Source organism: Paenarthrobacter sp. NPDC018779, from assembly GCF_044391085.1.
Lineage (GTDB): Bacteria > Actinomycetota > Actinomycetes > Actinomycetales > Micrococcaceae > Arthrobacter.
Genome location: NZ_JBIRZS010000011.1, coordinates 1 through 57,671, shown reverse-complemented (window position 1 = coordinate 57,671; position 57,671 = coordinate 1). Strand labels below are relative to the sequence as shown.

Annotated in this window: 53 protein-coding genes, 1 tRNA gene and 1 pseudogene (1 of these 55 running past the window's edge); 14 read left to right on the top strand and 41 right to left on the bottom strand. The window is 64.6% G+C overall.

Annotation, left to right across the window (positions count from 1 at the left end; all coding sequences use genetic code 11):
• Positions 1-570, top strand: the 3' portion of a protein-coding gene (locus tag ACH488_RS13005) for an ABC transporter ATP-binding protein (RefSeq protein WP_397324712.1). The gene continues 441 nt to the left of window position 1, outside the view; the window shows 570 of its 1,011 coding nt (coding positions 442-1,011); its start codon lies beyond the left edge, outside the window; it ends in the stop codon at positions 568-570.
• Complete coding sequence (locus ACH488_RS13000; RefSeq protein ID WP_397324710.1) at positions 567-1,337, top strand: ABC transporter ATP-binding protein; 771 nt, start codon at positions 567-569, stop codon at positions 1,335-1,337. The genes ACH488_RS13005 and ACH488_RS13000 overlap by 4 nt, the downstream gene beginning before the upstream one ends.
• 1,358 nt (positions 1,338-2,695) lie before the next feature.
• Here the strand turns inward: ACH488_RS13000 and ACH488_RS12995 are convergent.
• The 24 genes from ACH488_RS12995 to ACH488_RS12880 all read right to left on the bottom strand — a co-directional run bounded on the left by ACH488_RS12995 (position 2,696) and on the right by ACH488_RS12880 (position 27,588).
• Positions 2,696-4,057, bottom strand: a complete 1,362-nt coding sequence (locus tag ACH488_RS12995; RefSeq protein ID WP_397324708.1) for an ABC transporter substrate-binding protein — start codon at positions 4,055-4,057, stop codon at positions 2,696-2,698.
• 222 nt (positions 4,058-4,279) lie between these two features.
• Positions 4,280-4,353: transfer RNA gene (locus ACH488_RS12990), tRNA-Leu, on the bottom strand.
• A 21-nt stretch (positions 4,354-4,374) separates the two neighbouring features.
• The gene (locus ACH488_RS12985) at positions 4,375-5,295 is read right to left on the bottom strand and encodes an N-acetyltransferase (RefSeq protein WP_397324706.1); all 921 of its coding nucleotides are present in this window, start codon (positions 5,293-5,295) and stop codon (positions 4,375-4,377) included.
• 82 nt (positions 5,296-5,377) lie between these two features.
• A complete protein-coding gene (locus tag ACH488_RS12980; RefSeq protein WP_397324704.1) occupies positions 5,378-6,826 on the bottom strand; it encodes an NAD(P)/FAD-dependent oxidoreductase in 1,449 nt (482 codons plus the stop codon).
• 38 nt (positions 6,827-6,864) lie between these two features.
• A complete protein-coding gene (locus ACH488_RS12975; protein WP_397324702.1) occupies positions 6,865-8,244 on the bottom strand; it encodes a S8 family serine peptidase in 1,380 nt (459 codons plus the stop codon).
• Positions 8,241-9,197, bottom strand: a complete 957-nt coding sequence (locus ACH488_RS12970) for an exopolyphosphatase (protein WP_397324700.1) — start codon at positions 9,195-9,197, stop codon at positions 8,241-8,243. The genes ACH488_RS12975 and ACH488_RS12970 overlap by 4 nt, the downstream gene beginning before the upstream one ends.
• Positions 9,194-9,904 carry a DUF501 domain-containing protein gene (locus ACH488_RS12965; RefSeq protein ID WP_397324698.1) on the bottom strand — a complete coding sequence of 237 codons (711 nt, stop codon included), beginning with the start codon at positions 9,902-9,904 and terminating at the stop codon, positions 9,194-9,196. The genes ACH488_RS12970 and ACH488_RS12965 overlap by 4 nt, the downstream gene beginning before the upstream one ends.
• 68 nt (positions 9,905-9,972) lie before the next feature.
• Positions 9,973-10,794, bottom strand: a complete 822-nt coding sequence (locus tag ACH488_RS12960) for a septum formation initiator family protein (RefSeq protein ID WP_397324695.1) — start codon at positions 10,792-10,794, stop codon at positions 9,973-9,975.
• 169 nt (positions 10,795-10,963) lie between these two features.
• A complete protein-coding gene (gene eno, locus ACH488_RS12955; protein WP_387433287.1) occupies positions 10,964-12,244 on the bottom strand; it encodes a phosphopyruvate hydratase in 1,281 nt (426 codons plus the stop codon).
• A gap of 120 nt (positions 12,245-12,364) precedes the next feature.
• On the bottom strand, positions 12,365-13,048 hold the full coding sequence (locus tag ACH488_RS12950) for a MazG nucleotide pyrophosphohydrolase domain-containing protein (protein WP_397324693.1): 684 nt from the start codon (positions 13,046-13,048) through the stop codon (positions 12,365-12,367).
• Positions 13,026-14,168 (bottom strand): adenosine deaminase, encoded by a 1,143-nt coding sequence (locus ACH488_RS12945; RefSeq protein ID WP_397324691.1) that lies wholly within the window; start codon positions 14,166-14,168, stop codon positions 13,026-13,028. The genes ACH488_RS12950 and ACH488_RS12945 overlap by 23 nt, the downstream gene beginning before the upstream one ends.
• 29 nt (positions 14,169-14,197) lie before the next feature.
• Positions 14,198-14,881, bottom strand: a complete 684-nt coding sequence (locus ACH488_RS12940) for a DedA family protein (RefSeq protein WP_397324820.1) — start codon at positions 14,879-14,881, stop codon at positions 14,198-14,200.
• 193 nt (positions 14,882-15,074) lie between these two features.
• Positions 15,075-15,743, bottom strand: coding sequence for a DedA family protein (locus ACH488_RS12935; RefSeq protein ID WP_397324689.1), 669 nt, complete (start codon positions 15,741-15,743; stop codon positions 15,075-15,077).
• Between the two features lie 11 nt (positions 15,744-15,754).
• A complete protein-coding gene (locus ACH488_RS12930; RefSeq protein WP_397324687.1) occupies positions 15,755-17,065 on the bottom strand; it encodes a thymidine phosphorylase in 1,311 nt (436 codons plus the stop codon).
• Positions 17,062-17,460 (bottom strand): cytidine deaminase, encoded by a 399-nt coding sequence (locus ACH488_RS12925; protein ID WP_397324685.1) that lies wholly within the window; start codon positions 17,458-17,460, stop codon positions 17,062-17,064. Before ACH488_RS12925 ends, ACH488_RS12930 begins: the two co-directional genes overlap by 4 nt.
• Before the next feature lie 3 nt (positions 17,461-17,463).
• Positions 17,464-18,753, bottom strand: a complete 1,290-nt coding sequence (locus ACH488_RS12920) for an ABC transporter permease (protein ID WP_397324683.1) — start codon at positions 18,751-18,753, stop codon at positions 17,464-17,466.
• A complete protein-coding gene (locus ACH488_RS12915) occupies positions 18,750-20,111 on the bottom strand; it encodes an ABC transporter permease (RefSeq protein ID WP_397324681.1) in 1,362 nt (453 codons plus the stop codon). Before ACH488_RS12915 ends, ACH488_RS12920 begins: the two co-directional genes overlap by 4 nt.
• A complete protein-coding gene (locus tag ACH488_RS12910) occupies positions 20,098-21,621 on the bottom strand; it encodes an ABC transporter ATP-binding protein (protein WP_397324679.1) in 1,524 nt (507 codons plus the stop codon). The genes ACH488_RS12915 and ACH488_RS12910 overlap by 14 nt, the downstream gene beginning before the upstream one ends.
• A gap of 126 nt (positions 21,622-21,747) precedes the next feature.
• On the bottom strand, positions 21,748-22,815 hold the full coding sequence (locus ACH488_RS12905) for a BMP family protein (protein WP_397324818.1): 1,068 nt from the start codon (positions 22,813-22,815) through the stop codon (positions 21,748-21,750).
• 266 nt (positions 22,816-23,081) lie between these two features.
• Positions 23,082-24,107 carry an NADP-dependent oxidoreductase gene (locus tag ACH488_RS12900; protein WP_397324677.1) on the bottom strand — a complete coding sequence of 342 codons (1,026 nt, stop codon included), beginning with the start codon at positions 24,105-24,107 and terminating at the stop codon, positions 23,082-23,084.
• A complete protein-coding gene (locus tag ACH488_RS12895) occupies positions 24,104-24,535 on the bottom strand; it encodes an organic hydroperoxide resistance protein (RefSeq protein ID WP_397324675.1) in 432 nt (143 codons plus the stop codon). The genes ACH488_RS12900 and ACH488_RS12895 overlap by 4 nt, the downstream gene beginning before the upstream one ends.
• 47 nt (positions 24,536-24,582) lie before the next feature.
• Positions 24,583-25,017, bottom strand: a complete 435-nt coding sequence (locus ACH488_RS12890) for a MarR family winged helix-turn-helix transcriptional regulator (protein WP_397324673.1) — start codon at positions 25,015-25,017, stop codon at positions 24,583-24,585.
• A 122-nt stretch (positions 25,018-25,139) separates the two neighbouring features.
• On the bottom strand, positions 25,140-26,345 hold the full coding sequence (locus ACH488_RS12885; protein ID WP_397324671.1) for an amidohydrolase: 1,206 nt from the start codon (positions 26,343-26,345) through the stop codon (positions 25,140-25,142).
• A gap of 109 nt (positions 26,346-26,454) precedes the next feature.
• On the bottom strand, positions 26,455-27,588 hold the full coding sequence (locus ACH488_RS12880) for a mannose-1-phosphate guanylyltransferase (protein ID WP_397324669.1): 1,134 nt from the start codon (positions 27,586-27,588) through the stop codon (positions 26,455-26,457).
• Between the two features lie 253 nt (positions 27,589-27,841).
• Here ACH488_RS12880 and sdhC point away from each other — a divergent pair, with 253 nt between their 5' ends.
• The 5 genes from sdhC to ACH488_RS12855 all read left to right on the top strand — a co-directional run bounded on the left by sdhC (position 27,842) and on the right by ACH488_RS12855 (position 32,264).
• On the top strand, positions 27,842-28,222 hold the full coding sequence (gene sdhC / locus ACH488_RS12875) for a succinate dehydrogenase, cytochrome b556 subunit (protein WP_011773978.1): 381 nt from the start codon (positions 27,842-27,844) through the stop codon (positions 28,220-28,222).
• A 3-nt stretch (positions 28,223-28,225) separates the two neighbouring features.
• Positions 28,226-28,687 (top strand): succinate dehydrogenase hydrophobic membrane anchor subunit, encoded by a 462-nt coding sequence (locus ACH488_RS12870; RefSeq protein WP_387433251.1) that lies wholly within the window; start codon positions 28,226-28,228, stop codon positions 28,685-28,687.
• Positions 28,688-28,781: 94 nt separating this feature from the next.
• Entirely contained in the window at positions 28,782-30,581 is a 1,800-nt protein-coding gene (sdhA, locus tag ACH488_RS12865; protein WP_397324667.1) for a succinate dehydrogenase flavoprotein subunit, read from the top strand.
• Positions 30,581-31,363, top strand: coding sequence for a succinate dehydrogenase iron-sulfur subunit (locus ACH488_RS12860; RefSeq protein WP_397324666.1), 783 nt, complete (start codon positions 30,581-30,583; stop codon positions 31,361-31,363). Before sdhA ends, ACH488_RS12860 begins: the two co-directional genes overlap by 1 nt.
• Positions 31,364-31,487: 124 nt before the next feature.
• Entirely contained in the window at positions 31,488-32,264 is a 777-nt protein-coding gene (locus ACH488_RS12855; protein WP_397324665.1) for an alpha/beta hydrolase, read from the top strand.
• An 81-nt stretch (positions 32,265-32,345) separates the two neighbouring features.
• Here ACH488_RS12855 and ACH488_RS12850 read toward each other — a convergent pair whose 3' ends face one another.
• Positions 32,346-33,647: an ABC transporter substrate-binding protein gene (locus ACH488_RS12850; protein ID WP_397324664.1), complete on the bottom strand. Its 1,302-nt coding sequence runs from the start codon at positions 33,645-33,647 to the stop codon at positions 32,346-32,348.
• 113 nt (positions 33,648-33,760) lie between these two features.
• Between ACH488_RS12850 and ACH488_RS12845 the strand changes: the two are divergent.
• Together ACH488_RS12845 and ACH488_RS12840 are read left to right on the top strand one after the other, a co-directional pair.
• Positions 33,761-34,570, top strand: a pseudogene (locus ACH488_RS12845) (glycoside hydrolase family 43 protein); the annotation flags it as partial.
• A gap of 69 nt (positions 34,571-34,639) precedes the next feature.
• Entirely contained in the window at positions 34,640-36,898 is a 2,259-nt protein-coding gene (locus ACH488_RS12840) for a hypothetical protein (RefSeq protein ID WP_397324816.1), read from the top strand.
• A 75-nt stretch (positions 36,899-36,973) separates the two neighbouring features.
• On the opposite strand, the gene ACH488_RS12835 is transcribed toward ACH488_RS12840, so the two are convergent.
• The 14 genes from ACH488_RS12835 to glyA form a co-directional block, all read right to left on the bottom strand.
• Positions 36,974-37,126 carry a hypothetical protein gene (locus tag ACH488_RS12835; RefSeq protein WP_397324663.1) on the bottom strand — a complete coding sequence of 51 codons (153 nt, stop codon included), beginning with the start codon at positions 37,124-37,126 and terminating at the stop codon, positions 36,974-36,976.
• A 19-nt stretch (positions 37,127-37,145) separates the two neighbouring features.
• Positions 37,146-38,231 carry a YihY/virulence factor BrkB family protein gene (locus tag ACH488_RS12830; protein WP_397324661.1) on the bottom strand — a complete coding sequence of 362 codons (1,086 nt, stop codon included), beginning with the start codon at positions 38,229-38,231 and terminating at the stop codon, positions 37,146-37,148.
• A complete protein-coding gene (locus tag ACH488_RS12825) occupies positions 38,158-38,835 on the bottom strand; it encodes a 2'-5' RNA ligase family protein (protein WP_397324659.1) in 678 nt (225 codons plus the stop codon). Before ACH488_RS12825 ends, ACH488_RS12830 begins: the two co-directional genes overlap by 74 nt.
• Positions 38,836-38,839: 4 nt before the next feature.
• Positions 38,840-39,946: a tryptophan--tRNA ligase gene (gene trpS, locus ACH488_RS12820; RefSeq protein ID WP_397324657.1), complete on the bottom strand. Its 1,107-nt coding sequence runs from the start codon at positions 39,944-39,946 to the stop codon at positions 38,840-38,842.
• Between the two features lie 15 nt (positions 39,947-39,961).
• Entirely contained in the window at positions 39,962-40,795 is an 834-nt protein-coding gene (locus ACH488_RS12815; RefSeq protein ID WP_397324656.1) for an exodeoxyribonuclease III, read from the bottom strand.
• Positions 40,796-40,805: 10 nt separating this feature from the next.
• The gene (locus ACH488_RS12810) at positions 40,806-41,372 is read right to left on the bottom strand and encodes a hypothetical protein (RefSeq protein WP_397324655.1); all 567 of its coding nucleotides are present in this window, start codon (positions 41,370-41,372) and stop codon (positions 40,806-40,808) included.
• Between the two features lie 59 nt (positions 41,373-41,431).
• On the bottom strand, positions 41,432-42,265 hold the full coding sequence (locus tag ACH488_RS12805; RefSeq protein ID WP_397324654.1) for an ABC transporter permease: 834 nt from the start codon (positions 42,263-42,265) through the stop codon (positions 41,432-41,434).
• On the bottom strand, positions 42,262-43,116 hold the full coding sequence (locus ACH488_RS12800; protein ID WP_397324653.1) for an ABC transporter permease: 855 nt from the start codon (positions 43,114-43,116) through the stop codon (positions 42,262-42,264). The genes ACH488_RS12805 and ACH488_RS12800 overlap by 4 nt, the downstream gene beginning before the upstream one ends.
• A complete protein-coding gene (locus ACH488_RS12795; RefSeq protein ID WP_397324814.1) occupies positions 43,109-44,038 on the bottom strand; it encodes an ABC transporter ATP-binding protein in 930 nt (309 codons plus the stop codon). The genes ACH488_RS12800 and ACH488_RS12795 overlap by 8 nt, the downstream gene beginning before the upstream one ends.
• Before the next feature lie 112 nt (positions 44,039-44,150).
• Entirely contained in the window at positions 44,151-44,468 is a 318-nt protein-coding gene (locus tag ACH488_RS12790) for an SHOCT domain-containing protein (protein ID WP_397324651.1), read from the bottom strand.
• A 150-nt stretch (positions 44,469-44,618) separates the two neighbouring features.
• The gene (locus ACH488_RS12785; protein ID WP_397324650.1) at positions 44,619-45,284 is read right to left on the bottom strand and encodes a response regulator; all 666 of its coding nucleotides are present in this window, start codon (positions 45,282-45,284) and stop codon (positions 44,619-44,621) included.
• Positions 45,281-46,450 carry a sensor histidine kinase gene (locus ACH488_RS12780; protein WP_397324649.1) on the bottom strand — a complete coding sequence of 390 codons (1,170 nt, stop codon included), beginning with the start codon at positions 46,448-46,450 and terminating at the stop codon, positions 45,281-45,283. Before ACH488_RS12780 ends, ACH488_RS12785 begins: the two co-directional genes overlap by 4 nt.
• A gap of 93 nt (positions 46,451-46,543) precedes the next feature.
• Entirely contained in the window at positions 46,544-47,437 is an 894-nt protein-coding gene (locus tag ACH488_RS12775; RefSeq protein ID WP_397324647.1) for a bifunctional methylenetetrahydrofolate dehydrogenase/methenyltetrahydrofolate cyclohydrolase, read from the bottom strand.
• A gap of 133 nt (positions 47,438-47,570) precedes the next feature.
• Positions 47,571-48,863, bottom strand: a complete 1,293-nt coding sequence (gene glyA / locus ACH488_RS12770) for a serine hydroxymethyltransferase (protein ID WP_397324645.1) — start codon at positions 48,861-48,863, stop codon at positions 47,571-47,573.
• 236 nt (positions 48,864-49,099) lie between these two features.
• Between glyA and purU the strand changes: the two genes are divergently transcribed.
• From purU to ACH488_RS12755, 3 genes are all read left to right on the top strand, one after another.
• Positions 49,100-49,948, top strand: coding sequence for a formyltetrahydrofolate deformylase (gene purU / locus ACH488_RS12765; protein ID WP_397324644.1), 849 nt, complete (start codon positions 49,100-49,102; stop codon positions 49,946-49,948).
• Positions 49,949-49,969: 21 nt separating this feature from the next.
• The gene (locus tag ACH488_RS12760; RefSeq protein WP_397324643.1) at positions 49,970-50,629 is read left to right on the top strand and encodes a class I SAM-dependent methyltransferase; all 660 of its coding nucleotides are present in this window, start codon (positions 49,970-49,972) and stop codon (positions 50,627-50,629) included.
• A gap of 72 nt (positions 50,630-50,701) precedes the next feature.
• Positions 50,702-51,223, top strand: a complete 522-nt coding sequence (locus ACH488_RS12755; protein ID WP_397324641.1) for a gamma carbonic anhydrase family protein — start codon at positions 50,702-50,704, stop codon at positions 51,221-51,223.
• A gap of 123 nt (positions 51,224-51,346) precedes the next feature.
• On the opposite strand, the gene ACH488_RS12750 is transcribed toward ACH488_RS12755, so the two are convergent.
• Positions 51,347-53,035 carry a flavin monoamine oxidase family protein gene (locus ACH488_RS12750; protein ID WP_397324639.1) on the bottom strand — a complete coding sequence of 563 codons (1,689 nt, stop codon included), beginning with the start codon at positions 53,033-53,035 and terminating at the stop codon, positions 51,347-51,349.
• Complete coding sequence (locus tag ACH488_RS12745) at positions 53,032-54,462, bottom strand: amino acid permease (RefSeq protein WP_397324812.1); 1,431 nt, start codon at positions 54,460-54,462, stop codon at positions 53,032-53,034. The genes ACH488_RS12750 and ACH488_RS12745 overlap by 4 nt, the downstream gene beginning before the upstream one ends.
• 196 nt (positions 54,463-54,658) lie before the next feature.
• Here ACH488_RS12745 and alr point away from each other — a divergent pair, with 196 nt between their 5' ends.
• On the top strand, positions 54,659-55,891 hold the full coding sequence (gene alr, locus ACH488_RS12740) for an alanine racemase (protein ID WP_397324638.1): 1,233 nt from the start codon (positions 54,659-54,661) through the stop codon (positions 55,889-55,891).
• Positions 55,881-57,467 (top strand): PucR family transcriptional regulator, encoded by a 1,587-nt coding sequence (locus ACH488_RS12735; RefSeq protein WP_397324636.1) that lies wholly within the window; start codon positions 55,881-55,883, stop codon positions 57,465-57,467. Before alr ends, ACH488_RS12735 begins: the two co-directional genes overlap by 11 nt.
• Positions 57,468-57,671: the final 204 nt, after the last annotated feature.

Genomic DNA, 57,671 nt, shown 5'->3' with positions numbered 1-57,671 from the left:
CTCTTCAAAGGGATCTGGGGCGGCCGGGAAAAGGAAATCACCGCCCAGGCCAACGTCCTGCTGGAGAAGTTCAAGCTCGATGCCAAGAAGGACGACTACGCGGCCTCTCTCTCCGGTGGCCAGCGGAAGCTGCTGGAAATGGCCCGCTCCCTCATGGTCCGGCCCAAACTGGTGATGCTGGATGAGCCCATGGCAGGGGTCAACCCGGCGCTGACCCAGTCCCTCTTGGACCACATCAAGAACCTGAAGGCGGAAGGCATGACCGTCCTGTTCGTGGAGCACGACATGAACATGGTCCGGCACATTGCCGATTGGGTGGTGGTCATGGCCGAGGGAAAGGTCGTAGCCGAGGGTCCTCCGGGCGAGGTCATGAAGAACCCTGCCGTGATCGACGCCTACCTGGGCGCCCACCACGACGTAGACCTGGGCGACGCACAGGGCATCAAGGAGCTTGAAGCCGAACTCGTGGCCGATGAGGAGTCGGTTGTCGGCACCGAAGACGCCGGCATGCTGTCCACCGAAACAACCGCAACCGGCGTGACCGAAACCAAGCAGGAGGACGAGAAATGAGCGCCACCAGCGCAATGCCCGCCCCCGCAGGCAATCCCACGGAAGACGCCGTCGTCAAAGTCACCGACCTCGTGGCCGGGTACCTCCCGGGCGTCAACATCCTCAACGGCTGCAGCATCGAGGCCCGCAAGGGCGAGCTGATCGGCATCATTGGCCCCAACGGCGCCGGCAAGTCCACGCTCCTGAAGGCTATGTTCGGTTTGGTGAAAGTCCATTCGGGCACCGTGGTGGTGCGTGGCCAGGACCTCACGGGACTCAAGGCCAACAAGCTGGTCACCCAGGGCGTTGGCTTCGTCCCGCAGACCAACAACGTCTTTGCCACGCTGACCATCGAGGAAAACCTCCAGATGGGCCTGTTCCAGCGGCCCAAAGTTTTCGCCGAGCGCTTCGACTTTGTCACGGGGCTCTTCCCTGAGCTTGGCAAGCGGCGTGCGCAGCGGGCGGGATCGTTGTCCGGCGGCGAACGGCAGATGGTTGCCATGGGGCGGGCACTCATGATGGATCCCGCGGTGCTGCTGCTCGATGAGCCGTCCGCAGGCCTCTCCCCCGTCAAGCAGGATGAGACGTTCCTCCGGGTCCACGAGATCAACCGTGCCGGTGTTTCGGTGATCATGGTGGAGCAGAACGCCCGACGCTGCCTGCAGATCTGCGACCGCGGATACGTCCTGGACCAGGGCCGCGACGCCTACACCGGTACGGGACGCGAACTCATGAAGGATCCCAAGGTCATCCAGCTCTACCTCGGCACCCTGGCGGACGAGGTCTAGGAGCCCACCTACGCCAATCCAACGCGGGCCCCGGTTCAGGCAACTGACCCGGGGCCACGCTTTGCCCCCTGCGGGGCCTGCTCTGCGCCCCATGCCCCGCGAAAATAACGCAGGGCAGGCCCCACAATCGGCATCTGCCTCGGGGGTGCGGGCCGTCACGACCTACTTTGCGCCAGCACAGTCCCTTAAGGCCCCGGAACACCGGCGTGTCCGCCTGGGCGAGGCTCAAAGTGGGTCGTGACCGTCCGCCCATCTCTCATGAACGCAGACGCACGACGTCGGCACTAACGCACGCGCCGTCGTCGAACCTCCCGCTCTTGGCGGCGGGTCCCACCTGGGGCCGCGGGCCGTCACGACCTACTTTGCGACCGCTGGGGGCAACACGCCGCGACCAAAAGGCCTTATGGCGGGCCGCGCAGTCAAAGTGGGTCGTGGCCGCACACCAACCGCACTGCGGGGTCCACTCTGCGCCCCATACCCCTCGGATGGAACGCAGGGCAGGCCCCACAACCGGCATCCGCCTCGGGGGTGCGGACCGTCACGACCTACTTTGCGCCCACACAGTCCCTAAGGCCCGGGAACACCGGCGTGTCTTCCTGGCCGAAGCCCAAAGTGGGTCGTGACCGTACGCCCATCTCTCATGAACGCAGACGCACGACGTCGGCACTAACGCACGCGCCGTCGTCGAACCTCCCGCTCTTGGTGGCGGGTCCCACCTGGGGCCGCGGGCCGTCCCGACCTACTTTGCGCCCGTTTGGGGGCAACACGCCGAGATAGGGATGCCCAATGGCGGGCGGCGGCGTCAAAGTGGGTCGTGGCCGCACACCAACCGCACTGCGGGGCCCGCTCTGCGCCCCATATCCCTCGGATAGAACGCAGAGCAGGCCCCCCAACCGGCATCTGCCTCGGGGTGCGCGCCGTCACGACCTACTTTGCGGACGCACACTCCCCTAAGGCCCGGGAACACCGGCGTGTCCGCCTGGGCGATGTCCAAAGTGGGTCGTGACCGTCCGCCCATCTCTCATGAACGCAGACGCACGACGTCGGCACTAACGCACGCGCCGTCGTCGAACCTCCCGCCCTTGGCGGCGGGTCCCACCCGGGCCGGGGACCGTCACGACCTCCTTTGCGCCCGCTGTGGGGCAACACGCCGAGATAGGGATGCCCAATGGCGGGCGGCGGCGTCAAAGTGGGTCGTGGCCGCACACCAACCGCACTGCGGGGCCCGCTCTGCGCCCCATTCCCCACGAATAGAACGCAGAGCAGGCTCCACAACGGGGGTTAGGGAGATCCGGACGCAGAACAGGTCCCCTTCCGCTTGGAAGGGGACCTGTTCGGGTTACTCGATGGAGTGCGGCTTACAGCTTGCCGAACTCTTCGCGAACCGGCTTGTAGGTGTTGTTGTCCTGGTACTCGTAGATACCGATGTACGCCTCGGTGGGGTCACCGGCGTCGGAGAACGTTACGGGGCCGGACTGGCCGTCGTAGTCGATGTCCTTGCCCTCGCGGAGGAGCGTCACACAGGCTGCGAAGCTGGTGCACTTCTCGCCGCCTTCGGAGACTTCCTTCAGCTTGGCTGCGATGTCCGTGCCCTTGGTGCTCTTGGCGGCCTCAGCTGCCAGTGCGATCAGGTTCACGGCGTCGTAGGACTCGCCTGCGTAGCTGTAATCCTTCAGGGCGGGATCGATGGCCAGGAGCTTCTGCTTGAAGGCATCCTTGGCGAACGTACCGGGAATGGTTCCCTGTGCGCCCTTCAGGGTGCCGGGCTGGAAGTCCTTGCTGTAATCGGAGGTGTTGCCATCAACCATGAACAGCTGCGTCGGCTTGATGCCCTTGCCGGTGATCAGCGGGACGATGCTCTTGGCCTGGTCGAACGTGATCAGTGCGATCGCGTCCGGCTTGGCGGCAAGAACCTTGTCCACCTGGCTGCTGAACTGCGAGTCACCTTCGTTGAAGAGTTCCTCGGCGACAACCTTGCCGCCTGCTGCCTCGAAGGCTTCCTTCACGTTCTTCTGCAGGCCGGTGCCGTAAGCGTCGTTGAGCACGATCATGCCAACGGTCTGGGCGCCACAGGTAGCCATGTAGTTGCCGAGCACCTTGCCCTGGAGGACATCAGAGGGTGCGGTACGCCAGTACAGGCCTTTGTCGTCCCAGGTGGTGAAGTCCGGCGACGTGTTCGCAGGCGAGAACTGGATAACCCCGGCACCCGTGATCTGGTTGATGACCGTCTTGGAAACGCCGGACGAAGCCGCACCGATAATGGCGCTGACACCCTGGCCGAGCAAGGCCGTGGTGGACTGCGTGGCAATGTCCGTCTTTGTGTCACCTGAGTCGCGGTGGATGACGGAAACGGGAGCACCCAGGACGCCACCAGCGTCATTGACTTCCTTGATGCCAAGGTTGACGCCGGCAATTTCAGGTGGGCCGAGGAACGCCAGCGACCCCGTTGTCGGCAGGAGCGAACCAAGCTTCAGTGGCGTGGACGTGGTGGTGGTCGAAGGAGGCACGGGTCCCGTGTTGGTAGCGGCCTGGCTGTTGCCGGCCCCTGCACCTGCACTGGGAGCCGGGCAGGATATCCCTGCCGAGGCTGCGGAACTGGAACCGGAGCCGGTCTGGCTCGGCGTGGAAGACCCGCCACAGGCCGTGGCGAGAAGAGCGACCCCAATGCCAAGCGCGGTTAGCTTGGCGGCCCTGGGCGCCGCTTGGGAAAGATCAAACATGCGTAATCTCCTCGATCGAAAGGTGCGAACTGCCTTTGATGCGATTGCTCAGGTATTCCTGATTACTGCTCAAACTAGTGCAATTGATCCGGGAAGATAAGTGATTCAGGTCACATCCCTATAACACTCGTTGCCTGTGGGGAATCTACGAGCCAACTGGGAAAATTCTCGGAGAAGGGCACGAAAAAAGGAAGGGGAGGTTGCTCCTCCCCTTCCTTGCAGTGCCCCAGGTGGGACTCGAACCCACAACACGCAGATTTTAAGTCTGATGCCTCTGCCAATTGGGCTACTGGGGCGCCCGGACCATGTTATCCCAGCTAGAGACGATCGAAGGGCGCCGCATAGCGGAAGGTGCCCGTGACGCCGTCGGGCCATCCCGGCAACCGCAGAAGCTGGAAGTGGTCTCCCCAGGCCGGTTCGGGCGGCCGGACACCCAGGGACGCGGCCGGTCGGTACCCAAAGCGCGGGTAATACGCCGGACTGCCCAGGAGTGCGATCCCCGGGATCCCGGCGGCAGCCGCTCGAACCTCGGTTTCGCGCATGAGGGCCGAGCCTATCCCCCGCCGCTGCAGGGTTGGAGCTACACCGATCGGGCCGAGGCCTACCGGCTCCAGGCTGCCCACCGAGCCGCGGGTACTGATCACATGTCCCACAATGTCACCGCCGATTTCCGCAACGATGCTGAGATCAGGAACGTACTCCTCACAATCGAACAATTCGCGGAGCAGGCCAACCTCCACCGGCACCCCTTCAACCGGCTCGCCCGTCACCGGTGAGACCGAGAACGCCTGTGCGGTGAGCGCCAGGATGGCCGGCCGGTCCTCGGGCTGCTCGCTCCGCAGCACAATGCCGCGGCCCAGCAAGTGGAGCACGTCCATGGCCCTGTCCGCATCGGCGACGGGCACCAGCAAGTGGTCATGGTGGAAACCGGCAAGGACATTGCAACTGATCCCCGCATGCGTCAGCGCGGCACTGACAGCGGCCGTCAGCCCCACGGCTTCAAGCGCCGAGTGGACCTGGAGCGTGATCCAGGCTGCCACGAAATCGTAGCTGAGTTCCAGCCGATCCGCCTCAGCGCGGCGAAGCACCACCGTCAGGCCCTCTGCCTCGCGGACGGCCGCCTCCACGTCACCCTCAACGGGTTTCCCGTGCGGCCAGAGGGCATAGACATAATCGCCGTCCCGCATCACGGGGTGCATGGAACCAAGAAGTGTTTGCAGGTCGGTTTCGCCAGCCATGGGAACAGTCTAGGGGCGGCTTGCCGGTTAAACGTCGACGGCGGCCACTCCCCTTGGGGAGCAGCCGCCGTCGGGCGTTGTACTACTTGGCGTCAGCCGTTACCGGGGTCTTTTCCTCGGCGGGCTTCTCAGCAGCCGGTGCCGGTGCGGGAGCAGGCTTGGGAGCCGGCGTCGCTGCGGCCACGAAGGCACCGCGCGGGTTGTCCAGGTCGATCAGCTGGGTGGTGTCGCGGCCTGCGAAGAAGGACAGGATCCAGCCGAAGATCACGCGGAACTTGCGCTCAACCGTGGGCATGGCCATGCCGTGGTAGCCACGGTGTGCCAGCCAGGCGAGACCGCCCTTGAGGCCGATGCGGCCCAGGAGGTTGATGTTGGCAACGCCCTTCCACTCGCCGAAGCCGGCTACAGCACCGAGGTTCTTGTGCTTGTAGTCGTGGAGCGGCTTGTCCCAGCGGGAAGCCCAGAGGTTCTTGGCGAGCTTCTTGGCCTGGCGAAGCGCGTGCTGCGCGTTCGGCACGCAGGTACCGTCCGGCAGGCCCTTGCCCGTGAGGTCCGGGACAGCTGCGATGTCGCCGGCAGCCCAGGCGTTTTCGATGATGCCTTCATCGCCCGCGATGCGCAGGTCCGGCAGAACGCGGACACGGCCACGCGGTTCCAGCGGGAAGTCGGTGGAGCGGATCATCGGGTTGGCCTGCACACCGGCAGCCCAGACCAGGGTGTCAGCTTCAACTTCGCCTGCGGAAGTCTTGTCCGGCAGGTTGATGAGCTTGAGGTTGCCCTCGGCGCTGTCCAGGGAGGTGTTGAGCAGGACCTCGATGCCACGGCTGCGGAGGTGCTCCACGACCCACTCGGCCTGGGGTGCGGTGACCTCGGGCATGATGCGGCCCATGGCCTCGACCAGGATGAAGCGGACTTCTTCCTGGCGGACGCGCGGGTTGTTGCTGACTGCAGCGCGGGCGAGGTCTTCCATTTCGGTGAGGCACTCGATGCCGGCAAAACCGCCACCGACAACCACGAAGGTGAGGGCCTTGGCGCGCTCTGCGGGATCGGTCATGGTGGACGCTGCTTCGATGCGCTCCAGGACCTTGTTGCGCAGTGCAACGGCTTCCTCGATGGTCTTCAGGCCAATGCCCTTGTCCGCGAGGCCCTTGATGGGGAAGGTGCGGGTGATGGCGCCTGCGGCGATCACGACGTCGAAGTACGGGATCTCGAACGGCTCGCCACCGTCGGAGGGGGCCACCACCGCAGTGCGGTTGGCGTGGTCGATGCCTGTGACGCGGCCCTGGATGAGCTCGGTCTGCTTCAGGTGCTGGCGGTGGGAGACCACTGCGTGGCGGGCCTCGATGTTGCCACCGGCCACCTCGGGGAGGAACGGCTGGTAAGTCATGTAGGGCAGTGGATCCACGACGGTGACGATGCCACCTGCGTTCGCGATCTTCTTCTGCAGTTTGAGGGCTACGTACAGTCCGACGTAGCCGCCGCCGACGACGAGAACGCGCGGACGGTCAATGAGCTCTGGGGTGGTTGCCATGAATCCAGAGTACAGCACTTTGTGAAAATCTTCACTAGCTACTTCTTCGCGGGTGGATCCACCACTTCCACGGCCCCCGTTTCGGCCTCTTCCGGCACCGCTGGCGGGTTCTTGTAAGCACGCCGCAACTGCAGCGCTGCGCCCGTAATAATGGCGGCGAAAAGGGCACCGAAACCAAGCACGACGGCGGCAGGCAGGGCGTCGTCGACTCCCGCCGGCGTCTTCGCCGAGGGAACGGTGGGGTCGGCCAGCGTTGGAGGCGCACTCGTGGGGCTGGCCACCGGGGCTTGCGAAGGCGTGCTGAAATCGCCACGACGGTGCACGCGGATCCAGTCTGCGATGGATCCCAACGGGTTCACGGAGGTGGTGGGCACGTCGCCCTTCAACGCAGCCTCGGCGTCAAGGATTCCGTAGCCGTAGATGGGGTCCTTGCCCGGGGCGCCGGCATCCTTGGCCGTGCTGACGATCCTGTTGATCACCTGCTTGGCGCTCATGTCCGGCCACTTGGAACGGATCAATGCGGCCACGCCGGAGACGATCGGAGCGGCTCCCGAGGTTCCGGCCCATTCGGCGTAGCCGCCACCCGGAACGCCACCCACGAGGTCTTCGGCGGGAGCCGCAACGCCGATGCTGATGCCCTGCGACGAGGAGTCGACACTGGCTTTTCCATCACTGTCGAGGCCGGCCACGGTGAGGACACCGGGGATGGTGGCGGGTGCACCCACCTGGACGTTGCCGCCCATACGGTTGCCCGCGGCTGCGACGATCACCACGTCCTTCTGCTCGGCGTACAGGAACGCGGCATCCCAGCTTTGCGGCCAATCCGGAGACGTGCTGCCCAAGGAGATGTTGATGACCTTGGCGCCGTTGTCCACTGCCCAGCGAACGGCCACCGGAATTTGTTCCTGGTCCGTCTTGCCTCCGGGATTGGGCGAGCCAAGCCACGTGGACACGGACAGGATGTCAGCTTCGGGCGCAACGCCCACCATGCCATCCGGTCCCCCTGCAGGCGGAACCGTTGGGGTCGCAGGCGCAGAAGCGGTGGGCGAGGCAGTCGGCGTCGTGTGGCCGCGTCCGGCCAGCATGGTGGCCACAAGGGTTCCGTGCTCCGGCTTTGCCCCGATGCTCTTCTGGCCGTTGGCAGCTCCGGCTCCGGAGGCATCGGCCCCGCCCGTCACCACGCCTTTGAGGTCCGGGTGGTTGCCGTCGACGCCGCTGTCGATAACGGCAACCTTGACCCCGGCGCCCTTGGAGACCTGCCAGGCATTCGTGATGCCTGAGTCCTTCAGCCACTGCTCCTTGTCCCGCCAGGAATCTGCCATGGCCGAAGGAGCGGAAGCCAATCCCCCCACCAGGGATCCTCCGGCCAGGAAGGCAGCCAACGAGGCCGAAAGGAGCCGCCTGTGCCGCATGGTCATGCAACTCCCCGGATACTGAGCGCGATGCCATCGAGGATGTCGTGCTCGCTGGAGGTTGCCCCCTGGATACGGCCGTCGCTGGCCTGGCCCAGGCGCCAAAGGATCCTGCGCCACACCAACGCGCCGGCACCGATCACGTCCACCCGACCCGGGTGCATGTAGGGCAACGCAGCCCGCTCGGACCTGCTCATCTCCAGCAGGTTGGTTGCGGCATCGCTGATGGTCTCAAGGTCCAGGTACGCGCCGTGGATCTTGTTGGGCTGGTATTCGCCCAGTCCAAGGGCGTGCGCGGTGATGGTGGTGATGGACCCCGCCACGCCAACCACGGCCGTGGCGCGGCCAAGCGGTACCGTTTGTGCCGCGAGGTCAAGGGCAGCGTCGACGTCGGCCTCCGCAGCGGCGATCTGGGCCGCCGTCGGCGGGTCGCTCTTAAGGTGCCGCTCGGTCAGCCGGACACACCCGATATCCACCGAACGGGCGGCAATCACGCCGTTCGCGTCGCCCAGGACGAATTCGGTACTGCCGCCGCCAAGGTCAACCACCAGGACGGCGTCGTCGCCCTTGATGGGCAGGACACTGCTGGCTCCGGCAAAGGACAGTGAGGCTTCCTCGTCGCCCGAGATGACTTCCGGGGCAACGCCCAGAAGGTCCCGGATGCCGTCCACGAACACCTGGCGGTTGCGGGCATCGCGGGTGGCGGAAGTGGCAACAAACCGGACGGGTGCAGCACCGTGGTCCGCGATCAGGGCCGCGTAGTCCGTGGCTGCGGCAAACGTCCGGTCCAAGGCCTCCGGAGCGAGTTCGCCGGTGGCGTCCACACCCTGACCCAGGCGCACCACGCGCATTTCCCGGACAACGTCGGTCAGTGGCCCCGGCGAACCGTCAGCCGACACATCGGCGATCAGCAGGCGGATGGAATTGGTTCCGCAGTCAATGGCGGCAACGCGGCTCATGTACGCTCTTCCGTCGATTCCGGGCTGGGCAGTGTCGATTCTGGGCTGGGTAGTGCGGTCTTCGATTTCCGAACCGGGGCGGGCCTGCCCACGATGTCCGGCAGGCCCTGTGGGCCATGGCGGCTGAGGTCCCGTGAAGGAGCCTCCCCCGCGGTGTCCCAGGCGCCGTCGCAGTAACAGCGGTCCTTCGTCCACCACTCGGAGATGGCTTCCAGCGCCTCGTCGCCCAGGGGGTTGACGCCGGAACCGGCGGCCAGTGAGTGCCCCACGAGCACGTGCAGGCACTTGACCCGGGCAGGCATGCCGCCGGCAGACACACCGGCGATTTCCGGAACGGCTCCGGTTCCGGAACGTTCGGCAATCTCGTTGCGCGCTTGCAGGTAGGCCTCGTGGGCGCCGTGATAGGCGTCGGCCAACTCCTGGTCCTCCACCAGGCGATCGTTCATCCGGTTCATCAGGCCACCGGCCTCCAGCCGCGAAACAGCAGAGGTGATCACGGGATGTGTGAGGTAGAACGTGGTGGGAAACGGTGTTCCGTTGCTCAGCCTGGGTGCCGTTGCCGCAACCAGCGGGTTGCCGCACACGCAACGCGCGGGGATCTCCACCACGTCACGGACGGGCCGGCCAAGCTGACGGCTCAGGACATCAAGGTCATGTGCTGATGGCTGGCGGGATTCCTGCGGCATTGCTGCCGTGTTCTCTTCCACTTGCGCTGCCAACCTTCCTGCCCTTTTGGTCGCCTCCCGTCAGGGCACGACGGCGGCGGGCACCGCGTCTAGTCTGTTGCCGATCGTCTGATGGACTCCCAAAGTGCATCCACCCAAGGCAGGTTTGCCGGGTTCGCAGATGATCCGGAGCCGGTGCGGCCCCCAGGGGTTCCGGCGGCTTCATCCCCGCCAAATACCCAGTAACCCGTTTCACCCGGCATAACCATGTTAATGCGGTCGCGGGCCTGCTGCTTCACATAGTTGGGGTCCTGCCACCGGGAGAGCTGCTTGTTGAGGTCCGCCTGCTCGGCTTCCTTGCTGGCGATTTCGGCTTCCAGCGCCGAGATTTCGGAGCGCTTCTCCAGGAAAATCTTGACCGTTGGGGCCAGCATGATGGTGATGGCAATCATCACGACTGCCAGCGCCAACACGCGGCCGGAGAACGCCTTGGCCGGTACGGGATCACTCGCCTGGTTCCCCTGTGATGCCTTGTCCTTGGAGCCGGGTCCGGCGGCCGGGGCTTTTTCCGAGGCCGTTGCCGCGCCGGAGGAGGCAGCCTTTCCGGCCGTGGTGACCCGTGGACGGACCGGTGTCCTGGGCGCACCGGGCCTGCGGGGGCCCGCAGCCTTGCCGTGGTTTTCAACGCGGGGAGCGGGTTTGGCACCCGAACCGCCCGCGGCGCTTGGGCGGGTCCCGCCGAACTCTGCCTCGATGAGGTCGCCGCCTGCCGGGCCCGCAGGACCTTGACGCGCAGCACCCTGGCCAGCAGCACCCGGGCGCGTGGGTTCAGGGGCGGCCGGGGCCTTCCCCGGCCCTTGCCCGGACATGGCCTGACCTGACGACCGGCCGAGGGCATCAGCCTTGGGTACCTTGGGACGACGGGTGGCCATGACACTCCTGTAATGCCCGGTGCTTGCCTGGCGGGTTGCTGCGCTTGCCCTGCGCCTGGGTACGTGACCGAAGTCCTGGTGCGCCCGCGGTTCAGCAGGCAAGCGTTAAACAGAACCGGTGGCTATGGTCTTTCCACCATAGCCACCGGTCAGCTGTTTTCGCTGAAGGCTAGCCCTTGAAACGCGGGAAAGCGCTGCGGCCGGCGTAGCGTGCGGCGTCGTCGAGTTCCTCTTCGATGCGCAGGAGCTGGTTGTACTTGGCAACGCGCTCGGAGCGGGCCGGGGCACCGGTCTTGATCTGGCCGGCGTTGGTGGCAACGGCGATGTCGGCGATGGTGGTGTCCTCGGTTTCGCCGGAGCGGTGCGAGGTGATGGTGGTGTAACCCGAGCGCTGGGCCAGGGAAACGGCGTCCAGGGTCTCCGTCAGCGAACCGATCTGGTTGACCTTGACCAGGAGGGAGTTGGCCGTGGCGGCGTCGATGCCCTGCTGCAGGCGGACCGGGTTGGTGACGAAGAGGTCGTCGCCAACCAGCTGGACCTTGTCGCCGATCGTGTCGGTGAGGGTCTTCCAGCCTTCCCAGTCGTTCTCGTCCAGCGGGTCCTCGATGGAAACCAGCGGGTAGTCGGCAACGAGTCCGGCGTAGTAGGCGCTCATCTCGGAAGCGCTGAGGGCCTTGCCCTCGAACTGGTAGGCGCCGTCCTTGTAGAACTCGGACGATGCAACGTCCAGGGCCAGGGCGATGTCCGTGCCCGGGGTGTAGCCGGCGTTCTTGATGGCTTCCTGGATCAGGTCCAGTGCAGCGCGGTTGGACGGCAGGTTGGGAGCGAACCCACCTTCGTCGCCCAGGCCGGTGGAGAGGCCCTTCTCCTGGAGGACAGCCTTGAGGTTGTGGTAGACCTCAACACCCCAGCGCAGGCCTTCGGAGAAGGTCTCGGCACCGATTGGGGCGATCATGAATTCCTGGATGTCAACGTCGGAGTCTGCGTGCGAACCACCGTTGAGGATGTTCATCAGCGGAACCGGAAGGACGTGGGCGTTCGGGCCGCCGAGGTACTTGTAGAGCGGCAGGTCGGCCGAAGCGGCAGCGGCGTTGGCCACGGCGAGGGAAACGCCGAGGATGGCGTTGGCGCCCAGCTTGCCCTTGTTCGGGGTACCGTCGAGGTCGATCATCGCCTGGTCGATGCTGCGCTGGTCCGTGGCGTCGAAGCCGATCAGGGCCGGGGAGATCTCGTCGATGACGGCGTCTACGGCCTTCTGGACACCCTTGCCGAGGTAACGGCCCTTGTCGCCGTCGCGGAGCTCAACGGCTTCGTGCTCACCGGTGGAGGCACCGGAAGGAACTGCTGCACGGCCGATCTGGCCGTCGGAGAGCAGGACCTCAACTTCTACAGTCGGGTTACCGCGGGAATCAAGGATCTCGCGTGCGTGGATGGCATCGATAAGCGCCATGGATGTGCTCCTTATGGTGAAGCGATTTACAGGAATCTAGAGGGGAATTCTCGACGTCCTCGTCGCTACTAGCGTAGTCGAGAGTGGCTTAGGTTACGGAACGGCTTCCAACCGCTCACGTCATGAAGGCCGGCCTTGGCCGTCCTGGAACGTACGCACCGCCCCGCGAAGGGCCCGCTCGGCGTCGAGTCCTAGGTCCCGGGCACCGGCGACGATCGCCAGCAGCAGCCCACCGAGCGCCTCTTCCGAGGCCGGGATGGCAGGAACCACGACGTCGGCCTGGGCGCCTTGCGCTGCGACGGCAAAACCTGCGCGTGCGGCCCTGTCCAGGGATTTCTGCGCCGCTGCCAAGGCTGGAAGGTGCGGCGGGATGCCCTCGAACGGATCGGTACGCTCCGGCTTTTCCGCCCGTTTGGCAGCATCCCACTTCAGGATGATTTCCTCCACCGTTGCGGGGAAGGTGTCCTGGAGCGTGCCGTCGGCTTTGAAGACGTGCTGGTTCCGCCGGATCATTTTTGCGTTGATGTCCCGCGCAACCGCCGCGAAGTCAAAGCTGCCGCGCTCCTCGGCGAGCCGGGCGTGCAGCACCACTTGAAGCAGCACATCGCCCAGCTCGCCGCGAAGCTCATCGTCAACAGCACCCGCCTCGATGGAGTCCACCACTTCATAGGCTTCCTCGATCAGGTACTCCACCAGCGACTCGTGGGTGAGCGCGCCCATCCACGGGCAGTGTTCCCGGAGTGCGGCGATGGTTCCGATCAAGGTTTCGATGCTGGATTTGTTAGCCGAGGTTGGCGTAGGCATCGTTGATGTACTCCACCAGGGCTTCGCGCTCGTCCAGCGGCAGGAACGCGGCCTCAGCGGCGTTGAGCGTCAGCTCGAGCAAATCATCGAGGTCGTAGTCGAAAGTCTCCACCAGGAGCTCGAACTCGTCCGTGAGGGTGACGCCGCTCATGAGGCGGTTGTCCGTGTTGATGGTGACGTTGAAACCGAGCTGGAACAGCATGTCCAGCGGGTGGTTCTCGATCCCTTCGCCAAAGTTGGCGATGGCGCCGGTCTGCAGGTTGGAGGAGGGGCAGACTTCCAGGGCGATACCGCGGTCGCGTACCCAGCCGGCCACGTTGCCGAGGGTCACCAACCCAACGGTGCCTTCGCCGTCGTCGTCCGCGTCTTCCTCGAACTCCACCGTGATGTCCTCGGCGATCCGGACGCCATGTCCCAAGCGCAGCGCGCGGCCGTCAACCAGGGCGGACTGGATGCTGTCCAGGCCGGCGGCCTCGCCCGCGTGGACCGTTGCCGGGAAGTTGTTGGCGGCGAGGTAGGTGAACGCTTCCTTGAAGCGGGAAGGCAGGAAACCGTCCTCTGCACCGGCAATGTCGAAGCCGACTGCACCCTTGGTACGGTGGCGGACGGCCAGCTCGGCGATCTCCTGGCCACGGTCTGCGTGGCGCATGGCGGTGATGAGCTGACCCACCTGGATCTGCTGTCCACGCTCGTCGGCACCTGCCACACCGGCTTCCAACCCGGCCTGGACGGCTTCCACAACCTCATCGAGGCTGAGGCCCTTCTGCAGGTGCTGCTCCGGGGCCCAGCGGACTTCGCCATAGACCACGCCGTCTTCGGCCAGGTCCTCGACGAACTCCTTGGCTACCCGGAAGAGGCCTTCCTTGGTCTGCATTACGGCAATGGTGTGGTCGAAGGTCTCAAGGTAACGGACCAAGGAACCGGAGTCAGCGGATTCGCGGAACCACTCACCCAAAGCGACTGGATCCGTGGATGGCAGCGTGTGGCCGACGGCCTCCGCCAGTTCGATGATGGTGGCGGGGCGCAGTCCTCCGTCCAGGTGGTCGTGGAGGGAAACCTTCGGCAGGCTCTTGAGGTCGAAGTCGAGGGCAGGGGCAGCGTCAAGAATTGGCTCAGTCACGTACCCAACTGTAGGGGGACGGCAGGTGCTTAGCCAGCAGGCTTGGAACGGTCGACGCCGGCAATCGCCTTGGCGCTTGCGTCCGCCGTCGGAGCTGTCCCATGGGCGGCAGCCTCCTTGGCGTGGTCCTTCTTTTCGAGGTACTTGTGCCACCAGCGCAGCACGTGGTCCACGACGATGCCAAGGACCACGGCGAAGGCCACGGCAATACCGACGCCAAGCAGCGGGTTGTGGTGGACCCATTGGCCGGCGAGGAGTCCGATGCCGATCGAGTAGCCAACCCAGGTGATGCAGGCAAAGGCATCAAGGAAGAAGAAGGTCCGGTGCCGGAACCCGGTCTGTCCTGCCACGTAGTTCACCGCGACGCGTCCCCACGGAATATAGCGTGCCGTGAAGATCAGGACGGCTCCGCGCTTGTCCAGCTCGTACTGCGCCCACGCGAACATCTTCTGGACCTTGGGCCGGCGCATCCATTTCCAGCGGGTCAGGCCGATCTTGCGGCCCAGCATGTAGGCCATGTTGTCACCGGCCATGGCTCCAATAAGCGCCGTGGTCCCCAGGATCCACAGGTTGGGTTCCCCGCTGTGAAGGGACAGCGCCGAGAGGCCAACAATTGCTGTTTCGCTGGGAAGGATGGTGGCGAATCCGTCGATGAAGAAGAACACCAGGAGCACCGGGTAAATCCAAGGCTGCCCGGCTGCATGCTCGAGCATTTGGTTCAAAAACTCCACGCGGCGGTAGCTCCTAGATGAATATGACTTGACACTGTGACGGAAGTCGCTCTTAGTGTCCCATGGCCGGGACGTCGTTCGCTACGCCCCAGCCTCGGGATCACACATTTAACGCTAGCCGCGAGGGAGTCGTTCCGGCGTCAACCGGCGGGGTGATCTTGCCCTGTTTCGGGTCTCATACCTTGGGTGGAGGCGGGGCGCTCTCCCCCGGCTGGATCTCCGTCTCGGGGATGTCCTTGCCGTCCAGGGGCACGGAGCCGCGGACCTTGCTGATGATGCGGTCGATGACGATGCCCAGGATCACGGCCACCACGATCGCAATGATGGCACCGAGCAAATGGTTGTGCTCGAACCACACACCAAAGAAATAGCCAAGGACCACCGAGTAGCCGGCCCACATGACCGCGGACAATGCCGTCAGGGCAACGAAGCGCCGATGGTTGAAGTGGGTGGCCCCTGCGGTGAGGTTCACGGCCACGCGCCCGATCGGGATGAACCGCGCCACCATGATGAGCGAGGCAGCCCGGCGTCGCAGTTCCTTGCCCGCCCACCGGAAGGCACCCTGCATGCGCTGGGTCCTCATCCAGCGCCACCGCTGGATGCCGATGCGGCGGCCAATCAGGTACGCGATGTTGTCCCCGGAGAAAGCACCCAGCGCTGCCACCAGGGCCAGCAGCCACACGTTCGGTGAACCGCTGCTTCCGGAGACAGCGCTGAGCCCTACCACCACCGATTCGCTGGGGATCGGCGGAAAGAAACCGTCGATGACGCAACAGGCCAACACCAGGAACAGCACCCAGGGCTGCCCGGCTGCGGCGAGGATGAAATCGTTGATGGCCTGCACAGGAATTAAGCCTAGGCGATCCTGTCGATAATCAGTTGCCGGGCCGGGCGCGAACCCTCCGGCGCAATCACCACGGCATCCTGCAACGCCTCCTTGGCGCGGCCGAACTTCTCCGGAGTGTCCGTCAGGAGGGTCATGAGCGGCTCTCCTGTGCGGACCAAAGCACCGGGCTTGGCATGGAGCCGCACACCTGCGGCAGCCTGGACCTGGTCCTCCTTGCGGGCCCGCCCAGCGCCGAGCCGCCAGGCAGCCACGCCCACCGAGAGCGCGTCCAGTTCCACCAGCACGCCGTCTGCCGGAGCGTAGACAACCTCGGACTCCCGGGCTACCGGCAAGGCTGCCCGGGGGTCGCCTCCCTGGGCTTCGATCATGCGGTTCCACACGTCCATGGCCCGGCCGTCCTTGAGCGCGGCGGCGGGGTCTGCGTCGTGGATCCCGGCACCCGCCAACATCTCTTCGGCGAGCCGGATGGTCAGTTCGACGACGTCTTCCGGACCACCGCCCGCAAGGACCTCCACCGACTCTTCCACCTCAATGGCGTTGCCCGCGGTCAGCCCGAGCGGGGTGGACATGTCCGTCATCAACGCCACGGTGTGCACCCCGGCGTCCTTCCCCAGGGCCACCATGGTCTCCGCGAGCTCCCGTGCCTTGGCCTCGTCCTTCATGAAGGCGCCAGAGCCAACCTTGACATCGAGGACCAGCGAACCAGTGCCCTCGGCGATCTTCTTGCTCATGATTGACGAAGCAATGAGCGGGATCGCTTCAACAGTCCCCGTCACATCGCGGAGGGCATAGAGCTTCTTGTCCGCCGGAGCCAGTCCCGATCCCGCCGCGCAGATCACGGCGCCAACGTCCTGGAGCTGGGACATGATCTCTGCATTGCTGAGGTTCGCCCGCCATCCGGGGATGGCCTCGAGCTTGTCCAACGTGCCGCCGGTGTGGCCCAGGCCGCGGCCCGAAAGCTGCGGGACGGCCACCCCGAAAACAGCCACCAACGGCGCAAGCGGGAGCGTGATTTTATCCCCCACCCCACCTGTGGAATGCTTGTCGCTGGTAGCCTTCCTGCCGCCGTCGGGCGTTGTCAGCGACGAAAAGTCCATCCGCTCCCCCGAGGCGATCATGGCGGACGTCCAGCGCGAGATCTCTTCCCGGTCCATCCCGTTCAGGAGGATGGCCATGTTGAGCGCCGCCATCTGTTCCTCGGCAATGACGCCCCGGGTGTAGGCATCGATGGTCCAGTCGATCTGCTCGGGCGTCAAGGTGCCCTTGTCCCTTTTGATGGTGATGATCTGGACGGCGTCGAACGCTTCGGTACTGGTCACGTGTTTTCCTCCAGGTGTTCCGGACCGAAGGCGTCAGGCAGCACCTGGTCCATGGTTTTGATGCCTTGGGTGGTCATGAGCTGCATGCCGGGTGCGCGGAATTCGTACAGCAACTGGCGGCAGCGGCCGCAGGGCATCAAGACGTTCCCTTGGCCATCCACGCAGTAGAATGCCGCGATCCTGCCACCGCCGCTCATGTGCAGTTGCCCCACCAGGGCGCACTCGGCGCACAGGGTCAGGCCGTAGCTGGCGTTCTCCACGTTGCAGCCGCTGATGACCCTGCCGTCTTCGGTGAGGGCCGCGGCCCCCACCGGGAACTTCGAGTACGGTGCGTAGGCCTTTCCCATGGCCTCCTTGGCGGCGTCCTCCAGGAGCCGCCAATCGACGTCGCGCATCCGTCAACCCTTCACGTACGGTATGCCGCTGGCCGCGGGTGGCCGCGACCTGCCCACCAAGCCGGCGACGGCGAAGATGGTCACCAGGTACGGCAGCATGGCCATGAACTGGCTGGGCACCGGAGTTCCGATGATGCCCAGGATGGACTGCAGGTTGTACGCGAAGCCGAACAGCAGCGAGGCCAGGAAGGCGCCGATGGGGTTCCATCGGCCGAAAATCAACGCCGCAAGGGCAATGAAGCCTCGGCCGCCGGAGATCTCCTTGGTGAAGGAGTCGATGGTCACCAACGTGAAGACTGCCCCGCCGATGCCGGCAATGGCGCCGCCCAGCGTGACGTTCCAGAAGCGGGTGGCGTTGACGTTGATGCCCAGGGTGTCTGCCGCCTGGGGATGCTCGCCCACTGCACGGACACGCAGGCCCCAGCGGGTCTTGAACAGCCCAAACCACACCACTGCCACGGCAACATACATCAGGTAGCCGGCGATCGACTGTTCAAAGAGGATCGGGCCAATGATGGGGATATCGGAAAGCAGCGGAATCGGAAGGATGTCCAGGCGGCCGGGGGTATTGAATTGGTCCTTGTTCGGAGCCATGACCGTGCCGAACAGGAAGCCCGTGAGGCCCGAGACCAAAACGTTCAGGACAACGCCCACAATGATCTGGTTGACCAGGTACTTGATGCTGAACACTGCCAGCACCATGGACACCGCGGCACCTGCTGCCGCAGCAGCGAGCAGGCCGATGTAGGGGCTGCCCGTCACGGTAGCCACGAGCGCGGCCGTGAAGGCTCCGCCCAGCAACTGGCCCTCGATGGCGATGTTGACCACGCCAACCCGTTCACACAGGACGCCGGACAACGAACCGAACACCAAGGGAACGGCCAGTGTCACTGAACCCGCCACGAGGCCGGCAAGGGAGATGGATGGCTGGCGGGCACCGGCCACGATCCACACGAGCAGGGCGAAGACGAACACCACGGCGAACGCGATCGGCAACCACTTGGGCGAGCGTTCTCCGCGCGTCCAGAGGTAGATCGAGTAGGCCGCCATGGCCAGCAGCAGGATGGCCAACACCACCCCGCCTACCTGGCCGGGAATCATGAGGGCCGGAACCTGGACACTGTCGCCGGGATCGCTGATCTTCATTTCGGCAGTCTGTCCGGGGCCGAGCAGTCCGAAGAAGACCAGGGCCAGCAGGGCGAGGACACCCAGGGAAACGGGAACCTTCAACGAGGGGCGCGCGCCCGGCAGTGCGGTTGCTCCAGCCCGCGGAGCAGTGGTTGTAGCGCTCACTTGGCACCTCCGGTGGCAACGGCGGCATTCGGTGCCGCTTTCTTGTTTTTCTTCTTCTTGCTGTCAAGCCGGAAGAGGGACCGGATCAGCGGCGGAGCGGCAATGAACAGGACGATGAGCGACTGGACCACCAGGACAATGTCGATCGGTGTTCCCGTCTGGATCTGCATCTGGACTGCGCCGGCCCGGAACGCACCGAACAACAGCCCGGCGAAGAACGTGCCCCACGGAGTACTGCGGCCCAGCAGGGCAACCGTGATGGAGTCGAAGCCGATCTGGGCGGCAACGCCACCGGTGAGGACTTTCTCCGTTCCGGCAACCTGTGCCACGCCGCCGAAGGCCGCCAGGGCTCCCGCGAAGGCCATCACCAGGATGGTGGCGCGGGGAACTTTGACGCCGGCCGTCCGCGCTGCGGCGGGGTTGGCGCCGACGGCACGGAATTCAAAGCCGATGGTGGACCGGTTGAGCATCCACCACACGCCGTAGGTCAGCAACACGGCCACGAGGAAACCGAGGTGCAGCCGCGAGCCAGGGATCAGTACCGGGTAGGTAGCCGATTCGTCCAGCCTTGGCGAGATGGGGCTGTTGTCTCCCGGCCGACGGAACGCTGCCGTGTTGAGGAGGAAGTCCAGCAGGAACAGGGCAACATAGTTCAGCATGATGGTCACGATGACCTCATGCGCGCCCGTCCGGGCCTTCAGGACACCAACGATTCCACCCCACACTGCGCCACCTAGGACGCCCATGATGATGACCACCAGGAGGTGCAGGCCGAAGGGCAAGTGCCAGGTGAAGCCAACGTAGGCGGCCAGGGTGGCGCTGATGATGATCTGCCCCTGGGCGCCGATGTTGAACAAACCGGCACGGAAGGCCAGGGCAACGCCCAGCCCGGCGCAGATCAGCGGCGTAGCCACGGTCATGGTTTCCAGCAGCGGCATGAAGCCCTGGCGCGTGTTGAACACGGCCCCTTGGAAGAGCGCCACGTAGCTCTTGGTCATGGCGTCCCACAGGGCCAGCAGGAAGTCCGTGGGCCGGGCGAAGAAGTAGCCGGCGGTCCTTGCCACGCGGGCGTCCGTACTGGCGATCAAGAGGCCACCGAGGATCAGCGCCACGATCACGGCGAGGACGGAAACGAACCCGTTGCCCATGACGATCTTGCGGAACAGGCTGCCCTGCTGGTGCCCGATGTCCCCGCTCTGCGAGGAGACCGGCACGATCGACGGCTCCAGGGTGCCGCCTGCTGTGTCCAGGGCGACATCCGCCGCCTGGGCATCAGCGGTGGATTCCTGGGGTGTTGGGTCCTTCTTGGACTGGTCGCTGCTGGTCTGGTCACTGCTGGTCTGGTCATTGGTTGTCATCGGAGCCCCCTTCCGGGCTGACGCCGGCCATCATGAGGCCGAGGGTGTCGCGGGGAGTCCCGGCGGGAACAATGCCCACGAGCTTGCCCTTGTAAAGCACGGCAATGCGGTCTGCGAGTTCCATGACTTCATCGAGCTCCGTGGAGACGATCATCACGGGCGTTCCAACATCGCGCTCGGCGACGATGCGCTTGTGCAGGAATTCAATGGAGCCAACGTCCACGCCGCGGGTGGGCTGGCTGGCAATGAACAGCCGCAACGGGCGGGACAGTTCACGGGCCATGACCACTTTTTGTTGGTTACCGCCGGAGAGGGTCCCTGCCGCGGCACCTGCCGACGGAGTCCGGATATCGAACTCCTCGATCTTGGCCTTGGCATTGTCCGCCACCTTGGCGGGCTTCATGCTCACGCCGCTGGCGAAAGGTGCCTGGTCATAGAGGTCAAGGACGAGGTTCTCGGCAACGGAGAACGGTCCCACCAGGCCGTCGACTGTCCGGTCTTCAGGAACAAAGCCCACACCTGAACGCAGGACATCCTTCACCGGCAACCCCAGGAGCTGCTTGCCGTCAAGGGTGACCGAACCGGTGACGTGTTCCTGCACGCCAAGGATCGCCTCGGTAAGTTCTGTTTGGCCGTTGCCTTGGACACCGGCGACGGCGAGGATCTCGCCTTGGGCGATGTCGAAGCTGATTCCATCCACAACATTGGTGCCGTTGGGGGCACGGACGGTGAGATTCTCGACGACGAACGTGGTCTCCTTGGGCTGGGCCGGCGCCTTGTCCAGGCTCAGGCTGACGGGACGGCCCACCATCATGGAGGCAAGTTCGGTGGCCGAAGCGGTTGGCGGGGCATCGCCCACCACCTTGCCGCGCCGGACCACGGTGATGACGTCCGAAACGGCCTTCACTTCCCGCAACTTGTGGGAGATGAACACGATGGAGGTCCCGCTGGCTTTGAGCTGGCGCATGATGTCCAGGAGCTCATCGGTTTCCTGCGGCGTCAGGACCGCCGTGGGCTCATCCAGGATGAGTACCTTGGCCTCGCGCACCAGCGCCTTGATGATCTCCACGCGCTGCTGGACACCCACGGGCAGGTCTTCCACCAGGGCGTCCGGGTCCACGTCGAAGCCGTACTTCGCCGAGATCTCGCGGATCCTGCGGCGGGTTTCATCCATGCTGAGGACCCCACCGAAGGAGGTCGGCTCGGCACCGAGCGCCACGTTTTCGGCGACGGTAAACACCGGGACCAGCATGAAGTGCTGGTGCACCATGCCGATTCCCGCTGCCATGGCATCGCCAGGACCGCGGAAGTTCACGGGCTGGTCATCCACCAGGATTTGGCCGGCTGTAGGTTCATAGAGGCCGTACAGCACATTCATGAGGGTTGATTTTCCGGCACCATTCTCGCCGAGGAGGCAATGGATCTGGCCGGATTCGACCACGAGGTCGATGTCTTGGTTGGCGTAGAAGCTCCCGAACGCTTTCGAGATCCCCTTTAATTCGAGTTTCACAACTCCCACCGTTCTTTGAGTCCGAGGGACGGCTGCACTGCTCACTACCTATGGCAGCAGCCTACGTCAGGGCAAAAACGAGCCGCCAGTACCGGGGAACGGTACTGGCGGCGCGTCCAGGAGTTGCTACTTCTTGGGGCTGGCCGCCGATTCGACTTTCAGCTTCCCGGAGATGATGTCCGCCTTCAGGGCATCGAGTTCGCTCTTGGTCTCGGCGGAGATGGCCGAGTCAAGATCGTGGAACGGGGCGATCGCCACGCCGTCGTTGGCCAGCGTGCCAACATAGGCTTCGTTGCTGAACTTGCCGTCCTTGTCGTCCTTCACCACGGTCTCCACGGCTTCGCCCATCTGCTTGACCACGGAGGTCAGCATCAGGTCCTTGTATTCGGGAGCGGTGAGGAAGCCATCGGAGTCAACCCAGATGAGCTTGACGTCCTTGCCGGCCGCCTTTGCTTCCTTCAGGGCAGCGCCTGCACCCTTGCCAACGGGTCCGGCTACGGGCATCACGATGTCCGCGCCCTGGTCCAGCAGGTTCTTGGTGATCTGCTTTCCGGTGTCCTGCTTTTCGAAGTCACCGGTGAACGAGCCGTCCTGCGTGGCCTTGTCCCAACCGACAACCTGGACGGTCTTGCCCTTGGCCTTGTTGTAGGCCTGGACGCCGTCGTAGAAGCCGTCCATGAAGATGGTGACCGTGGGCAGCTTAATGCCACCGAAGGTTCCCACCTTGCCGGTCTTGGTGGCCGAGGCAGCGGCGTAGCCGGCCAGGTAGGCGGCCTGGGCGGTGTCATAGACAACCGGCTTCACGTTGGCGATGGGGGTCTGGTACGAGTAGTCGATGATGGCGAAGTGCTTGTCCGTATTCTTCTCGGCAGCAGCCTTGGTGGCGTCACCGAGGAGGAACCCGACCGTGATGGTCATGTTGCAGTTGGCCGACACCATGCCGTTCAGGTTGGTCTCGAAGTCGCTGTTGGCTTTGGACTCCGCGGACTTTACGGTGATGCCCAGATCCTTTTCGGCCTTCTTGAGGCCCTCGAAGGAGGACTGGTTGAAGGACTGGTCGTCGAACCCACCGGAGTCGGAGACGATGCAACCGGTGTAGTTGCTGGCGGTATTGCTGGCGGAGCCGGCGTCGGGAGCCTGTCCGCAGCCGCTGAGCAGGAGCGCGCTGGCGCCCAAGGTGGCCACACCGGCCATCGAACCGCGCTTCAGGGTGGCACGCAGTGGTTTCTTCAATGTTCCTCCAGGAAGAAAGTGATGATCGCTACGACTGGTGGTCAATGAGTGTCCGTTTCCAAAACCCCGGGGCAGAAATTCTGTTTTCACTGATGCTTCGCAGCATTGCGCCGTAGCGCATTGATAACCACCACCCTAGTGGCGTACACCACACGGAGATAGCACAAAGCTGGCCCCTGCCCCAGATCGTTGACTTTTTGTTACCAATCAGTAGGCAGGGGCATGCGTCACAGGCGGACCAGCATCTTTCCGGTGTTCATTCCGTCCAGCAGATCGATGAAGGCATGCGGCGCGTTTTCCAGTCCATCCACGATCGTCTCGTCGTAGCTCACGGTGCCATCGGCCAACCAACCGGCCATCTTCTGCCGGAACTCCGCAGCATGCTGCCGCTGGCCGCCCACCAGGAAACCGCGAAGCGTCAACTGCTTGCCAATGGCCACGGCAAGGTTCCGCGGCGCAGCCGGCGGCTCGGTGGAGTTGTACTGCGCAATGGCCCCGCACATGGCAACCCGACCGCCAACGTTGAGCGTAGCCAGGGCCGCCTCGAGGTGCTCGCCGCCAACGTTGTCGAAATAGACATCGATGCCGCGCTCCCCCGCCGCCTCACTCAGCTGCTCAAGCACGGGAGCGTCGTTGTAGTTGAAAGCGGCGTCGAAGCCAAGCTCCAAGAGCCTGGCGACCTTGGCTGCCGAGCCCGCACTGCCAATCACCTTGCCGGCACCCATGGCCTTGGCGATCTGTCCCACCATGGAACCCACGGCACCGGCAGCACCGGAGACGAAGACGACGTCGCCTTCCTTGAACTCTGCCACCTTGAGCAGTCCGGCATAAGCGGTCAGGCCGGTCATGCCCAACGCACCGAGGAACGCCGATGCGGGCGCAATCCCCGCCGGCACCGTGGTGGCCGTTGCGGCGTCAACCACCGCGTGCTCACGCCATCCCAGCTGATGCACGACGACGTCACCCACCTTGTGCGCGTCCGAACGGGACGCGATCACCTCACCCACCGCACCGCCGTCGAGCGCTGCATCGAGGCGGAAGGGTGCCGAGTACGACTTTGCGTCGTTCATGCGGCCGCGCATGTAGGGATCCACGGACATGAATTGGTTCTTCACCAGGACCTGCCCGTCCTCCAGCTGGGGAAGCCCGGCCTCGGCCAAGCGGAAGTTCTCCGGAACTGGCCGCCCGGAGGGTCGGGAGGCGAGCTGGATTTCGCGGGTTGCGGCAGGTACGTCCTGCGTCAGGGCGCTCATGCTGCGAACTCCACGAGCTTGAGGTCCACGGCGATGTTGCCACGGGTCGCATTGGAATAGGGGCAAATCTTGTGCGCCTTGGCCATGAGCTCCTCGGCCTTTTCCTTGCCCAGGGCGGGCAACGCGATTTCGAGTTCGGCAGCCAGGCCGTAGCCTTCACTGTCGGTCAAAGCACCGAAGTGGATCTTGGCAGCGACGGCGGAGTCCGTCAGGTCAACGCGTTCCTTCCGGCCCACCAGGCGCAGCGCAGAGTGGAAGCAGGCCGCGTATCCGGCCGCGAACAACTGCTCCGGGTTGGTTCCCTGGCCGTTGCCGCCCAGTTCCACCGGGCTTGCCAGGGCGACGTCAAGCTTGCCGTCGTTGGTGCGGGCGTTGCCGTCGCGGCCTTCGCCGGAGGCAAGAGCCTCGGCTGTGTAGAGGGTCTTCATGGGTAGTGTCCCTTTCCGGTGTGAAATCTTCTTCTCTTGTGAAGTCTTCAGAGTGACTTCTGCAGGGCCGCAGTGAGCTTGCCGAGGGTGGCGTGCAATTGCTGGATCTCCGCGGCAGACAGTCCTGCGGCGTCAGCGAGGCGCTGCGGAACGGCTTCCGCACGCTCGCTCAGCCTGCTCCCTGCCTCCGTGAGGACCACGTCCACACGGCGTTCGTCCTCGGCGGACCGGCGGCGCTCCACGAGGCCGAGTGCCTCAAGGCGCTTAAGGAGCGGCGAGAGGGTCCCGGAATCCAGGCCGAGCTCGGCCCCCAACTCGCGCACGCTACGCGGCTCCTGCTCCCACAGGACCAGCATCACCAGGTACTGCGGATACGTCAGGCCCAGATCGTCCAGCACGGGGCGGTAGACCGCCGTCGCGGCTTTCGATGCCGAGTACAGCGCAAAGCAGACCTGGTGGCGGAGGCGGGGAGCATCACTCATGGGTAAAACGGTAGCGCACAATTGAATTGTGCACAACTCAATCTAGCCAAGTGCACCCAACTGAGTCGCAATAGATGCCGTTATGAGGGTTCAAAACGGCATCTACTGCGACTCAGTTGGGTCTAGTTCTGGAGGTCCCGGATGGTCCGGAGGGCCGCAGCCGTCAGGACGCGGACCGCGTAGCCCAAGGCCCGCTCGTCCACGATGAAGTCCCCACGGTGGAGGTCGTACTCCTCGCCGCCGGGTGTATGGGTGCCCAAGCGCATCATGGCGCCGGGGAGGTCCGCGAGGAACCAGGCGAAGTCCTCGCCACCCATGGACTGCGGGGTCAGGACCACGGCGTTTTCGCCAAGTTCCGCCCGGGCAGCGGCCTCGATCAGCGCCGTCTCGTGCTCGGAGTTGACCACGGGAGGAACGCCACGGGTGTGTTCCAAGTGAACGTCCACGCCATACGGGGCGGCAACCTGCTTCACGACGTCGTCCAGCAGCTCTCCGGCGCTGTGCCATGCATCGCGGTCCAGGCAACGCATGGTCCCGGCCATGTAGCCGCTGCCCGGGATGGCATTGGGGGCTGAGCCTGCAGAGATCTGGCCCCACACCACGGAAACCCCGCTGCGGACATCCACCCGGCGCGACAGGACTGCCGGGACGTTGATGGCAATCTGGGCCAGTGCGAACACCAGGTCTTCGGTCAGGTGGGGCCGGGACGTGTGCCCGCCGCGGCCCGTCAACTCAATCTTGATGGTGTCCGACGCCGAGGTGATCGCACCGATGCGGGTACCGATCTGGCCCACGTTGATCCTGGGGTCGCAGTGCAGCGCCAGGATACGGGGAACACCCTGCAGCACGCCTTGCTCGATGCAGGACAACGCCCCGCCGGGCATGGTTTCCTCGGCCGGTTGGAAGATGATGCGGACCGTGCCGCCCAGTGGATTGTTCTTGTGCATGCGCTGCAGCGTCAAGGCGATGCCCAGCATGGTGGTGGTGTGGACATCGTGGCCGCACGCGTGTGTGACGCCGTGGTTCTTGGATGCGAACGGCAGGCCGGTGTCCTCGATGATCGGCAGCGCGTCGATGTCGCCGCGGAGGGCCGTGGCAATGGGCCCGTCCCCCACATCCACCGTCAGGCCAGTGTTCTCGAGGCGACGCGGTTTCAACCCGGCGGCCTCGAGCCGCTCCACGAGCTTGTCCGTGGTGCGGAACTCCTTGAAGGAAAGTTCAGGGTGCGCGTGCAGGTCCCGCCTGAATTCGATAAGTCCGGGCAACAGCTCGTCAACCCAAGGACCTACAACGGGCGTGGGCTCGGTTTCAGTCGTGTAATTGCGCACGTCACAACTCTAGCCATGCGCGGCCCCGGAAGAACGAAAGCCACCTCTTGGTTACGTTGCGTTCAGGCGCAGGACAACCAATGAGGCGGCTTAAGTTATAGGGACCGGGCTACAGCACGTCCGTGTCGCCGCTGGCCTTCAGGGCGTCAACGGCACCCTTGACCCGCTGTGCGTGTTCCTTGGTGGTCACCAGGAGGGCATCGGGGGTGTCCACGATGACTACGTCCTTGATGCCGATCAGTGCGATCACGCGCTTGGTGTCCGAGACAACCACGCCGCTGGCGTTTTCGGCGAAGACACGCGCACCTTCGCCAAGGACGGTCACCTCGTCAACGTCGCCGGCATTGTTAAGGCGCCCGATGGCGGCGAAGTCACCGACGTCGTCCCAGCGGAAAGTACCAGGTACGACGGCGACATCGCCGGCTGCCGCTGCGGGCTCGGCAACGGCGTAGTCAATGGCAATCTTGGGCAAGGTGGGCCACACGCGTGCCGTTACCTCGTCACGCTCCGGAGTGTCCCAGGCCTGCGCAATCTCCTGGATGCCTGCGAAGAGCTCGGGCTGGTTGGCTTCCAGGTGCTGGAGCATGAGGGCTACCGGGGCAACGAACATGCCCGCGTTCCAGACGTAGTCGCCGGCCTCGACGTATTTGCGGGCAACGTCCTCGCTGGGCTTCTCCACGAATTCCGCGACGGCCAGGGCGTTGGGGGCACCGTCGACCTTAAGTTCCTTGCCGGACCGGATGTAGCCGAAGCCGGTGGACGGGTGTGTGGGCTTGATGCCGATGGTGACGATCTTGCCGGTGGCCGCGGTGAAGATCGCCTCACGGACCGTGTCCTGGAAGAGCTCGTCCGGGCTGATCACCTGGTCGGCAGCGAAGGAGCCCATGATGGTCTCCGGGTTCCTCTGGTGGAGGATGGCCGCGGCCAGGCCAATGGCCGCGCCGGAATCCTTGGGTTCGCTTTCGAGGACCAGTTCGTCGTCCCCTACCTCGGGAAGCTGGCGGCACACGGCGGCCCTGTGTGCCTGGCCCGTTACCACCAGGACCCGCTCGCCGGCCAGGGGCTCGAGGCGATCGTAGGTTGCCCTCAACAGAGTGCTGCCGGAACCGGTCAGGTCATGGAGGAACTTCGGTGCCGCGGCACGCGAGAGTGGCCACAGCCTGGTTCCCACGCCGCCGGCCGGAATGACTGCATGGAAGCGGTCCAAGGGTGATTCCGGGAATGTCGCGTCTTCTGTACTCACCTCAACACTTTATCGGACACAGCTGCCGGGCCCCGCCGCGCGCCACACATGTGGCATTAGTCTCATGCAGCGGAAAAATTCCCGGAATCCCGGGCGGGAAACACAGAATTAACAAGCAGAGAAGCCGGTCCTAAATTGAATAAGCTGTTAGCGAAGCCTAGATTTAGGCGTGAGCTACGAGTGCTCTCGCAGCAGGCGTTCCCCCCGCGTGGATCCCATGCCAGCGCCGCTGTGTTGCAGGAAGGTTTATTCAGTGCCGACAAAACCAGCTGGCACCTTGTACCGCGGCCGTGAAGGCATGTGGTCCTGGGTTGGACACCGTATTACCGGTGTAGTGATCTTTTTCTTCTTGTTGGTCCATGTGCTGGACACCTCATTGGTGCGCGTGTCCCCTGAGGCCTACACCGCCGTTATCGGCGCCTACAAGAACCCCCTGATGGCCCTGGGTGAAACGGGCCTGGTCGCTGCGATCATCTTCCACGCCTTCAACGGCCTGCGCGTGATCGCCATCGACTTCTGGAAGAAGGGCGCAAAATACCAGCGCCAACTGCTGTGGGTCGTACTTGCGCTGTGGCTGGTTACGTTCGCAGGGTTCGCCATCCGCCACCTTTCCCTCGCGCTGGGAGGCCACTAAGCCATGACCACCATCCAGTCCCCCCGTTCGGGCAAGATCGCCCCGAAGTACAACCGGACCGGCAGCAGCCGCGGCAACTTCGAAATGATCGCCTGGCTCTTCATGCGCCTCTCCGGCATCGTCCTGGTGGTGCTCATCTTCGGCCACCTGTTCGTGAACCTCCTGGTGGGCGAAGGCATCCACGCGATCGACTTCGGCTTCGTGGCAGGCAAGTGGGCAGATCCCTTCTGGCAGTTCTGGGACCTCGCCATGCTCTGGCTGGCCATGCTCCACGGCACCAACGGCGTCCGCACCATCATCAATGACTACGCGGAAAAGGATTCCACCCGCTTCTGGCTCAAGGTGGTCCTGTACGCAGCTACTGCGGTGATCGTCATTCTCGGCACCCTGGTGATCTTCACCTTCAACCCGTGCCCCGTCGTCGACGGTGTCCAGCTGCCCGGCGGTTTCTGCCCGGCGCCGTAGCGGCTCCTCCGGTGGGCCTGTTCCAAGGCCGCACCTGACTTAGCGGAGCAGGCTCCGCCGACCATCTGAATTTTTGAAAGAGAGAGCATCTGGTATGCAGGTCCATAAGTACGACGTCGTCATTGTCGGTGCAGGTGGCGCCGGCATGCGCGCCGCGATCGAGTCCGGTCAGCGCGCACGCACAGCGGTACTGACCAAGCTCTACCCCACCCGTTCGCACACCGGTGCGGCCCAGGGTGGCATGTGTGCAGCACTGGCCAACGTCGAAGAAGACAACTGGGAATGGCACACCTTTGACACCATCAAGGGTGGCGACTACCTGGTTGACCAGGACGCAGCCGAGGTCATGGCGAAGGAAGCCATCGACGCCGTGCTGGACCTGGAAAAAATGGGTCTGCCGTTCAACCGCACGCCCGAAGGCCGGATCGACCAGCGCCGTTTCGGTGGCCACACCCGCGATCACGGCAAGGCCCCCGTCCGCCGTGCGTGCTACGCCGCCGACCGTACCGGCCACATGATCCTGCAGACGCTGTACCAAAACTGCGTCAAGCACAACGTTGAGTTCTACAACGAGTACTACGTCCTTGACCTGCTGATCGTCGAAGAAGACGCAGTACGCGAAGACGGTACTCCCTACAAGCAGAAGCGCGTTGCCGGCGTGGTCTCCTACGACCTCGCTTCCGGCGAACTGCATGTCTTCCAGGCCAAGTCCGTGGTGTTCGCTTCCGGTGGCGCCGGCAAGGTCTTCAAGACCACCTCCAACGCCCACACCCTCACCGGTGACGGCATGGGCATCGCCTTCCGCCGCGGCATTCCGCTGGAGGACATGGAGTTCTTCCAGTTCCACCCGACCGGCCTGGCCGGCCTGGGCATCCTCCTCACCGAGGGTGCACGTGGTGAAGGTGCCATCCTGCGTAACTCCGAGGGTGAGCGCTTCATGGAGCGCTATGCCCCCACCATCAAGGACCTCGCACCCCGTGACATCGTGGCCCGCGCCATGGCCAACGAGGTCCGCGAAGGCCGCGGCTGTGGCCCGAACAAGGACTACGTACTCCTTGACCTGACGCACCTTGAGCCCGAGCACATCGAAGCCAAGCTTCCGGACATCACCGAGTTCGCCCGCACCTACCTGGGTGTGGAACCGTTCACGGATCCGGTTCCCGTGTTCCCCACGGCCCACTACGCCATGGGTGGCATCCCCACCAACATCGCAACCGAGGTCCTCCAGGACAACGACACCGTGGTTCCGGGCCTCTTCGCTGCCGGTGAAGTTGCTTGCGTTTCCGTCCACGGCTCCAACCGCCTTGGCACCAACTCACTGCTGGACATCAACGTCTTCGGCAAGCGCGCCGGCGTTGCTGCTGCCGAGTACTCCAAGACGGCGGATTTCGTTGAGCTTCCCGAAGATCCGGAAGCCATGACCCGTGGCATCCTGTCCGGCCTGCTCAACGGCACCGGCACCGAGCGCGTGGCCCAGATCCGCAAGGAACTGCAGGACACCATGGATGCCAACATGCAGGTGTTCCGCACCAAGGAATCGCTGCAGCAGGTCCTCAGCGACATCGCTTCCTTCGAAGAGCGCTACAAGAACGTCACTGTCCAGGACAAGGGCAAGCGCTTCAACCTGGACCTCCTGGAAGCCGTGGAACTGGGCTTCCTGCTCGACATGGCCAAGGTCATGACCGTTGGTGCATTGCACCGTGAAGAGTCCCGTGGTGGCCACTACCGCGAGGACTTCCCGGACCGCGACGACGAGAAGTTCATGAAGCACTCCATGGCTTACCTGGACAACTCCGTCACTGCCGCCTCGTCGGCCGAATCCGTTGCGGGCATCCGTCTTGAGACCAAGCCCGTTGTCTTCACCCGTTACGAGCCGATGGAGCGTAAGTACTAATGACTACCGAAATGGCAGAACCCGCTTCCAAGATCGAACTTCCTGCGGGCGTTGGCGGCGGCGGGGAAATCCCCACGTTCCACATCACCCTGCGCGTCCGCCGGTACGATCCCGAGATCTCCGACGAAGCCCGCTGGGACGACTACAAGCTGACCATGTACGGCACGGACCGTGTGCTGGATGCCCTGCACAAGGTGAAGTGGGAGATGGACGGCACGGTTTCGTTCCGCCGCTCCTGCGCGCACGGCGTGTGCGGTTCCGATGCCATGCGCATCAACGGCCGCAACCGCCTGGCCTGCAAGACGCTGCTGAAGGACCTGGACACCACCAAGCCCATCACCGTTGAGCCCATCAAGGGCCTCCCGGTGGAGAAGGACTTGATCGTGGACATGGAACCCTTCTTCCAGTCCTTCCGCGAAGTGATGCCGTTCCTGATCAACAAGGGCCACGAGCCCACCAAGGAACGCCTGCAGTCCGTCGAGGACCGTGAGCGCTTCGACGACACCACCAAGTGCATCCTGTGCGCTGCCTGCACCTCGTCCTGCCCGGTCTTCTGGACCGATGGCCAGTACTTCGGCCCGGCAGCGATCGTCAACGCCCACCGCTTCATCTTCGACTCCCGTGATGACGCCGGCGACATGCGCCTGGAAATCCTCAACGACAAGGAAGGCGTGTGGCGCTGCCGCACCACCTTCAACTGCTCCGAGGCTTGCCCGCGTGGCATCCAGGTCACCAAGGCCATCGCCGAGGTCAAGCAGGCTATCCTGTCGCGCAAGATCTAGTCAGCCGTTCCCCAAGGACAGCACGACGACGGCGCCGCCCACCACTGCTGGTGAGCGGCGCCGTCGGGCTTTAATCAACAGTTGAGACGCTCCGAGCCGGGCGTCCGAACAACAAGGAGGCAGCGTGTCACGCTCCGAGAAAATCACCTTCACGGGAAGCACGGGCGATGCCTTGGCGGGAATCGTCGACGTGCCCGAAGGTCCCGTCCGGGGCTGGGGTGTGTACTCGCATGGCCTGACGCTGGGCAAGGACAGCCCGGCCGCCTCGCGCATCTGCAAGGGCCTGGCCGAGCAGGGCGTCGGCATGCTGCGCTTCGACAACCTGGGGCTGGGCGGCTCGGAGGGCGAATGGTCGGCGGGGTCCTTCAGCGTCAAGGTGGCGGACACGATCCTGGCTGGCGCCTTCATGAAGGAGCAGGGCCGGGCCATTTCGCTGCTGGTGGGCCACTCTTTCGGCGGGGCGGCCGTACTGGCTGCTGCCCGGGACATTCCAGGGCTGAATGCCGTAGTGACCGTTGGGGCACCTTATGAACCCAAGCACGTGGAGCACATGTTCGACGCCGAAATCGACGCCATCCTGCGGGACGGATCCGCTGTAGTGGACCTGGGCGGACGTCCCATGGAGATCCGCCGGCATTTCGTGGAAGACGTGGAGCGGGCCGACCTGCGCGACTGCATACGAACCCTCCATAAGCCGCTGATGGTGATGCACTCCCCCACGGACAACACGGTGGGAATCGACAATGCCAGCGAGATCTTCCGCACCGCCCGGCATCCCCGCAGCTTCATTTCGCTGGAGGGCAGCGAACACCTGCTCACGGGTAAGGGGCAGGCCGCCCGTGTGGCACGGATCATCGGTGCGTGGGCTGACCCGTACCTCGAAGTCCGCGACGCCGGCTGACCGCCCGGCCCACCCAAGTAGGGGACACCAAACGTTCCACTGACGCCTCAGTAGAGCGCTTGCTGTCCCCCAGTTGGGTGGCTACTTGCCGATGGCGGCTTTGCTCTCGCTGATCCACTGCTCGGCTGCCTTGTCCGGGCTCAGCCGCTTGAAGAGGACCTCGGTGTTGATTCGCGCCGTGATTTCGGAGACCGCTGTGGAACCCGTGGGGCCGATGTAGGTGGGTGCGAAGTCCATCTTGCCGATCTGGTCGATGTAGGCCGCCTCAACCTTTCCCTGCGGAGTCAGCAGGTCCTGGATGGCGGTGCGCATGCCCGAGTTGCTGGGCACGCCCCGGTCGCTCTGGATGATCTTGGCCGCCGACTCATTGTTCACCAGGAAACTCACCAGCTTGGCAGCAGCATCCGCGTGCTTGCTGCGGGCCGAGATGGTGTAGAACTGCGAGGACTGGAGCCAGATACCCGGCGTGGGCGTCTCCCCCGGCAGCTTGAGGAGCTTGAGCTCGGCACCGGATGCCTTGCTGAGCGCTGAGAGCGAGTTGCTCCACGTGAGCATCATGCCGGCCTTGCCCATGCCCATGAGCGTTTGTTCGGTGCTGACGTTAAGCTTCTCGACAGTCTCGGAGGCACTCGGAGCAGCCCCTGATTCACTCAGCTTGAGCGAATAGTCGAAGTAGGCCTGGACCGTACCCTTGTCCAACCCAAGCTGTCCGTCCTGGGTGTAGAGGGACTGTCCGCGTTGGCGGGCGAAGGCATCGAGTGAGTCGTGGGTCAGGACGGTGGCCGTGCCGTAGGTTCCTTTGGGGCTCTTGGACGTAATGTCACCGGCGATGCGGGCAAAGTCGTCCCAGCTCCACTTGCTGTCATCCGGGAGGGAAACTCCGGCCGCCTGGAACACGGCCGGGTTCACGACGATCGCCAAGGCGTTGGCTCCCGTCGACACACCGTACTGCGTGCCTTTCACTTGGCCGTTCTCCAAGGCGCCCTGGTCCAGCTTGGACAGGTCCAGCGAGCCATTGACCTTGGACAGGTCCAGGAGGGCACCACGGTTGGCATATTCTGCCGGATACGCGCCACCCATGGTGATGACGTCCGGAGCATCGTTGGCGGCAACCTGGGTGGCCAGCTTGTCGAAGTATCCGCCAATATCGCCGTACTCCGGCTTGACCTTGATGTTGGGGTTGGCTGCCTCGAATTCGGCGATTGCCTTGTTGGTCAGCTCTGCGCGGCCGGCGTTCCCCCACCAGGAGAACCTGATCTCCACCGGACCGCTTTCGGCCTGGGTGTTGCTGCCTGCTGAACACCCTGTGGCCAAGCCGGCCAGGCCCAGTGCGGCTATGAATGCCAGGGATTTTCGGATACTACCTAGAGATTTACGCGCCATTGGGTAAGCTTCTTTCAGACTCAGAAAACGGTTCCTGAAACGTATCAAGCGCACCGAAATGCGTCAATAGTTCTGATCGTTAACTATTTAGGAAGCTTCCCGGAGGCCCCGTCTTGACCCTGAAACTGACCGACATCCAGATCCGCGATCCCTACGTCCTCACCCTTCCCGAAACGGGTGAATACCTGCTCTTCGGCAGCACCGACAAGAACATCTGGTCGGGTCCCGCCACGGGATTCGACTGCTACCGGAGCAGCGACCTCAAGGAATGGGAGGGGCCCGTTTCCGCCTTCCGGCCGGACCCCGGCTTCTGGAGCCAAGAGCAATACTGGGCACCCGAAGCCCATGAATACCAGGGGCGTTTCTACCTGTTTGCCACCTTTACCGCACCGGGTCATTTCCGGGGAACCCAGATACTTTCCAGCGACCAGGCCGAGGGCCCGTACACACCGTGGAGCGACGGGCCGGTGACCCCACCCGATTGGGAATCCCTGGACGGAACACTCCACCTGGACGCCGCCGGACAGCCGTGGATGGTTTTCTGCCACGAGTGGAAGCAGATCGACGACGGCGCCATGGTGGCCCAGCGCCTCAGCCCGGACCTGCGCACCGCGGTGGGTGAACCGACGGTCCTGTTCACGGCTTCCGAGGCTCCGTGGTCACGTCCCCTGCACAAGCCGTCCCACACGGCCGCACCCGTCTACGTCACTGACGGCCCTTTCCTCCACAGGCTTGCCAGCGGCAAACTCATCATGCTGTGGTCCAGTTTCGGAGACCACGGCTATGCCATGGGGATCGCCCGCAGCCAATCCGGCACGGTGCTGGGCCCTTGGATCCAGGAGCCTGAAGCCCTGTGGAGCAAGGACGGCGGCCACGGCATGATCGCCCGGACACTTGACGGAAGCCTGTTCCTGACCTTGCACCAGCCCAACCAGAGCCCCGATGAGCGTGCGGCTTTCTTCCCCCTGCGTGAACTGGAGGACACTGTCGTGCTGGAACCTGCCGGTGCCGGCATCGACCGCGAGTCGCTGGTCAGGCGCCACAACGTGAAGCAGCAGGAACTGGACCCACGGAGCCCAGTGTCAGTGGGCAATGGCGAATTCGCCTTCACCATGGACCTCACTGGCCTGCAGACCTTTCCCGGCTCCTACCCCGTGGGGGCCCGCGACGAGCTTCCACCCGGAACACTGCTTGGCACCCAGGCACAATGGGGCTGGCACTCCGTCCCGCCGGAAGCTTCCTACGACCTGTCAGGGTCCACCGTCCTCTACGACTCACCCCGAGGCCCCGTGCCCTACGTGGACATGGTGGGAGACATCGTGGACGACCGGGAAACCGGAACCTCCCGGGCCGAAACGTGGCTCCGTGCCAACGCGCACCGCCTGGACCTGGGCAGGATCGGCTTCAAGTGGGTGGAAGGCGGGGAGGAACGCGCCCTCGCACCGGCCGAGATCACCGGAACCGAACAAACACTGGACCTCTGGTCTGGAATCGTGACCAGCCACTTCACCGTGGCAGGCCACCCCGTGACGGTCACGACGGCGTGCCACCCGGACCGCGACCAGCTCGGCTTGCGCGTGGAGTCGGCTGCGTTGGGCTCACCGGGAACGGGGCCCCGCCTGGTGATCGGAGTCGACTTCCCGTACGGATCCGAGGCCTGGCACGATGCCGCTGATTGGAGCAGGCCGGATGCGCACACAACCACCCTGAATCAGCCCACCCCGACACATCCCGGGCAGACGGGCTGGGTGGTGCAACGGGAACTGGATGATTCGCGCTATCAGGTGGTCATTACCGGAAGAAGCCTGCAGGTGGAACAGACGGGCCAGCACTCGGTCCGTATAGGGGCCGGGGACCACAGTGACTCTGGCGGACGGGGCTCCATCCTGGACCTGTCCTTTGCGTTCCTCCCCGCGGGCGACGGCGACTGCATCCCGCGCGGCAATGCCGGAATCGGGCAGGCGGCACCGGCGACCCAGCCGGCAACCGAGGCGAGCCTCGGCACGGGGCCAGCGTCCGGCGTCGTACGTTCACTGGAACTGGAGGCAGGCAGCGACGTCGCGGCAGCGTCGGCCGCGGGCTGGCCGAAATTTTGGAACTCCGGTGGCGCGATCGAACTGCACGCCACCAGTGACCCGCGGGCCAAGGAATTGGAGCGCCGGATTGTCCTGTCCCAGTACCTGACGGCGATCAACTGCTCGGGCTCGCTGCCGCCGCAGGAAACGGGGCTGGTGTGCAACTCGTGGCGCGGCCGTTTCCACCTGGAAATGCACTGGTGGCACGCTGCCCACTTTGCGCAATGGAACCGCACGGAACTGTTGCTGCCTTCACTTCGCTGGTACTCCACGGTGTTGGAGAGGTCCCGGCAAACGGCCAAGCAACAGGGATTCGAGGGAGTGCGTTGGCCCAAGCAGGTTGGACCGGACGGACGCGAGAGCCCCAGCACCATCGGCACCTTCCTGATCTGGCAGCAGCCGCACCCCATCTACCTCGCAGAACTGGCCTACCGGGCCAACCCATGCCGCGAGGTGCTGGAAGAATTCGCGGAGATTGTGTTCGAGTCGGCAGCGTTCATGGCCAGCTTTGCGCATCCGACGCAGCGGGGGTTCGAACTCGGGCCGCCGTTGGTCCCCGCACAGGAAAGTTACGGTTCCATCCGCGGCAGGGTCAGCAACCCTACGTTCGAGCTGGCCTATTGGCAGTGGGCGCTGGGCATCGCATCGGACTGGCGTGACCGGCTGGGGTTGGAGCCGGTTGCCGCTTGGGAGGACGTGGCCGGCGGTATGGTCAAACCCCACGTGGTGGATGGGGTGTACACCGCGATCGACGTGGAGCCCTTCACCATTCGCACCGACCACCCGTCCATGTTGTGTGCCCTGGGTTTCGTGCCGAGGACCGGCTTGATCGATCCGGACACCATGCGGGCAACCCTCAACGACGTGCTGGCGGACTGGGACTGGGCCAGCACCTGGGGCTGGGACTACCCGGTGATGGCCATGACGGCAGCACGTTTGGAGGACCCGGAAGCAGCGGTGGACGCGCTGCTGCTGGACGCGGGAAAGAACACCGTGCTGCCGAACGGCCACAACCGGCAAACCGATTCCCTGCCATTGTACCTGCCGGGTAACGGTGGCTTGCTGGCGGCCGTGGCGTTGATGGCAGCCGGGTGGGACAACGGACCCGAACGCCACGCCCCCGGGTTCCCGCCGGGTTGGACCGTGGCCTGGGAGGGCTTGGTGAAGGCCCCGTAGCTGGACGCGACGCGGGGTCACTTAAGGCCCATGTTGGGCACCCGAATGGGCCGCAAGTGACCCCGCGTTGGTTTTCTAGGGGCGTTTGGGGCCGAGGGACGCGCCCACCAGCGCGCCCAGGCCGACGCCGATCAGTATGCCCAAGAAGGGTGAGTTGAACACGAGCTGGCCTACCACCAGCCCCACCGCGGCACCAACAAGGCAGGCAATCCACAACTGGTTGTTCACGGTGCCTCCTCGTGGCCGGTCAGGTTTGCGGGGTGGCCCGGCGGGCGCCGAGGAACCTCTTGCGGGGCGTCTCCCCTGCCTGCTCATCAGCCTCCCGAATGGCCGACCACGCTGCCGAGACGAGGTACACCTGGCTGACCAGGTTGAACCAGATCAGCAACCCGATGATGATCGCGAAGGAAGCCAGGACCGGGTTGTTCCCCGCGCGGGCAAGGAGTTCAGTGCTGAAGAACTGCAGGACCGTGGTCCCCACGCCTGCCAGGACAACCCCTTCCAGGAAGCTCTGGCGCCCCAGCTTCAGTCCACCTGCCAAGCGGAACAACACTGCCGCCGTCGCGCAGTTCAAGAGGAGCGGAACCACGATCTTGACGACGGCGGCGATGGGACCGGCGATCGACTCGTCCAAACGTAGTACGCCGAAAATCCAGTCGGCAGCAGTACCGAATACCAGTGAGGCACCGGCGCTGACCACCAGGATGACCCCCAGGAGCAGCAAGGTCCCGGCGTCCACGAGCTTCTGCAGCACGGCGCTGCGCTGGAGGGGGTCCGCCTGCATGACACCCCGCAGCCCCTCCCGCACAGAAGCGATCCAGCCCAACGAGGTGAAGATGGTGACGACGGCGGCAATGGCGGCTGTCCAGCCGAGGCCGGAGGGGTTCAACAGCGTCTGCGGGTCCACCAGGCCTTCCCCGCCGTTGACCTGCAGGAGGCCGGGCGCCGCCGAAGCCACGCTGCGGATCACGGCGTCTTCCAGGACCGGGTTGCCGCCCAGGACGATTCCCGCGATGGCGAAACCGGTGGTCAGGAGGCCGGTCACCGAGAAGAACATATTGAAGCCGATGCCGGCACTCAACAGCGGCCCGTGTTGCCGGGAGTAGTGCTGGAAGGATCGCATGGCCCGGTTGGTATTCAGCTTGGCGAGGGCCAACGCAAAGAACGCGCCCGCTCTCTTGGCCAAGCCGTCACCGGCGCGCTTGCTGTGGCCCCAGTCCTGCCGCTTGTGGAGGAGTTCGAGCTTGAGTTTCGCCAGCTCAGTTGGCAGTGGAGGACTGTCCGCCTGTTGACGTGGATTCCGCCTGCTGGTCTTCGTCACTGTCGCCGCCAAAGTCGAGCTCTTCCCGTAGCTGCCAAATTCCATTGGTGTCGTGCTCGTAAAGTCCCATGCTAACCACTGGGAAGGTGGCCCGGTAATCACTGAGTACCGTTTCGGCCTCGTCAAGATTTTCCTGGGCGACATCGTGGGCCACAGTGACGTGCGGATGGTACGGGAATGGCAGCAATCGCTCCAAGGGACCGGACTGCAGTTTCTCGTGGAGCTGCACGCATTCCTCGAAGCCTTGCTCCACGTTCACGAACACCACGGGCGAGACGGGACGGAAGGAACCGGTACCGGAAATGGTGATGGTGAATGGCGGCTGGGTCTGCGCCACCGCCCGAACGTGATCCCGGGTGGCTTCCCAGTCCTGCGTGGGCGTCGTGGTGATCAGGGTGATGTGCGCCGGAATGACCTCGGCCATGGGGTCGCCGAACGACGCCCGCCAATCCTGCAGTTCCTGCGCGATGTCCGGCGGGAATCCGAGGATCACGCCAACGCACATGGCGTCACCGGCACCGCAATCGGTGCCGGTGACAGCGGGCTGGGGCGAACCGTCCGGACCGGCACCCTGGTGGGAGTCGGCCTGGACGTTGAGCTGACCAGCGGCGCACATGGATTTAGCGGACTCCCTGCTCTGCACCGCGGTAGGGCAGGAACCCAACCTTGGAGTAGACGTCGGCGAGGGTGGCGGAGGCAATCCCGCGGGCTTTGTCCGCGCCGAGGGCCAGGAGGCGGTCCAGCTCGGCAGGGTCGGCCAGGAGTTCGTTGGCGCGTTCCCGGATGGGGGCCAAGTGACCTGAGACGAGCTCAGCCAGGTCCACCTTGAGGTGGCCGTACATCTTGCCTTGGTAGTCGGCCACGATCTTCTCCACCGGGGTACCGCTGATGGCCGAGTAGATGGTCAGCAGGTTGGAAACGCCGGGCTTGTTCTCGCGGTCGTAGCGGATTTCGGTCTCAGTGTCCGTCACGGCCGACTTGATGCGCTTGGCCACGGTCTTGGGGTCATCGAGCAGGTTGATAAGGCCCGCCGGCGATTCCGCGGACTTGGACATCTTGGCCGTGGGGTTCTGGAGATCGTAGATCTTGGCCGATTCCTTCTGGATGAAGGCCTCGGGCACCTGGAACGTCTCACCGAACCGGCTGTTGAAGCGGTTGGCGAGGTCCCGGCTGAGCTCCACGTGCTGGCGCTGGTCCTCGCCCACCGGCACTCCGTGCGGCTGGTACAGGAGGATGTCCGCAGCCTGCAGGATGGGGTACGTGAACAAGCCAACGCTGGCGTGGTCCGAGCCCTGCTTCTGGGCCTTGTCCTTGAACTGGGTCATGCGGCCGGCTTCGCCCATGCCGGTGATGCAGTTCAGGACCCAAGCCAACTGCGCGTGCTCTGGAACCTGGGACTGGACGAAGAGCGTGCACTTCTCCACGTCCACGCCACCGGCAATGTATTGCGCTGCGGTGACACGGGTGCGGCGTGCGAGTTCGGCCGGGTCCTGCGGGACCGTGATGGCGTGCAGGTCCGGGATGAAGAAGACGGCGTCGTACTCGTCCTGCATGCGGACCCAGTTGACCAGGGCGCCAAGGTAGTTGCCCAGGTGCAGGGAGTCCGCCGAAGGCTGCATGCCGGAAAGCACGCGGTGCTTGGCGCCGGCAGCAAGCTTGGTGGAGGTTACGGGGTTGGCTGCCGGGAGAACGGCTGCGTCAGTTTCAGCTGTAGTCATGGGGGTCAATACTTTCGTCAAGCTTTAGAGCCGGTAGTCAACAACCACCGGTGCATGGTCGGAGAAGCGGGTGTCCCACGAAGGCGCCCGATCCACTACTGCCGAGAAAGCTGCGGCAGCGAGTGCGGGAGTAGCCAGGTGGTAGTCGATGCGCCAGCCAGTGTCAGTGTCAAAGGCTTTGCCGCGCTGGGACCACCAGGTGTAGGGGCCGGCGACATTTCCTGCCAGGCCCCTGTGGACATCCCTCCATCCGATCTCTTCGCCGAAGAAGCGGTCAAAGTAGGCACGCTCCTCCGGGAGGAAGCCGGCACGCTTGACGTTGCCCTTCCAGTTCTTGATGTCCAGTTCGGTGTGACCCACGTTGAGGTCGCCCACCACCAGTGCGTGATCGCTGTGCTTGGCGAGTTCGGGCAAGCGGGTGGTCATGGCGTCCAGGAAACGGTACTTGTCATCCTGCTTGGGCGTTCCGGCCTCACCGGAGTGCACGTACGCGCTGACGGCGGTGAGCGTGGTTGCCTCACCCGCAGAGTTCAGCAGGGCGAAGTCGGCCTCGACCCAGCGTCCGGAGGTATCGAAGTATTCGTCTCCGTTGCCGACCCGCGTGGCCGTGGGCTCCTGGCGTGAAGCGATGGCCACGCCTGCCCGGCCCTTGGCTTCGGCCTCGGAGTGGAGGATGTACCAGCCCTCACCGATCAGCGAGTTGACGATCTCGTCAGGCGCGCGGACTTCCTGCAGGCAAAGGATGTCCACTTCGCGCGGCTCCAGCCATTCCGCCATGCCCTTCTTGTAGGCAGCCCTCAGGCCGTTGACGTTGACCGATGCGATGCGAAGGAAATCCTTCTTCAATGCCGTACTCACCCGCTCTACTCTAGTCGATGATGGTTCCGGCCACGGGCTCGTCGGAGTCACCCGAGGACTTGATCATGTCCCGTGCGTTGGTGGACGTGATGGCGATGGTTTCCAGTGCGCGGTTGATGGTGTCCTGGTTGGCATCGGCACCCTTGGCGCGCTCGTCTTCCACCACCCGGACCTGGACTTGGACGATCTTGAAGGAGTGGTCCAGCTTGAGGTCCCGTACCTCGTCCGCCTGGCTGCGTTCGGACACCACCCGGGTGCCGCCATGGTCCGCGGAAGACGACGACGGCGCGCGGCCGGTTGCCGCGGCAAAGGCATTTTGCGCTTCGGTCAGCTTGGCCCCGGCCCGCTTTGCGGCCCGCTGGATGCTGAACACGACGAACGCCGCGAGCGCGAGCCAGCCGAAGGAGACAACAGCAACCACCCAGCCCACGACGTCGTTCTGGTTGGCCGCGAAGATCACGGCGACCAGGAAGGCGATGATGACGACAGTCATCCCCAGGCCGCCGATGCGGAAGCCCTTGAGGGGGCCGCGGGCGGACGTGGACGTGGAGGGGTGCGGGTCACCGAGAGATTGCATGGGTCCATTGTCTCAAACGCCCGCAGGTGCCCGGACCGGCTTCCACGCACGGCGAACAGTCATTTCAGGAAGAGCTGGCGCAGCCTTCCCGTGGTCAGCATGATGCCCAGCACGATCATCACCAGGTAGTAGCCCACATGGATGGCCGTGGCAGGGGTAAAGACGCCGACACTGATCTGCCGCAGCAACTCCACGCCGTGCCACAGCGGCATGGCCTGGATGAACCACTGGATGGGCTGCGGGTACACGCTGAGCGGGTAGAACGTGGCGCTGAACAGGAACATGGGCAACAGGAAGAAGTTGATCCAGTCCATCTGCTGGAAGGTCTTCATGAAGCTCGTGATCCCCATGCCAAAGCTCGCAAAGCCGAAGGCGATGAGCACCGAGGCCGGGATCACCAGGATGGCCCACCACGTGGTCAGCAAACCCATGACGCCCATGACTGCCGTGAATCCGGTGGCGTACAGCAGGCCCCTGAGCAAGGCAAGGAAGATCTCGCCGATGGCAACGTCCAGCGGTCCCAGGGACGTGTAGAGCATGCCCTGGTAGAGCTTGGCGAAGTTCATCTTGAAGAAGACGTTCCACGTGGAGTCGTAGATGGCGCCGTTCATGGCTGAGACTGCAAGGAGGGCCGGCGCGATATACGCCGCATAGCTGATCTCCTCGCCGCCTGGGCCCTGGACTGTGCCCACGATGGAGCCCATTCCCACGCCCATGGCCAGCAGGAACAACACCGGCTCGAAGAAGCCGGACAAGAGCACCAGCCACGTGCTGGACTTCGCCGCCATCAGCCCACGGGCCACCACGGCCTTGGCGTTGCGGGAGTAGAGGGGGCCGAATTTCCGTTCGCGGGCCACGTCGGTGGCGCTGTGGCCGCCGGTCAGGACACTCATGAGCCCATCCTTTTCACGAACTGCCGGCGGACCAGAACAAATCCCACGGCCGCGGTGGCCACGAGGTACAGCACGTGCATGAGCGTCAGCAAGGGATTCTCGTCCATGCCGTACGTGAATACCCGGCCCAACTCCGTCCCGTGCCAGACCGGGGAGATCCAGCCGATCCATCGGACGGCCAGTGGCAGCGTGTCCAGGGGAAAGAAGGTGCCGGAGAACAGGAACAGGGGCATCACGATGAAGCGCTGCACCAGGGCGAACTGTCCCTTGTCCTGGGTGATGCTGGAGGCGTACGCCATGAGCGGCAAGCCAAAGGACAGGGCGGCCACCGTAGCCACGATCGCCGAGACCCAGCCCCAGGGACCGGGCGATGCACCGAACATGGCCACCACCGCGAAGTACACCACAGACTGCAGCAGGAACCGCAGACTGCTGGCCATGATGTGGCCGGCGGCAATTTGCTGCGGGACCAGCGGTGACGCGTGCGGGCCGTAGAACACCCGCCGCCACTTGAAGCCGTCCATGATCGGATAGGAGAACTCCCCTGAGGCCGTCATCACGGCGGCTGACACCAACAAAGCGGGAGCCACGAATTCCAGGTAACTGACCCCACCGAAGACGGATTCGCTGTTGGCGTCCACCAGGCTGGCCAGGCCAACACCCATGGCGAACAGGTAAGCCACCGGTTGCCCCACGCTGTACAGCACCACGGACCAGCCGTAGTTCCGCATGACGCGGAGCACCTGCTCGGCGTAGAAGAACGAACCCCATCTCCGCGCCCTCGCGGCCGAGACGGCAGGTGAGTGGGCGTGCAACGGTCGTGCCGCCGTCGTGAGCTCATCCTCAGTCAACGAGACTCCTGCCCGTGAGCCGCAGGAACACGTCCTCCAGGGAGGACCGGCGCACCAAGGAGGTCAGCGGACGCAAGCCGCGGGCGGAGACCTGCTCCAGCGCGGCTTCGCCGTCGTCGGCGTAGATGAGGACGCGGTCGGGCAGCGTTTCGAGCCGCTCGCCAATGCCTTCAAGTTCGACGCCGATGGTCGCGTTGCGCTCGGAACCGAACCTGAGTTCAAGTACTTCGCGGGAGGAGTGCTCGCGGATCAGGCTGGCCGGCGAACCCTCGGCCATGATCCGACCCTTGTCCACCACGATCAGCCGATCGCACAGTTGCTCCGCCTCGTCCATGTAGTGGGTGGTGAGGATGAGCGTGACGCCGCTTTCCTTGAGCCGGAAAAGGCGGTCCCAGAGGATGTGGCGGGCTTGGGGATCCAGCCCGGTGGTGGGCTCGTCGAGCAGGAGGATGCGCGGTTCGTTGATGAGCGAGCGGGCAATGGTGAGGCGGCGCTTCATGCCGCCGGACAGGGCATCCACCTTGGAGTTTGCCTTGTCCGTCAGCTGGGCGAATTCCAGGAGCTCGTCGGCTTTGGGCCGGAGGTAGCTCAGCGGCAGTCCGAAGTACCGGCCGTAGACGATCAGGTTTTCGCGGACCTTCAACTCTTCGTCGAGGTTGTCCTGCTGCGGAACCACGCCCAGGTGCGCCCTCACCTCGGGACCGTGGGACTCGGGATCCAAGCCCATGATGTCCAACGATCCCGAGGTCCGCTGGGAGACGCCGCCGATCATTTTCATGGTGGTGGACTTGCCGGCACCATTGGGACCGAGCAGGCCAAAGGACTCCCCCGCCGGGACTTCGAAGGAGATGTTGTCCACGGCGGTGAGCTCACCGTAGGTCTTGGTGAGGTTGTGGGCTCGGATAACGGTGGGTGGGTTCATGGCGGACGTTCCGTGCTGCGATTCCGGGAGGGATGCAGGGCGGGTTGCTTCATTGTGCACCCTCAGCAGACTAGTAGCGCCCACCGATATGTGAAAGAGCTCTTGCAGATCTTTACGCCGGCCGCTGCGAACGCAACACCTCCAGGCGCTGCCGGAATTCGGTTTCGTCGATTTCACCGCGGGCGTACCGCTCCCGCAGCACTCCCTCAGCGCCCTGGGTCGCCACCCAGTTGTGGTTGCGGCGCCAAGCCCGGCGGCCAACGAAGATGAACAGGAAAATCACGAGGATCCAAAACAGCGGGAAGATCAGGAAGAACGGCCAGTAGGTGCCGTCACCCCACGGACCATGCGCGACGACGGTGGCCGGCACGTGTGCCAGCGCTCCCCCGAGCGTGGTCTCCCCGACGAGTGAAGTCAATGCGGTGAACATGTCAGTGATCCAAACTCTCTGCGCCGGTGCCCGGCGCGAACCGTCTCTCGGCTCTGGTTTGAGTCTTCCGTTCAGCGCCCGGTGGGGCGTCCGCCGTCGGGAGTCACCTTGGTGGCCGGCCGTACTCCCCGGGGAGACGGCCCGGCACCGTCAGGCCTTCCAACCGGGTTTGACCAGGCCGGACTCATACGCGAGGACAACCAACTGGGAGCGGTCCCTGACCATGAGTTTGGTCATGATCCGGGACACGTGCGTCTTGGCAGTCAATGGCGTGATGAACAGCCGCTCGGCGATCTCGGCGTTGTTGAGGCCTTCGCCTACGAGCGCCAGGACCTCGCGTTCCCGTTCGGTGACCTGGTCCAGTTTGAGCAACTCCCCCGCAGCCCGGCTGTGCGATGCCAACTGGGCCATGATCCGCCGCGTCACGGAGGGAGAGAGCAGGGCATCGCCGTCGTTCACCACGCGGACGGCACGGATCAGCTCGGCGGGCTCGGTGTCCTTCACCAGGAAGCCGGCAGCACCTGCGCGGACGGCTTCGGCGATGTATTCGTCGAGTTCGAAGGTGGTGAGGATGATGATCCGCGTGCCGGAGAGCGCCGGGTTGGCGAGGATCCGGCGGGTGGCGGTGAGGCCGTCGTCGTCCGGCATCCGGATGTCCATGAGGACCACGTCCGGCTTGTCCCGTGCAGCCAACCGTACCGCGTCTTTTCCTGTGCCCGCCTCGGCCACCACCTCCATGTCCGGTTCGGCATCCAGGAGCGCGCGGAATCCTGCCCTGATAAGGGTTTGGTCGTCCGCTATGAGGAGGCGGATCACGGCTGGCCGCCTTCTGCGGGCAGGGGCAGGAGCGCCTGGACGCGCAACCCGGGCGTCAGTTCGTACAGGGTGACCGTCCCGCCCAGGGCCGCAGCCCTCTCCCGCATCCCCGTGAGGCCGTTTCCGGGGACCGAGAGCCCCATGCCCGCGCCGTCGTCGTCAACCTGCACGGTGAGCACCCCGCCTTCGGTTCCCTTGCGCACCAGCAAACGCACGACGGCGGACTGGGCACCTGAGTGCCTGCCGACGTTGGTCAGGGCCTCCTGGATGATCCGGTAGGCCGCTTCCTGCTGGGCGGGACCGATGGCGGAATGGTCTGTTTCGTCGTCCAGCCGCACCTGCAGGCCGCCCAGTTCGGCTTGCTTGACTACCTCGGACACGCGCTCCAGCGTGGGCACCGCCGCGGGTTCGAACGGCACGTCCTCCCGCAGCACGCCCAGCAGTTGCCGGACTTCGGTCAGGGACTCCTTGCTGGCGGTCTTGATGGCCTCCAAGGCAGGCCTGAGCTTCTCCGGATCGTCAGTGCCCAAGTGGAGGGCTACCGAGGCCTGGACATTGATCATGGAGAGGGAGTGTGCCACGACGTCGTGGATGTCGCGGGCCAGGGTGAGGCGGTATTCATCGCGGTCGGCCTTCGCTGCTGCCTCCCGCCGGCGCCGGTACTCGGCGAAGCGTTCAGTGCGGCGCCGGATCCCCTGCCCCAGGATCACCAGGATCGCGGCCCACGCGACGGCTGCCGAGGCGCGGAACGGCCAGCCGTCGTCGCCGGCCATCACGGCTCCGGCCACCACGGCGGCAGCAGCCAGTCCGGCTCCCAACCAGGCCTGCCAGCGCAGGCCTGCAGCGGCGGTCAGCACAATGGCAAGAGCCAGCGACAACACGATCGGACCCCATGCATACCCCCAGGCGAGGTACAGGCCAGTGGCCACGAGCGCCAGGGGCAGCATCAGTTCCGGGGAACGCTTGCGGAAAGCCAAACCCGCCGGGCCCACCAGCAGGAGCAGGATGCCGAACACATCCAGCGGCCGTGCCTCTTGGTGCGCGGAAGAAAACAGCGTGCCGACCACCTGGATGACGGCGACCGTGATGACGATGAAAGCAGTGGGTGGGCCGTTGAAGCGGCGGGGAGGTCCCTCGAAAACTAAGGGGCCTTGATAGGGGCGCATACAACGAGAGTAGACGGAGGTAGGACAAAGGGCGTCCTCGTAACGGAGCAAGACGCCTACTCCCGGAGGAGTAGGCGTCTTGTTAGCGTTTTCTCAGGCGATACCGGCTTGGCGCTCGGCGCTCTCCACCACGTTGGCCAGGAGCATCGCGCGGGTCATCGGCCCCACGCCGCCCGGGTTCGGGGACAGCCAGGCGGCGGCGTCGGCGGCGGCCGGGTCCACGTCTCCGGTAACCACAGCCTTACCGTTCCCGTCGTCCACGCGGCTGACGCCGACGTCGAGGACTATTGCGCCCGGCTTGAGGTCTTCGGCCTTGATCATGTGCGGCACGCCGGCAGCGGCGATCACGACGTCGGCCTGCCGGAGTTCGGCGGGCAGGTCAACCGTTCCCGTGTGCGCCAGGATTACCGTGGCGTTGACTTCCTTGCGGGTGAGCAGGAGGCCGATGGGCCGGCCGATGGTGACGCCGCGGCCAACCACCAGGACGCGCTTGCCCTTGAGTTCGATGCCGTGGCGGCGGAGCAGTTCCACACAGCCCTTGGGCGTGCAGGGAAGCGGCGACTTCATTTCGCCGTTCACGTTGGCCACCAGGCGGCCAAGGTTCATGGGGTGCAGGCCGTCGGCGTCCTTGTCAGGGTCCATGGCCTCCAGGATTGCATCCTGGTCGATGTGCTTGGGCAGGGGAAGCTGGACGATGTAGCCCGTGCATTCCGGGTTTTCGTTGAGCTCCTGGACCACCTTCAGGAGGTCTTCCTGGCTGATGTCCTCGGGGAGGTCGCGGCGGATGGACTGGATGCCTACCTCGGCGCAGTCCTTGTGCTTCCCGCCCACGTACCAGGTGCTTCCAGGATCGGAGCCCACCAGGATGGTGCCGAGGCCGGGGACGATGCCCTTGCCGGCGAGGACGGAAACGCGTTCGGTCAGTTCGGCCTTGATGGCAGCGGCGGTGGCCTTGCCGTCAAGAATCTGTGCGGTGGACTGTGTCATTCCATCTGCTTTCTGGTGGGTGACCTGGTGTGGAGGCTCACGCCAACGGGATCCGCCGCCTGGCGCGGCAGCGGATCCCGTTGGCTCCGGTTCAGTGCCCGGGTAATGCTTGTTCAGCCTTGGGAGCGGCTGGTTACCACTGCTCGTGCTGCGGGTACAGCGGGAAGTCGGCGGCCAGCTTGTCGACGCGGGCCTGGAGGCTTTCGACGTCGGTGGCGGAGCCGGACTTCAGTGCGGTGGCGATGATGTCTGCAACCTCGGTGAACTCCGCAGCGCCGAATCCGCGGGTAGCCAGCGCAGGCGTACCGATGCGGAGGCCGGAGGTGACCATCGGCGGGCGGGGGTCGAACGGAACGGCGTTGCGGTTCACGGTGATGCCCACGGAGTGCAGGAGGTCTTCTGCCTGCTGGCCGTCGAGCTGCGAGTTGCGCAGGTCAACGAGCACCAGGTGCACGTCGGTGCCGCCGGTGAGGACGGAAACGCCTGCCTCGGCAACGTCGGACTGGTTGAGGCGATCGGCGATGATCTTGGCGCCCTCGAGGACACGCTCCTGGCGCTCCTTGAACTCCTCGCTGCCTGCAATCTTGAAGGCAACGGCCTTCGCGGCGATGACGTGCATGAGCGGTCCGCCCTGCTGGCCCGGGAAGACGTTGGAGTTGATCTTCTTGCCGTACTGTTCCTTGGCCAGGATCACGCCGGAACGCGGGCCTGCCAGGGTCTTGTGCACGGTGGAGGTGACGACATCGGAGTGCGGCACCGGGCTGGGGTGCAGGCCTGCTGCGACGAGGCCGGCGAAGTGCGCCATGTCCGTCCAGAGCAGTGCGCCAACCTCGTCCGCGATGGAGCGGAAGGCGGCGAAGTCCAGGTGGCGGGGGTAGGCGGACCAACCGGCGATGATGACCTGCGGCTTCTCGGCGATGGCCTGCTCGCGGAGCTTGTCCATGTCCACGCGGAAGGTGTCTTCTTCAACCTGGTAGGCAGCAACCTGGTACAGCTTGCCGGAGAAGTTGAGCTTCATGCCGTGGGTCAGGTGGCCACCGTGTGCCAGGGAGAGGCCCAGGATCTTGTCGCCGGGGGTGATCATGGCGGAGAGTGCTGCGGCGTTGGCCTGTGCACCGGAGTGCGGCTGCACGTTGGCGTACTCGGCGCCGAAGAGGGCCTTGACGCGGTCGATGGCGAGCTGCTCGGCGACGTCCACGTATTCGCAGCCACCGTAGTAGCGCTTACCCGGGTAGCCTTCGGCGTACTTGTTGGTCAGGACGGAGCCCTGGGCTTCCATGACTGCGCGGGGGGCGAAGTTCTCGGAGGCGATCATTTCCAGGGTGCCGCGCTGGCGGCCAAGCTCCTGGTCGAGGACTGCTGCGATCTCGGGATCGAGTTCGGCGAGCGACTGGTTGCTGACAGACGCTGAAGTGGTGGTAGTCACGGAGATCTCCTGGCTAGGGAACGGGTGGTGCTACAGGTCAGGCTACCGGCAGCGGCATTGCCCCGTCCCCTCCGTTACGGGAGGCATAGGTCACGTGCTGCAGCGGTAAAACATGACCCTCGGCCCAGGCGTACGATCCGTGGTCTTCGTGATTGCCGCTCCCTGGTGGTAGTCCACCCAACGCCAGTCGCGACCCGTTAACAGTACAACAACGCCGCACAGGTAGGCTTGGTCATGTGACTGACTCCGCATTTGTTGTGACCCTTTCCTGCCCTGACCGCCCCGGCATTGTCCACGCCGTCGCCGGAGCCCTTCTCGACGCAGGTTGCAACATCGCCGATTCGCAGCAGTACGGAAGCCCCAGCACAGGCAACTTTTTCATGCGGGTGGAGGCAACGACGTCGAGCCCCCAGCCGGAACTGGCCGCCGCGCTGCTGCCGGTAGCCGAATCCTTCGGCATGACCTGGCAGATCAACCCCGTGGGCGAAAAGGTCCGGACCATCATCATGTGTTCCAAGGACGCCCACTGCCTCAACGACCTCCTGTTCCAGCAGCGTGCCGGCACCCTGCCCATCGAGGTTCCCGCCATTGTGTCCAACCACCGGGACCTCGAATCGTTGGCGGAGTTCTACGGCATCCCGTTCCACCACATCCCCGTCACCGCCGAGACCAAGCAGCAGGCCGAGGCTGAGCTGCTGAAGCTGATCACTGAGCACGACGTTGAACTGACGGTCCTGGCCCGGTACATGCAGGTCCTGTCCAACGATCTCTGCAGGGAGTTGAACGGCCGGGCCATCAACATCCACCACTCGTTCCTGCCGTCGTTCAAGGGTGCCAAGCCGTACCACCAGGCACACGCACGCGGCGTGAAGCTGATCGGCGCCACGGCCCACTACGTCACTGCGGACCTGGACGAGGGGCCCATCATCGAGCAGGAAGTCATCCGGGTGGACCACGCCCGGACGGCCGCCCAGTTCGTGCAGATGGGACGCGATGTGGAGGGCCGTACACTGACCCAGGCCGTCCAGTGGCATGCCGAGCACCGGGTGCTCTTGGATGGCACCCGGACCGTGGTGTTCAACTAGCGCCAGATCTACGCTGGGGGTATGCGCGGTTTCCCTGATCCCGAGGCAGACTTGGCTGTGTATTACGACCGCCACGCCGCGCTCCGCAACACCCGCTCCCTGACGCCACACCGGGTTGACTGCCGCGAGTGGTTCGTTCGGCTCCTGAAGGACGAGCACCGCCATTCACTGTTTGAGCTTGGCTGCGGCACGGGCGTGGAGGGGGTGGCTTTTGTTGCTGCGGGCCTGCACTACTGCGGCGTTGATCTCTCCCCGGAAAGTGTTCACGCGGCCCGCTCCTGCGGACTCGATTGTTCCGTAGCCAGCGGGCGCCATTTGCCGTTTATGGACGGCGTCTTTGACGCCGCGTGGAGCATGAGCACCCTCCTGCATGTCCCCAACAGCAGGATTCACGACGTCGTTGGCGAACTCGTGCGGGTCTGCGCACCTGGCGCGCCAATCGGCGTCGGGCTTTGGTCAGGTGACGACGAGGAAGTACTGAACCCGGAGGACCTCGAAGAGCCCCGGCGGTTCTTCAGCCGCCGCAGCGATGGGGCCGTGCAGCGGATCTTTAGGAAACACGGTTTGGTGGAACATTTCCGCACGTGGCCCGAGGGTGTGGGCGTGGAGTCCGGACCCGGCGCCGGCAACTGGACCCAGCACTACCAGTTCCTGGTCCTCCGCACCCCCTCACCCAAGTGAGTCGCAGTTCAGGTCGTTCCCAGCGCTGGGAACGACCTGAACTGCGACCTACTTGGGAACTAAGCTGGGGTCATGGCTCCCTCTTACACTTTCGCCGGGGACACCCCGGCCATCCATGAAACAGCCTTCGTGGCGCCCACGGCTTCGATCATTGGCAAGGCCACGTTGGCCGAGGATTCCAGCGCTTTCTACGGCGTCTCTGTCCGCGCGGACACAGCAGCCATCAAAGTGGGCGCAGGCTCCAACCTCCAGGACAACGTGGTCCTGCACGCGGACCCCGGGTTCCCCTGCACCGTCGGCGAGCGCGTCTCCGTTGGCCACAGCGCCGTGGTGCACGGTTGCACTGTGGAGGACGACTGCCTCATTGGCATGAGCGCCACCATCCTCAATGGAGCGGTGATCGGCACGGGTTCCCTCATCGCCGCGGGCGCCGTGGTCCTTGAGGGCACTGTCATTCCCCCGCGCTCTTTGGTGGCAGGAGTGCCGGCAAAGGTCCGGCGGGAGCTTACGGACCAGGAGTTCGAGGGCGTGAAGCACAACGCCGCCCACTACAAGGAGCTCGCTGCGGCGCACCGGGAAATGCACGGCGACTAAGACACTTGCGGGGCCCGCTCGACGCGCTAAACAATCGCAGGGCCCACACCGCCCGGGTTCCCTGGCTGAGCTTGCGAAGTCAGGGCGGCGGTGGGGACGTGGAGAGCGGGCCCCGCAATGTCTTCAGTCGAGGGAAATCGGGCCGAGCTCGTCAAGCAGCTCCCCCGGGCCCGGGTTGCCAGCCGCGGACGAACCTCCGAGGTGGTTCACCACGCCCCATACGGCGTTGAGTCCCGTGGTCACCGCGCCCTCGGCCCAGCCGGCGGTGAAGGACACGTCGTCGCCGGCCAGGAAGATGCCCCGCTGGCTCTCCGGCAGCGTGTCCTGCTTGAAGTGCGTGAACAGCCGCTGCTGGTACCGGTAGTGCCCGGGCAGGTTGGCCTTGAAGGCACCCATGAAGTTCGGGTCCGCTTCCCAGGAGACCGTGATCGGCTGGCCCACGATGTGGCTGGCAATGTCCACGCCCGGGTAGATCTGCTCCAGGGAATGCAGCATGAGCTTGACCCGTTCTTCGGCGCTGAGGGCGAGCCATTTCAGGGCGTCGTCGTTCCAGGTGTAGGACAGGAGGATGACCGCGGGCTTGTCCGGGCCGTCGTCGAGCAGGTATGTGGCGCGGTTGAGGCGGTCGGTGAGCGTCATGGACAACACTTCGCGGCCGGTTTCCGGATCAATGTCCTTCCAGAACGGACGATCCACCATCACAAAGGTCTTGGACGACTGCATGTAGTGCGAGCGCTCAATCGCCGTCCACAGCTCCGACGGGAACAGCGCCTCTTCGGTGTGGATCCGGGTGGACAGCAGCCACGACTGGCACGTGGTGACCACCGCCGGGTATGTCGCCTCGCGGCCCCAGCTCTCGCGGACTACCAGGTCACCGTTGACCGCGCGCCGGATGTTGTCCACGGCACCGCGCGGCGAACCCGAGTGCAGGGACGCCAGCGAGGTGCCTTCCGGCCAGTGCTTGATGTCCGACGGCGCGTGGTTCCATAGCGCCTCGGGGAGCCGTTGGGCTCCTCCCGCAATGAGTCGGTGCTGGTCATCTGCGTCCGTGTAGACAACGCGAAGGATTTCGAGGATGGAGTTGGGGAAGTCGGTGTCCCAGCCGCCTGTGCCGAACCCGACCTGCCCAAAAGCCTCACGGTGCGCAAAGCCTGCGTCCTTGAAGGACTTGCTCGCCGCGATGAAGCCGTAGAAAGTCTGCTCGTCCAGTTCAGGCAGGAGCTCATTCCAGAGCGCTTTGATGCGCTTGGTGTCGCGGGCCTTGATGGCGTCCTGCATCTCGGTGAAGGCGGCGCCGTCCTTGATGGCGTCCTTCCAGGCATCGGCTACTTCGTGGAAGAAGGCCGGGAGGTCCTCGGGCGTCGCGGCGTAGTGCTTCTTGCCGGCCAACTCAATGACCGTGCTGGAAGTAACGGGGGCCAGCGGGTTGGGGAAGTCCTGGGTTTCCAGTCCCAAAACATCCACGTAGTGGTAGAAAGCCTTGCCGGAAACGGGGAAGCGCATGCCGCCGAGGTCTGCCACCACGCCGGGGGCCGAGGGGAAGCTCGCGGTCCGGAGCCGGCCGCCGATCTGGTCGGCCTCGTAGATCACGGGCTTAAGGCCGAGCTTCATGAGTTCGTAGGCGGTGACCAGTCCGGAGAGTCCGGCACCGATCACGGCCACCTCGGTTCCGAAGCGTTCTTCGGGGACCGAGCCCAGGCCTTCCGGATGTGCCAGGTAATGGTCGTAGCTGAACGGGAAGTCCGGGTTCAGCATGGTGATGGGAGCCTCCGCAGGGCTCTCAGCTGTGGGGAGTTCTGTGGCGATGGTCATGCGTTGTCTGCTTTCACAGGTTCCGGGCTCACGGCCCTGGTGGTCAGTTCACGGTAGTCCTGCTCGCTGAGCGAGGCTACCTTGGAATTCCGGCGTCCATAGCCGAAGTAGATGGCGATGCCCACGAGCATCCACACGCCGAAGACGATCCACGTATCGGCGCCGAGGTTGGCCATGAGGTAGGCACACATGAGGGTGCCCAGCACCGGCGTGATCGGGTACAGCGGAACCCGGAAGCTGCGCTGGAGGTCAGGACGGTTGCGGCGCAGGTAGATCACGGCAACGTTGACCAGCGCGAAGGCGAACAGGGTGCCAATACTGGTGGCGTCTGCCAGCGCACCCAGCGGAACCAGCCCCGCGGTAAGTGCGACGGCGGTACCCACGATCAGCGTTCCCGCCACCGGGGTGCCGGTGCGGCGGGAAACGCGTCCGAAGACTCTGGGCACCAATCCGTCGCGGGACATCGAGAGCAGGATGCGCGTCTGTCCGTAGAGGACTGTCAGGACGATGCTGGCAATGGCCAGGACGGCACCTGCGGAGAAAATGAGCGCCATCCAGGGCTGGTGGGTGATCTCCTGGAGGATCTGCACCAAGGCGGCCTCGGTGCCATCGAACCAACCCCAGGGACGCGCGCCGATGGCCGCAACCGCAACAAGGACGTAGATGCTGGTGACGATCACCATGGACAGAAGGATGGCCCGTGGCAGGTCCCGCTTCGGGTTCCGCGCTTCCTCGCCGGCTGTGGACGCGGCGTCGAAGCCGATGTAGGAGAAGAACACCCGTGATGCTGCGGCCGAAACCCCGGCGGCTCCCATGGGCATCAGGGGTTCAAAGTTGCCCGCATTGAAGGCCGTGAAGGCCACGGCGCAGAAGAAGAGCAGGATGCCCACCTTGATGATGACAATCGCCGTGTTGATCCAAGCGCTCTCGCGTGCTCCACGGACCAGCAACACCATGGCCAGCACCACGATCACCATCGCGGGAATGTTCACCACTCCCCCGTCACCCGGTGGTTGGCTCATGGCATCCGGCAGGACCTGCCCGAACGCAGCGAGGGTCTCGTTGACGTACTGACCTGCTCCCACGGCAACGGCGGCCACGGACACCGCGTACTCGAGTACCAGGCACCAGCCGCAGATCCATGCCATGCCTTCGCCCATCGTGGCGTAGGAGTAGGAGTAGCTGGAACCCGCAACGGGAACCAACCCTGCCATTTCGGCGTAGGAAACCGCGGAAAACAACGCTGCCAGGCCGGCAATGACGAACGAAATCCAGATGGCGGGGCCGGCCAGCGGCACGGATTCACCGAGGATCACCAGGATGCCCGTGCCGAGCGTGGCGCCGACGCTGATCATGGTCAGTTGCAGGACACCGAAGCTGCGGACCAAGGGCGTGCCGCCTTCGCTGCTTCCGGCTTCGCTGACCATCTGGCCAATGGGCTTGCGGCGCAGCAACTGGGCTCCGAGACCAGGCCTGGAAAGGCTGGCCGGAGTCGGGTCTTGGGTGTTCACAGGCACAGTCACCGTTGACGTCCCTTCTGAGTAGTTGGTCGGTTTCCCCGCATCAAGACTGGCATGTGAGCCACCTCTCAAGCTGGTGCAAAATGACCTATAGTGTTCATCCATGAGACGTAATGCACATCAATCATCGCCCAATCCGGCGGTCCTTTCCGGCCAGGTCACCGTGGATCTGTCTGCGATTTCAGACAACATCAAACTCCTGAGGAAGCGCACCGAAGCGCCGTCCTTCATGGCCGTGGTCAAGGGCAATGCCTACGGCCACGGCCTCGTCGAAGTCGCCCGAACCGCTGTCGCAGCAGGAGCCGATTGGCTCGGTACGGCCCAACTTTCCGAAGCCATTTCGCTGCGCCAAGCGGGAATCACTGTCCCGATTCTTTCGTGGCTCTATCTGGCATCCCAGACCAGCGCCACCATCCTCGAAGCGCTGGAAAACGACATCGATGTCTCCCTGGGAAGCGTCCATCAGCTGGAGGTGCTGGAAGGTATCGCCGGCCGCTTGGGCCGTCCCGCCGTCGTACATCTGGAACTCGACAGCGGCCTCAGCCGCGGCGGCGCACGCAAGGAGGACTGGCCCGAACTGGTGGCCAGGGCACGCCAAGCAGAGGTCGATGGCACCCTGCGGGTCCGCGGCGTCTGGACGCATCTGGCCTGGGCGGATGTCCCGGCGCATCCAGGGAATGCGGCCGCCGTGGCAGAGTTCGAGGACGCTGTTCGGCAGGCACGGGACGCCGGACTCTCCCCCGAGCTGAGGCACGTTTCCAGCTCCGCCAACATCCTGGACCGGCCGGAATTCCACTTCGACATGGTCCGGGCAGGGCTGGCAATCTATGGACTGGCACCAGCCGATCACCTGGACCCGGCAGACTTCGGACTGCGGCCCGCCCTGAGTGTCACCGCGCCGCTGGTCATGGTCAAGAAAGTTCCGGCCGGCACAGGCGTCAGCTACGAACACCAAGCCATCACGTACGAGCCCAGGTATCTCGGGCTGATTCCGCTCGGCTATGCGGACGGGATCCCGAAAGGCATCAGCGGGCGCTCCGTGGTGAACATCGCCGGTCGTCGCGTACCCGTGATCGGCAAGGTCTGCATGGACCAGTTCATGGTGGACCTGGGTCCGGAGGCCACGGGCATCGACGTCGGTGACACCGCTGTGCTGTTTGGTGATCCGGCCAGCGGGGCAGCGAGCGCCGACGACTGGGGAGCCGCGATAGGCAGCCATGGCGACGAGATCATCAACCGGATCGCGCCCCGGCTCCCCCGGGCTTATCAAACGAGCGCCTTCGAATGCCCCGACTACCAGGAGCCGGCAAACGCCGGGCAGGGCAATGTTGCCTGAGCCCGCGAGCGCCCGCCTGAGTTTCGTCACGCTTGAGCAGTTCCTGGAGCAGCTGCCGCCGGAGTTGAAGATGCTTCACGACGGCGGCAGCGGCGCCTCGCTGCTGCGATGGGTGGAACCGAGTGAGCTCGAGGATCCAACTCCCTATCTGCCGGAGGGCGAGTTCCTGCTCACTGCCGGGTTGCCCTTCCTGGGGAAGGGTGGCTCGGCGGCTAAGGTGGACGCCTACGTCAGTCGTCTGGTGGGGGCCAAGGTGGCGGCGCTGGGCTTTGGCATCAGGCCCTATTTCGATGCCGTTCCCGACGTTCTGGTTGAGGCTTGCCGCACTCATAACCTCACCCTGTTTGAGGTTCCGGAGTCCCTGCCGTTCGCTGCGATCGGGCTGTCGTTTTCGCAGCTCCTTGAAACGGACAACGCCCGGGTCTTCCGGCAGCTCGCCGACACCAACCGGCAACTCATGCGGGCCGTGCTCTCCCCCAGGCCGGAGCACGAACTGCTCGCGGCCTTGGTCCAGCGGGTTCCTGTGTGGGCGGTTCTTGTGGGTGCGGACGGGCGGGTCCGAGCCCGCGGCAACAGCGCCGGCGGCAGCACCGGCGTCGAGCATTCCTTGCTGGCACCCATGCTGGAACGGTTGCTGTCCGGAAGCGGGCCGCGGGTGGAGATGGATGGCTTTGAGGAAACGGGGTCAGCGTTGGTGTTCGGCCATCCGCTGCGCAGCACCAAGGACGCCAACCTTGGCGCGCTGATCCTGGGTTCGGATGTGCCGCTGACTCCTGCGCAGAACAACGTGGTGCAGTCGGCGGTGGGCTTGTTGGAGTTGCTGGTGCGGCAGCGAACCAGTGGATCCCTGGCCCCCAGTCAGTTGGCGACCGCCATGCTGCTCCATCCGGAGTCCTTGGCTTCGGGCGGGACCAAGCACATCAACGGTTTGAAGGACCTGCTGGCCCAGAGCCTCTCCTCCACGCGATCCGGCCAGATGCGGGTGGTCCAAGGCGTCAAAGTCGACGGCTCCGTGGACGACGGTCCCGTGCGGGAAGTGCTGCAGTGGCGGCGCTTGTTCGACACCAAGCTCGTGGAAATCACGGACTACGGCTTCACCGCCATCACCCGCCTGCGCGTGGACGACTCGCTGCTCGCCGATGTGGAGAAGCTCGGCTGGCGTCTGGTGATCGGCGAACCTACCGAGCTCAACGGACTGGCCGCAGCCTACCAACGCGTCAGCACGCTGCGTGCCCGCGTGCTTTCAACCGGCGTGAGCGCACGCGTGGATGAGGTGACGTGGTCCGTGACGGGGCTGCTTGGGAGGGACGCGGGCACCATGCTGGCTTCACGTGTGCTTGCTCCCTTGCTTGCCTTGGAACCGGAACGTCGCGATCCCCTGCTGACAGTGCTGCGCGGTTGGCTCACCGAGAACGGCAGTTGGGACGCCTCCGCCAAACTGCTCGGCCTGCACCGGAACAGCGTGCGGCGGCAAGTCGGTGTGATCGGCGAACTGCTGGAGCTGGACCTCAACGCGGCGCAGGTTCGCGCGGAGCTGTGGATCGCGTTGCAGTATGTGGACTCGCTGGTTGAGTGAGGCTCGATGGGCACCACCTAGATGACCACGTCAAAACCCCTAATTGACCGTTTTGACCACCTAATTTTGCCGTTTTCACCACCTAATTTTGAAAAGGACAACCGTGGAGTGTCAATGGCCATTGGTTTCTGCCCACGGGCGGCCAGTTGATGTGCCCGCTGGTGGCCAGTAAAACTGCCCGGTGATGGCCAACAGATCTGCCCA

What these genes read in the sequence shown, in the direction of transcription:
- ACH488_RS13000 (WP_397324710.1), top strand. Translation starts at nt 567, where the DNA reads ATGAGCGCCACCAGCGCAATGCCCGCCCCCGCAGGCAATCCCACGGAA.
- ACH488_RS12995 (WP_397324708.1), bottom strand. Translation starts at nt 4,057, where the DNA reads ATGTTTGATCTTTCCCAAGCGGCGCCCAGGGCCGCCAAGCTAACCGCG.
- ACH488_RS12985 (WP_397324706.1), bottom strand. Translation starts at nt 5,295, where the DNA reads ATGGCTGGCGAAACCGACCTGCAAACACTTCTTGGTTCCATGCACCCC.
- ACH488_RS12980 (WP_397324704.1), bottom strand. Translation starts at nt 6,826, where the DNA reads ATGGCAACCACCCCAGAGCTCATTGACCGTCCGCGCGTTCTCGTCGTC.
- ACH488_RS12975 (WP_397324702.1), bottom strand. Translation starts at nt 8,244, where the DNA reads ATGACCATGCGGCACAGGCGGCTCCTTTCGGCCTCGTTGGCTGCCTTC.
- ACH488_RS12970 (WP_397324700.1), bottom strand. Translation starts at nt 9,197, where the DNA reads ATGAGCCGCGTTGCCGCCATTGACTGCGGAACCAATTCCATCCGCCTG.
- ACH488_RS12960 (WP_397324695.1), bottom strand. Translation starts at nt 10,794, where the DNA reads ATGGCCACCCGTCGTCCCAAGGTACCCAAGGCTGATGCCCTCGGCCGG.
- eno (WP_387433287.1), bottom strand. Translation starts at nt 12,244, where the DNA reads ATGGCGCTTATCGATGCCATCCACGCACGCGAGATCCTTGATTCCCGC.
- ACH488_RS12950 (WP_397324693.1), bottom strand. Translation starts at nt 13,048, where the DNA reads ATGCCTACGCCAACCTCGGCTAACAAATCCAGCATCGAAACCTTGATC.
- ACH488_RS12940 (WP_397324820.1), bottom strand. Translation starts at nt 14,881, where the DNA reads ATGCTCGAGCATGCAGCCGGGCAGCCTTGGATTTACCCGGTGCTCCTG.
- ACH488_RS12925 (WP_397324685.1), bottom strand. Translation starts at nt 17,460, where the DNA reads ATGCGCGACGTCGATTGGCGGCTCCTGGAGGACGCCGCCAAGGAGGCC.
- ACH488_RS12915 (WP_397324681.1), bottom strand. Translation starts at nt 20,111, where the DNA reads ATGACAACCAATGACCAGACCAGCAGTGACCAGACCAGCAGCGACCAG.
- ACH488_RS12905 (WP_397324818.1), bottom strand. Translation starts at nt 22,815, where the DNA reads ATGGCCGGTGTGGCCACCTTGGGCGCCAGCGCGCTCCTGCTCAGCGGC.
- ACH488_RS12900 (WP_397324677.1), bottom strand. Translation starts at nt 24,107, where the DNA reads ATGAGCGCCCTGACGCAGGACGTACCTGCCGCAACCCGCGAAATCCAG.
- ACH488_RS12895 (WP_397324675.1), bottom strand. Translation starts at nt 24,535, where the DNA reads ATGAAGACCCTCTACACAGCCGAGGCTCTTGCCTCCGGCGAAGGCCGC.
- ACH488_RS12890 (WP_397324673.1), bottom strand. Translation starts at nt 25,017, where the DNA reads ATGAGTGATGCTCCCCGCCTCCGCCACCAGGTCTGCTTTGCGCTGTAC.
- ACH488_RS12870 (WP_387433251.1), top strand. Translation starts at nt 28,226, where the DNA reads ATGACCACCATCCAGTCCCCCCGTTCGGGCAAGATCGCCCCGAAGTAC.
- sdhA (WP_397324667.1), top strand. Translation starts at nt 28,782, where the DNA reads ATGCAGGTCCATAAGTACGACGTCGTCATTGTCGGTGCAGGTGGCGCC.
- ACH488_RS12860 (WP_397324666.1), top strand. Translation starts at nt 30,581, where the DNA reads ATGACTACCGAAATGGCAGAACCCGCTTCCAAGATCGAACTTCCTGCG.
- ACH488_RS12850 (WP_397324664.1), bottom strand. Translation starts at nt 33,647, where the DNA reads ATGGCGCGTAAATCTCTAGGTAGTATCCGAAAATCCCTGGCATTCATA.
- ACH488_RS12825 (WP_397324659.1), bottom strand. Translation starts at nt 38,835, where the DNA reads ATGTGCGCCGCTGGTCAGCTCAACGTCCAGGCCGACTCCCACCAGGGT.
- ACH488_RS12810 (WP_397324655.1), bottom strand. Translation starts at nt 41,372, where the DNA reads ATGCAATCTCTCGGTGACCCGCACCCCTCCACGTCCACGTCCGCCCGC.
- ACH488_RS12805 (WP_397324654.1), bottom strand. Translation starts at nt 42,265, where the DNA reads ATGAGTGTCCTGACCGGCGGCCACAGCGCCACCGACGTGGCCCGCGAA.
- ACH488_RS12795 (WP_397324814.1), bottom strand. Translation starts at nt 44,038, where the DNA reads ATGAACCCACCCACCGTTATCCGAGCCCACAACCTCACCAAGACCTAC.
- ACH488_RS12790 (WP_397324651.1), bottom strand. Translation starts at nt 44,468, where the DNA reads ATGTTCACCGCATTGACTTCACTCGTCGGGGAGACCACGCTCGGGGGA.
- ACH488_RS12780 (WP_397324649.1), bottom strand. Translation starts at nt 46,450, where the DNA reads ATGCGCCCCTATCAAGGCCCCTTAGTTTTCGAGGGACCTCCCCGCCGC.
- ACH488_RS12775 (WP_397324647.1), bottom strand. Translation starts at nt 47,437, where the DNA reads ATGACACAGTCCACCGCACAGATTCTTGACGGCAAGGCCACCGCCGCT.
- ACH488_RS12760 (WP_397324643.1), top strand. Translation starts at nt 49,970, where the DNA reads ATGCGCGGTTTCCCTGATCCCGAGGCAGACTTGGCTGTGTATTACGAC.
- ACH488_RS12755 (WP_397324641.1), top strand. Translation starts at nt 50,702, where the DNA reads ATGGCTCCCTCTTACACTTTCGCCGGGGACACCCCGGCCATCCATGAA.
- ACH488_RS12750 (WP_397324639.1), bottom strand. Translation starts at nt 53,035, where the DNA reads ATGACCATCGCCACAGAACTCCCCACAGCTGAGAGCCCTGCGGAGGCT.
- ACH488_RS12745 (WP_397324812.1), bottom strand. Translation starts at nt 54,462, where the DNA reads ATGGTCAGCGAAGCCGGAAGCAGCGAAGGCGGCACGCCCTTGGTCCGC.
- alr (WP_397324638.1), top strand. Translation starts at nt 54,659, where the DNA reads ATGAGACGTAATGCACATCAATCATCGCCCAATCCGGCGGTCCTTTCC.
- ACH488_RS12735 (WP_397324636.1), top strand. Translation starts at nt 55,881, where the DNA reads ATGTTGCCTGAGCCCGCGAGCGCCCGCCTGAGTTTCGTCACGCTTGAG.